The sequence below is a fragment of the Geodermatophilus sp. URMC 63 genome (assembly GCF_053502565.1).
On the sequence record NZ_CP199956.1, the window covers coordinates 5,390,578 to 5,447,724 of the forward strand.

Below are 57,147 nucleotides of genomic sequence, written 5' to 3' on the forward strand. Positions count from 1 at the left end.
CGACGACGACGCCCGGCGGGCCCTGGCCGTGCTGACCCAGGACGGCACCCCGGTCTCGGCTGCCGTGCGTGCCGCGCTCATCGCGGCGGCGAGGACCGCCGCGCGTGACCGGCTGCGCGAGGAGGCCGCCGCGCTCGCCGCCGACGAGGCCGACCGGGCCGAGGCCGTCCAGGTGCTGCGGGACATGGAGACCCTGCGTGCGTGGTGAGGTGTACCGCCTCCGCTCGCCCCGGGGCACGCAGGGGCACGAGCAGGCCGGGGTCCGGTACGCCGTCGTCGTCCAGTCCGACCTGCTGCCCCTGTCGACCTGGCTGGTCGCGCCGACCTCCACCTCGGCCCGTGCGGCGACCTTCCGCCCCGAGGTGTCCGTCCAGGGTCGCCCCACCCTGGTGCTGGCCGAGCAGACCACCGCGGTCGACCCGGAGCGCCTGGGCGACTCCGCCGGTTCCCTGACGTTCGAGGAGCTGCGCCGCGTCGACGCGGCCCTGCGCCTGGTCCTCGGCCTCTGATCGGCCACACCGCACGCCGGCGGCCACCGCTGTGCAGCAGCCGGGCCACTCAGCCGAGGGGATCGGTGGCGCGACGCAGGGCGGCGGCTGCGCCCGTGATCGGTCGGCCGTGGCCGGGGCAGGCGACCTCGACGTCCAGCGAGGCGAGTCGCTGCAGGGACGCCCAGGCGCCGGCGCGGTCGGTGTTGAAGGGACCGAGGATCGCCCGGCCCTCGTGCTCGGCGACGGTGTCACCGGTGATCACCACCCCGTGCCGCGGCAGGTGCAGGGCGATGCTGCCCGGGGTGTGCCCGGGCACGGCCAGCACCACCGCGCCGCCGGCGACGTCCAGCACGTGCCCGTCGTCGACCGGCTCCGCGACCGGGACGGCGGGCGCGGGCCGGACGTCGGCGGTGGCGACGGCGTACAACGCCTGCTCGGCCGTGGTGATGACCGGGGGTGGGCCGGGGAAGCTCACCGCGCACGAACGGAGCGTCCCCGCGGCCGACGAGGACCGGGGCACCGGACCGGGACGCCAGCTCGGCGGCCGAGCCGGCGTGGTCGTCGTGGAAGTGGGTCAGCACGATCCGGCGCAGGTCGGAGCGGTGCAGCCCCAGCTGCTCCACCGCGGCCTCGATGGCCGGGCCGGTGCCGGACAGGCCCGTGTCGATCAGCGTGACGCCGTCGGGCCCGTGCCACACGTAGGCGTTGACGAAGCCCAGCGGCAGCAGGTGCAGGCCGGGGACGACCTCGGTTCCGTCCATGCCCGGACGCTGGGCGACCACGTCCGCGCCGGGGCGACGTTCCGCCGAGGGCGGACGACCCGTGTGGTCAGCGCCGGGTGTAGGGGCCGGTCGACTCGGCGTGGTAGCCCTTGGCGCCGACGGCCAGGGCCAGGTCGCTGCGCGGCGGCCGCCCCTCGGCGAGCAGGTCCAGGGCCGTGCGGAAGTCGTACGCCGGGGTCCAGCCGAGATCGGCGCGGGCGGCGTCGTTGACGTACACCCGGTCGATGGCGGGGAAGAAGTGCCAGCCCAGCCGGTCGTAGAGGTCCACCGCGTCGGGGAACAGCCGGGCGACGACGGCCGGGGCGTCGGTGCGCAGCTCGGCGAGGTGCTCGGGGCGGAACGGCGTGGTGGCGCTGACGACGTAGCGGCCGAAGCCGAGCCCGGGTGCGCGGGCGAGGGCCGCGCGGTGGGCGGAGACGACGTCGGCGAGGTCGACGCGCCGGTACAGCAGCTCGTTGACCTTGGCGTTGTCGTCGTCGTAGGCGGTGCGGACGTCGTCGGCGTCGTCGCCCTCGGGGAAGAAGCGGGAGGTGCGCAGGACCACCACCGGCAGGCCGGTGTCGCGGGCGACGAGCTCGCACAGGTCCTCGGCGGCGACCTTCGTGGCGCCGTAGACGTTGCGCACCCGCGGCGGGACGGCCTCGGTGACCCAGGCGGCCGGCTCGCCCGGTGCCGGGACCAACGCCCGGCCGAACGCGCTGGTCGTGCTGGTGACCACGACCCGGCCGACGCCGGCGGCCGCGGCCTCCTCGAGCACGGTCAGCGTGCCGGTGACGTTGGTGTCGACGAACGCCTGCCGGGGATGCGTGCCGACGTGCGGCTTGTGCAGCGTCGCGGTGTGCAGCACCGCGCCGGCCCCGGCGAGCGCCGCGCGGACGGCGGACCGGTCGGTGACCGACGCGACGACGTCCGTCCACGCCGAGGGCAGGGCGTCGAGGCCGACGACGTCGTCACCCGCGTCGCGCAGCACCCGCACGAGCGCCTCGCCGAGGTGTCCCGAGCTGCCGGTGACCAGGACCCTCACGGCGTCACCCGCCCGGTGGTCGGCACCGCGCCAGCCTGGCACGCTCCCCGGCGGGGCATGCTGCGGGGACCGGCTCCACCCCACGCGAGAGGACGGTCCGCGATGACCACCACGCCCGCTCCCGACCTCCCCGCGCGGGAGGCCGAGCGCGCCCGCATCCGCGCGGCGCACCTGCGGCCGGCCGGCGAGCGGCAGCCCTCCACCGCCCGGGGCCTGCATCACACCGCGCTGATCAGCGGCGACGTCGAGCGGACCGTCCGCTTCTACCAGGACGTGCTCGGCTTCCCCCTGACCGAGCTGATCGAGAACCGCGACTACCCGGGCTCCTCGCACTTCTTCTTCGACATCGGCAACGGCAACCTCGTCGCCTTCTTCGACTTCCCCGGCCTCGACGTCGGTCCCTACGCCGAGGTGCTCGGCGGCCTGCACCACATGGCGATCAGCGTCGAGCCCGACCGCTGGGCGGATCTGGTGCGGCGGCTCGACGACGCCGGTGTCCCGCACGAGGTGCACAGCGGCGTCTCGGTGTACTTCCGCGACCCCGACGGCGCCCGCATCGAGCTCATCGCCGACCCGCTCGGCGAGATGTACGGCCACCAGGTGCTCTGAGCGGAGGGCCGGGGACCGGCGGGGGCTCAGGTCCCGGCGAACAGGGCCCGGGTCAGCGCGGTGCGCCGGACCAGCAGGTCGTAGGCCAGCAGCGTGACGACCGCGGACAGGACGCAGATCAGCAGGTACTCCAGAGCGGGATGCAGCGCGCTGCCGACGACGAGGTAGGCCACCACCACGACGACCGGCTGGTGCAGCACGTACCAGGGCAGCACCGCCGGCATGACGTAGCCGACGACCCGCTGGTCCCGCGAGCCGTGCCGACCCGGTCCGGCCGAGGACGGGCGCAACCGGGCCAGCCCGCCGACGACCGCCACGACCGTGCACCAGACGGCCGCACCGAGCGCCGCCCTCCCGGCGAGGGTGTACGGATCCCGGTCGAGCAGGGGGTCGCCCTCCCCGGTGAGCAGGCGCGCTCCCGCGAGGGCCATCAGGCCGACCGCGACCGCGAGGGCGAGGCCGGCGTCGCGGCCCAGCACGTCGCGGAGGCGGCCCTCGGCGGCCAGGACCACCCCGGCGACGAAGAAGAGCAGGTAGCCGAGGGGGCTGCCCGCGGCGAGCCCCTCGTCGAGGCCGAGAACGGCGGCGACTCCCCCGAGGAGGACGGCGGGCAGCAGGACCGCACCGCGCCGTCGCGCCGAGCCCGACAGCGCCGCCAGTGCCCGCCGGCCGCGGTCGGAGTCCAGCCACGCGAGGAGCGGCAGCACGGTCAGGGAGTACAGGAGCAGGAGGTAGACGAACCACAGGTGCCCGGTCTCGAAGCCGCGGCCGTCGGCGGCGGGCCGGAGCACGAAGGGGAACTCCGACCAGTCCCAGCGGACCCGGAAGAAGCGGGGCCAGAAGGTCCAGTAGGACTCGGTGTAGCCGGGGTCCGCGCGCAGCCGGAGCCAGACCGGCAGCGGGACGAGCAGCACGGTGCCGGCCACCAGGGGGACGAGCAGCCGTCGCACCCGCCGGCGCAGGTACCCGCGGGCGCCGCGGGACCGCCAGGAGTGCCAGGCCCCGATGCCGGCGACCAGGAAGAGCAGGGGCATCGCCGCCACCACGACCGGCGCGACGAGCGGCACGAGCTCGGCGGTGCGGTCGCTCTTGACGTAGAAGTCGTCGTCGGTGTCGAACACCAGCAGGGCATGGAACGGGATCAGGCCACCGACGACGACCGCCCGGGCCAGGTCGAGCCCCGGCCAGCGGCCGACCCGCCAGGACGTCTCCGTCGTCAGCCCCGCCATCCGGAGCCCCCATCCCTCGGTGGGTAGCACGGTCGCAGGCACCGCCGGGCCTGTCGAGGGTCGCCGGCCTCGGGCGCCGTCCGGCCGACGCGCCAGGTCGTGGCCGGACCTGCACGTCAGCCGGTGCCCCGTGGTCGCACGCCCGACCCGGGACTCCTCCGCCGCCCGACCGCCGCATCGGGCACCATCCGGCCGTGGACCCCGGGCAGCTGCTGCGGACGGCGGCCGACCGGCTGGACGCGCTGGCCGCCCGGACGACCCCCGGCGACTGGCGGACCGGCGGACTGCTGGCCACCCGCCCCGAGGTGGTCGCGCACCTCCCCGACGGGAGCACCGAGCACGTGGCCGAGGCGCGGGCCGGGACCGGTGCGTGGATCGCGACCTGCTCCCCCGCGCTGGCCGCGCCCCTGGCGGCCTGGCTGCGCGCCGAGGCGGCGCACGAGCCGGTCGACCCGGCGGCCGAGGCGTTCGCCCGGGCGCTGCTCGGGCGGCTGCCCTGACCGGGGCCCGGCACCCGTGGGTTCAGCCCACCAGGCCCGACCGGTGGGCGAGCACCACCGCCTGCACCCGGTCGCGCAGGTCGAGCTTGGTCAGCAGGTGGGTGACGTGCGTCTTCACCGTCCCCTCGCTGATGAACAGCTCCCGGGCGATCTCCGCGTTCGACAGCCCGCGCGCGACCAGCCGCAGCACCTCCCGCTCGCGGGCGGTCAGCCCGGCCAGCGACGGCGCCGGGTCGGGCGCCGGCAGCCGGGCGAACCGCTCGATCACCCGCCGGGTGACGGTGGGCGACAGCAGCGCGTCCCCGGCCGCGACCACCCGGATCGCGGCCAGCAGGCTCTCCGGCGGGTCGTCCTTGAGCACGAACCCGCTCGCGCCCGCGCGCAGCGCCTCGTACACGTACTCGTCGAGGTCGAAGGTGGTCAGCACGAGCACCCGCGCACCGGGGTCGGCGGCCAGGATGCGCCGGGTGGCCTCCAGCCCGTCCAACTCGGGCATGCGGATGTCCATGAGGACGACGGTCGGCGCCAGCCGCGCCGCCTCGCGCACCGCCTGCAGGCCCGTGGCGGCCTCGCCGACCACCTCCACGTCCTCCTCGCGGGAGAGGAGCATCCGGAAGCCGGCGCGCACCATCGCCTGGTCGTCGGCGACGAGCACCCGGACGGTCACACCGGGATCCGCGCGCTGAGCAGGAAGCCGCCGTCCGGGGCGGGGCCGGCGGACACCGTCCCGCCGTAGACCTTCACCCGCTCCCGGACACCCAGCAGCCCGTGCCCGCCGCCGGTCACGGACCCGCCGGTGCCGTCGTCCCGGACGTCGATCCGCAGCGCGTCGGGCGCGTAGGCGACCACCACCTCCGCGCGGCTGGCGTGCGCGTGCCGGAGCGCGTTGGTCAGCCCCTCCTGCACGATGCGGTACGCCGACAGGTCGAGGGTGTCCGGCAGGGACGGCGGCTCGCCCTCCACCCGCAGCCGCACGGGCAGCCCGGCGCGGGCCACCTCCGCCACCAGCGCCTCCAGGTCGCGCAGCCCCGGCTGCGGCGCCAGCTCCGCGCCCCCCTCACGCAGGGCCCCGAGCAGCCGGCGCATCTCCGCCAGCGCCCGCCGACCGGTGGCCTCCACCCCCTCGAGCGCGCTGCGCTGCTCCTCGAGCCCGCCGGGGAGGGTGTGCCGGACGGCGCCCGTGTGCAGCACCATCACGCTGACCGCGTGCGCGACGACGTCGTGCATCTCCCGCGCGATCCGGCCGCGCTCCTCGGCCACCGCGAGCCGTGCCGCGGCCTCGGCCCGTGCGGTCCGCTCGCCGAGCACGCCCCCGGCCAGCCACGCCACGGCGAACGGCACGGGGACGAAGAGCAGGTCCGACGGCGGGTGGCCCGGGCCCCGGGCCACGATGAGCAGCGACCCGGCGAGGACGACGCCGAGCCCGGCCCACCGCGTCCGGCCGTCGGGTAGCTGCCCCAGCAGGAAGGCCGCGGCCAGCCCGGCCACGGTCAGGCCGGCCGCGGCGACGACCACCCGGCCGTCGGCGAGGGCGATCCCGGCGCCGACCAGCCACACCGTCGCCGGTGCCGCGAACGGCCGGCGGCCGCGGCCGAGCAGCGGCAGCCACGACCCGCCGGACACGACCGCGAGCCAGGGCGCCGACCGGGTGGCGACGTCGGCCGCCGTCACCACCGCGCTGAGCACCACCACGGCGTCGAAGAGGTGGCTGCGCGCGACGGCCCGGAGCCCGGTCACGCGGCGACGGTAGCGACTGCCCGGGCGCCGTCGCGTCTGTCGGAAGTCGGAGATCGGGTTCCACCCGCACGCAGACGCGGACACCGGTCGCCCGTCCCTAGCGTCCTCGGCACCCATCGACCACCGAGAGGGACGGACCCATGACCACCACCCGCGAACCCCTGGTCCTCTCCCCCCGCCGGGACCGGCTCCCGCAGTACTCCGCGCGCCGCGTGCTCGGCCTGTGGGCCGCCGCCACCGCGCCGATGAGCGTCCTCGGCTGGCTGGTCGCGCCGCAGCTGGCGCGTGTGCTCGGCAGCCGCGACCCGTTCATCGACGCGCTGCTGCTCTGCTTCAACCTCGGCGGGTTGTGGCAGGTCGCCCTGGTGCTGCTCGTCGTCCGCCGGGAGCGGGGGTCGCTCACCCGGGCGCACGTCGCCGACGCCCTGTGGCTGCGCCGTCCGCAGGACCCGCGGACCGGGCGGGTGGGCGGGCGGGTCTGGCTGTGGGTGCCGCCCTTCCTCGCAGGGGCGGCGGCGTTCAACTTCCTGCCGCTCGACCCGGTCGGGCCGCTGCCGCGGGACTTCCCGGCCGCCGCGCTCACCGACCGCGTCCACGACTACTTCCAGGGCAACTGGTGGGGCTTCGGGCAGCTGGTGCTGGTCGCCGTCCTGTCGCCGGTGGCCGAGGAGCTCTTCTTCCGCGGGCTGCTGCTGCCCCGGATGCGCGGGGTGTTCGGCCGGTTCGACGTCGTCGCCAACGGCGCGCTGTTCGCCCTCTACCACGTGCACCAGCCGTGGTGCATGCCCTCCAGCCTGCTCGACGGGACCCTCGACCAGGCCCTCCCCACGCGGCTGTTCCGCAGCACGTGGATGGGCATCGTCACGCACAGCGCGCCGAGCCTCGTGACCGTGAGCGCCGTCCTCCTGCTGGTGCTGGCATGACGCACCCCGCCGGCGGGTCGTCTTCGCCGGGTGATCTGGCACCCGCAGGTGGAGTGCGGCGTCGCCGAACGACACCGGCCCGGCTCCTGGGAGGAGCCGGGCCGGTGTCGACCTCAGTGGTCGGGGCCGTCCTGCCGGTCGCGCCGGCGGGGACGCGCCCCGGCCGTGCGGGTCAGCTGCAGCCGCTGGTGGAGCCGCAGCCCTCGCAGACGTAGCAGCTGCCGGCCGGGCGCATCTTCGTGCCGCAGGTCATGCACAGCGGCGCGTCGGTGGCGGTGCCGGTCACCAGCTCGAACAGCTCGGCCGAGGAGTGCGCCTCCGTGACCGGCTTGTCGGCCGCCGGCTCCGGCTTGGGGGGCGCCTCGGTGGGCACCGAGCCGCGCAGCGCCTCGACGTCGACCTCCTCCTCGACGACGTCCGCGGTGGAGGCCGAGCCATAGCTCCCCGCCACCTGGGCGGCGCGCTCCTCGGCGCTGAAGATGCCGAGGGTGGCGCGGGTGTCGACCGGCAGGTGGTCCAGCGCCAGACGACGGAAGATGTAGTCCATCACCGACTGGGCGATCCGGATGTCCGGGTCGTCGGTCATGCCGGCCGGCTCGAAGCGCATGTTGGTGAACTTCTGGATGTAGGTCTCCAGCGGCACACCGTGCTGCAGCGCGATCGAGATGCCGATCGAGAAGGCGTCCATGACACCGGCCAGGGTCGAGCCCTGCTTGCCGAGCTTGAGGAACACCTCACCGAGGCTGCCGTCCTCGTACATCCCGGCGGTCATGTAGCCCTCGGCGCCGGCGACGCTGAACGACGTCGTCATGCTCTGCCGCTTCTTGGGCAGCCGGCGGCGGACCGGGTGCGACGTCGTGGCGACCGGGGCGGCCTCGACCTGGACCTCGTCGGTCTTCTTCTTCGCCGTGGCGTCGGACAGCGGCTGGCCGACCTTGCAGTTGTCGCGGTAGATCGCCAGCGCCTTCAGGCCGAGCTTCCAGCCCTGGAAGTAGATGTTCTCGACGTCCTCGACGGTCGCCGTCTCCGGCATGTTGACCGTCTTGCTGATCGCGCCGGAGATGAACGGCTGCACCGCGGCCATCATGCGGACGTGGCCCATCGGGGAGATGGCCCGCTCGCCCATGGCGCAGTCGAAGACCTCGTAGTGCTCCGGGCGCAGGCTCGGCGCGTCGACGACGTGGCCGTGCTCGGAGATGTACTCGACGATCGCCTCGACCTGCTCGTCCTGGTAGCCCAGGCTCTTCAGCGCCCGCGGGACCGTCTGGTTGACGATCTGCATGGACCCGCCGCCGACCAGCTTCTTGTACTTGACCAGCGAGAAGTCCGGCTCGATGCCGGTCGTGTCGCAGTCCATCATGAAGCCGATGGTGCCGGTGGGGGCCAGCACCGAGGCCTGCGCGTTGCGCCAGCCGTTGTCGGCGCCGAGCTCCAGGCAGTCCTGCCACTGGGCGGTGGCGACCCGCAGCACGTCGGCGTCGTCGGCGCCCACCGGGCGGATGGCGTCGTTGGCCGCGGCGTGCTTGCGCATCACCCGGGCGTGGGCGTCGGCGTTGCGGGCGTAGCCGTCGTAGGCGCCGACGATGCCGGCGAGCTCGGCCGAGCGGCGGTAGGCGGTGCCGGTCATCAGCGAGGTGATCGCCGCGGCCAGCGTCTGGCCCCCGCGCGAGTCGTAGGCGTGCCCGGTGGCCATCAGCAGCGCGCCGAGGTTGGCGTAGCCGATGCCCAGCTGCCGGTAGGCGCGGGTGGTGTCCCCGATCGGCTCGGTCGGGAAGTCGGCGAAGCAGATCGAGATGTCCATCGCCGTGATGACCAGCTCGACGGCCTTGACGAAGGTCTTGGCGTCGAAGGTCCCGTCGTCGTTGAGGAACTTCATCAGGTTCAGCGACGCGAGGTTGCACGAGCTGTTGTCCAGGCTCATGTACTCCGAGCAGGGGTTGGACGCGTTGATCCGGCCCGTCTCGGGGTTGGTGTGCCAGTCGTTGATCGTGTCGTCGTACTGGATGCCGGGGTCGGCGCACTCCCAGGCGGCCTTCGTGACCTTGCGGAAGAGGTCCTTGGCGTCGACGGTCTCGATGACCGAGCCGTCGAGGCGCGAGCGCAGGCCGAAGCCGGTGCCGTCCTCCACCGCGCGCATGAACTCGTCGGAGACGCGCACGGAGTTGTTGGCGTTCTGGTACTGGACGCTGGTGATGTCCTTGCCACCGAGGTCCATGTCGTACCCGGCGTCGCGCAGCGCGCGGATCTTGTCCTCCTCGCGCGCCTTGGTATCGATGAACTCCTCGACGTCGGGGTGGTCGATGTCGAGGACGACCATCTTGGCCGCGCGGCGGGTGGCGCCACCGGACTTGATCGTCCCGGCGGAGGCGTCGGCGCCGCGCATGAAGCTGACCGGGCCCGAGGCGGTGCCGCCGGAGGACAGCAGCTCCTTCGACGAGCGGATGCGGGAGAGGTTCAGGCCGGCGCCGGAGCCGCCCTTGAAGATCAGCCCCTCCTCGCGGTACCAGTTGAGGATCGAGTCCATCGTGTCGTCGACGGCGAGGATGAAGCAGGCGCTGACCTGCTGCGGGGCGCTGGTGCCGACGTTGAACCAGACGGGACTGTTGAAGCTGAACACCTGGTGCAGCAGCATCCAGGTCAGCTCGTGCTCGAAGACCTCCGCGTCGCCCTCGCTGGCGAAGTAGCCGTGCTCGCGGCCGGCCGCGCCGTAGGTGAGCACCACCCGGTCGATGAGCTGGCGCAGGCTGCTCTCCCGCTGCGGGGTGCCGACGGCGCCGCGGAAGTACTTCGTGGTGACGATGTTGGTGGCGTTGATGCTCCACTCGGCGGGGAACTCCACGCCGCGCTGCTCGAAGTTGACCGAGCCGTCCCGCCAGTTGGTCATGACGACGTCGCGCCGCTCCCAGGTCACCTCGTCGTAGGGGTGCACCCCGGCGGTGGTGTAGACCCGCTTGACCTTTAGGCCTTTCCCCCTGGTCGGCGCCTTGGCGGGGGCGCGACGCGTGCGGCCTGACAAGCGGTCCTCGGTCTCGGTCACAGAGCTCTCCCTCGTGGAGTGGTCGGCGGCTGGGGAAGAGCCGCACTCGTTCTAGCGGGTGGTGCTGACGTTCCTGGCGTGCTCGGGTGTCCGGCAGTGCTGCCGGCGGTCGGGACGGGGTGCGGTCAGGTGGCGGTCCGGTCGGCCGCGGGCTGGCTGCGCCCGCCGCCGCGGCGGCGCGGCGGTGGGTCCAGCTGCATGCCGGGCAGCGGTGGGGTGCCGCCGGCGAGGTGGCGGGCCCGCAGCTCGGTGATCGCCTTCTCGAAGTCCTCCAGCGAGGTGAAGGCGCGGTAGACGCTGGCGAAGCGGAGGTAGGCCACCTCGTCGAGCTCCCGCAGCGGCCGCAGGATGGCCAGCCCCACCTCGTGGCTGGGGACCTCGGCCGCCCCGCTGGCGCGGATGGCGTCCTCCACCTGCTGGGCGAGCTGCTGCAACTGGTCCTCGTCGACCGGCCGGCCCTGGCAGGCCCGGCGGACGCCGGCGACGACCTTGGCCCGGTTGAACGGCTCGCTGACGCCGCTGCGCTTGACGACGGCGAGGACCGCCTCCTCCACCGTGGTGAAACGGCGACCGCAGGCCGGGCACGACCGGCGACGGCGGGTGGTGGCCCCCTCGTCGGCCTCGCGCGAGTCGATCACCCGGCTGTCGGGGTTGTGGCAGAACGGGCAGCGCACTGCGGTTCACCTCCCTCCGCGACCGGCCCGTCGCCCGGGACCGGTGACCGGTCCCGGGCGGCCGCGCCGGCGACCGCTGATCGCCCCTCGGGGTCGCGTCTGTGGACCCCCCTGGGGACATCCGGTGGATGCCACGGGGAAGTCCTGAGGACGACCTGTGGAGGACTCCCGTTGAAGCAACTACTAGATGTAGGGGGACCCTAGGCCGGGCTCCACTACATCTGCAAGCCGAACGCGGGCGTGTCTCTTCCACCGAGATGTGCTCGCAACCCACCGGTGACCAGGCGCGAGCATGATTCCCACCCGTCACACGACACGCCGAGGGCCCCCGCGTGTCGGCGTGCGGGAGAGGGTGGAAGGGGCGTATGGAACGCGCGCACGGGCACCGCCGGAGGGCGGGTCGGTCGGCGGTGGAGGCGCTCGCGGAGGCCCCGCCCGGTACCGGGACCCGGACCTGCCGCGACCGGCGAGGACGCCGGGACGGAGAGCTCAGACCGGGCGGCGGACGGCGGGACGCCCGCCGCGCGGGTGGGACGCCAGGTCGTTCAGGCGGATCGGGCGGGTCAGCAGGTCCGGCTCCCCGACCTCAGCGGAGGACGCTGCGGAGGACCCCGCGGAGGCGCCGGAGCCGTCCGGAACGGCGGGGGTGCCGACGGCGACCGCCGACATCTCGGCGGTGAGCGCCCGGTGCCGGCCTGCACCGGCGGACCCGTCGGCGGGCGCCCGGTGGCGGCCCGCTGCGGCGGACCCGACGGCGGGCTGCTCGGCGGTGCCGTCGGCGCCGTGCCGGCGGCCGGCACGGAACGTGCGGCGTGCCGGCTGCACCGCGGCCATCACGACGGTCGCGTCGGGACGGGGTGAGCCGTCCTGCCGGTCGCGATCGCCGGTGTCGGCGGTCGGTGACTCGGCCGGCGTCCCGGTGTGCGCGAGGGACAGGTGCCGCTCGGGCAGGCGCACACCGGCGAGGTCGACCCAGGTCGGCTCGCCTCCGTCGCGCCACCGCACCTGCGCCTGGCAGCCGCCGCGTTCGTCGTGCCGCCAGCCCAGCATGGCGCCGGGAGCCCAGCCGCCGTCCACGCACACCTCGACGTCCTGCGGCGAGCGGAAGACGACTGCGGCCCGGCTGCTCACGGCTGCTGACACGTCCTCGACCGTAGGTGCCGGCGAGGCTCCGGTCCGTGAGCGACCTCGCGCGGAGGGTTGACGAACTCGCCGCCGCCCTCTCGTCCATGTCTGCCGGAGCTCGGCGGCCGACCCGGCCGCCCCGCAGCCGGCGCTCACGGCAACTGCAGGACCTGCCCGGGCACGACGGACGAGCCGCGGAGGTCGTTGAGCTCCTCGATGGCGTCGACCACGACGCGCACGTCGTCCCCGTCCGCGGCGACCTCCCCCGCGATCGACCACACCGTGTCGCCCGGCTCGACGACGACGCTGCTCTCCCCCGCGAGCCGCAGGCCGCCGCCGGCACCGCCCACCAGCGGCGCGAGCCAGGCGCCCAGGCCGACCGCTCCGCCGAGGGCGAGCACGGCGACGAGGCGCCGCCCCCGCCGGGTCAGCCGCACGGCGGCCGGCGCGCAGCCGCCGCGGACGGGGCCACCGGTGGTACCGGAACGCAGCGGCCGCCCGCTCGGACGGGCCGGGTCGCGCCGGGCGCCGGGCCGCTCGGAGGCCGGCCCGGCGGTGCGCACGCCCGCGGCGGCCGGGTGGTCGGGGACGGGGCGCAGGTGCCCGCCGACACGCGGGCCGGAGCCCGGCAGGGCTCCGGGCGCTGCCGGCCGGGCCGGGCGGTCGACAGCCGCCACACCTCCGCCACCGGCACCGACACCGCCACCGGCCGCGGACCGGAGCGACGGCCGCCACGGGACCTGGACCGTCGCGTCGAACTCCAGCACGTCCTGCCGCACGGTGCCCATGACCACTCCTCCTCGTCGGTGTCATCCGGTCGAACGCCTGTTCGATCGAACGCCTGTGCGATTCCTAGCGCAACCCGCCGACGGGGTCGACCCCGACACCTCCCGGCGATTTCGAACACACGTTTGAAGTACCGGCTCCGAGGCGCTACCGTCCGACCAGCACCCGTCCGCCGTCGCCTCCGGGCGCCGAGGCGGTCCCGTCCGGCCGGCGGTCCCGAACGAGGAGCCGCGGCCGGGCAGGAGCAGGACACGAGGGCCGTGGCGACACGGCCGGCGAGGAGGAGACGTGGCGGGCACGAGCGGGACCGGCCAGCGCACACGCACCGGCGGGACGTCCCGCCGCGCGGGCAGCGGCGCGGGTGGGGAGGAGACCGGCGCGGTCCGCACCTTCCCCGACCGCACGGAGGCCGGCGACGGCCTGACGCAGCGGCAGCGCCGGGTGCTCGAGGTCATCCGCGACTCGATCGAGCGCCGCGGCTACCCGCCCTCGGTGCGCGAGATCGGCGAGGCCGTCGGCCTGTCCTCCGCGTCGTCGGTCGCCCACCAGCTCTCGGTGCTGCAGAAGAAGGGCTGGCTGCGGCGCGACCCCAACCGCCCCCGAGCGCTCGACGTCCGGCTGCCCGGTGAGACGCCGGGCGAGGCCGCCGCTCCCGCCGCTGCCCCCACCGGCGCCCCCGCCGGCGCCTCCGCGGCCGACACCGGTACGCCCACCTACGTGCCCCTGGTCGGCCGGATCGCCGCCGGTGGCCCGGTGCTCGCCGAGCAGGCGGTCGAGGACGTGTTCCCCCTCCCCCGCGAGCTGGTCGGCGAGGGCACGCTGTTCATGCTGCGCGTCGCCGGTGACTCGATGGTCGACGCGGCCATCTGCGACGGCGACTGGGTCGTCGTGCGCCAGCAGCCCACCGCGGAGAACGGTGAGATCGTGGCCGCGATGCTCGAGGGCGAGGCCACGGTGAAGACCTACAAGCGCCGCGACGGGCACGTGTGGCTGCTGCCGCACAACCCGGCGTACGAGCCGATCCCGGGCGACGAGGCGACCATCCTCGGCCGTGTCGTCACGGTGCTGCGCCGGGTCTGACCCCGCACCGCTCGCCGGCCGGCCACCCCGTGGGGGCGGGTCGGCCGGTCAGCGACCGACGGGCGGGCCGGCCAGGTCGCGCCGCCGGCACAGCCGCCCGCCGATCCAGACGAGGACGGCCGCGACGGCAGCGGCCACCAGCCCGGCGGTGACCGGCGAGGGGCCGCCACCGTCGCCGGAGAGCAGTCCCGCCAGCGACGGGTCGGCCGGGGCCGACGGCGCAGCCGGCGTCGAGGCGGCGGTGGCAGCCGGCACCGGGACCAGCGTGACGTCGCCGGGCACGCCCTCCCCGGCGACGAGCAGCGCGCCGCCGTCGGCGGTGAAGGCGACCGCCTCCCCCTGTGGCTCCGCGGGCAGCGCGACGCGCACGGGCTCGCCGGCCAGCGCGCCCGGGACGTCGGAGCCGGCCAGCGGCCAGACGTAGGCGTCGGTGTAGGTCCGCAGCGCGATCCGGCTGCCGTCGCGCGCGACCGCGCCACCGGTGACCAGCAACTGGCCGGCACGCCCGACCGGGCCGCCGGGCGTGCCGGTCAGCGTGAAGGACACCGTGCCGACGTCGGCCAGCCCGACGGTGCCGCCGTCGACCAGCGGCGCGGCCGGCCGGTAGACGTGGCTGGCGCCCAGGACCTCCTTGGTGACCACGTACGGGGTGCCGTCCGGGGCCAGCAGCAGCGCCTCGGCGTCGTGCGCGCCGTCGGGATAGGTCAGCCGGTACAGCGCGGTGGCGCCGTCGGGACGCAGGGCGATGAGCGCGACGGTGGCCCGGGTGCCGTTGTTGTCCCCGGTGTCGGCCAGCCAGACCGTGCCGTCCGGGCCGACCGCGAGGTCCTCGGGGTCGTAGGGGTCCAGCGGGGCGGTCACGACGTCGACGACCTGGCAGGTGTCGTCCAGCACGTACACCGCCACCTGGTCGCCGCCGTCGGCCGTCGCCACCAGCCGGTCACCGACGTCGACCAGACCGGACAGCTCGGCCAGCCGCGGATCGGTGACCTGGCAGCGGACGGACCCCGCGGCCGGCTCCTCGGCACCGGCGGACGGCGCACCGGCCAGCGTCACGGCCAGTGCCAGGGCCGGCGTCAGGGCCAGGTAGACGCGGGCGGCCACCCCGCGGCGGGCCCTGCGACGGCCGGGAACGGGCCCGCGACGCGCGTCACGACCGCGCGGACGGACGGCCGGCTCGCGCACGAGGCCAGCGTGACAGCACGGCTGCGTCCAGTGCGTGAACCACGCCCAGCAGCAGGAGGCCGACGGCCGCGCCGACCACCGCGTCGGTCACCCAGTGGAAGTCCAGCGACACCATGGCCACACCGGCGGCCACCGGCCCGAGCACGCTGAGCCACCACAGCGTGCGCTGCACCCGCGGACCCAGCCGGTACTCGACCGCCTGCCAGCGGGCCACCCCCCACATGAGCACGGCGTTGGCCACGTGCCCGGAGGGATAGGAGGCCCCGTCGCGGTGGAAGAACGACCCCGGGTAGGCCGGGGCGGTGCGCCCGGTGCCGAACTTGAACGCGTAGACGACGACGGTGAGCAGCGCCAGCGCGGTGAGGACCCGCACCAGCGGGAGCAGCGTCCGCCGCCGCACGCACAGCCAGCCGACCAGGACGGCCAGCACCGCGAGGATGGTGCCGCGCCCGCCGATCTGGGTGACCGCCCAGACCGGCCAGTAGGCCGGGGAGTCGCGCAGGTCCCAGCCGCTGACCACCTCGGAGACCCGCAGGTCGACCCACTCGAGGTAGCCGCGGCTGAGCAGGTCCACGGTGACGGCGGACGCGACGAGGAAGGCGCCGAGCAGCAGCCACCACGGCGGGCGGCCGGGGGTGACCACGCGGCCGGGCAGGGCGGCGGGCTCGCCGGGCCCGTCCCCGGCCGGTGCGCCGTCCCGGCGCCGCACCACGCCGCTGGTCATCGGGTCACGGTACCGGCCCGTGACCCGTCCGTGACCTCGGCCGCCCGGCGGCGAGGCGGACGGCGAGGGCGGACAGCGAGGGCGGACGGCGAGCCGCCCGGGGCCCGGCGCGGAGCCGGGCACCCGGGCGGCGGGAGCGGGGAGGACCGGTCAGCCGACGGGCACGGCGAACCGCTCGAGGGCGGCGGCCAGGCCGCCGTCCACCCGCGCGGAGAGCCGGGTCCCCGACGCCTCGTGCTGCTCGCTGAGCACCTCGCCGTCGCGGTGGACGCGGGCGACCAGGTCACCGCGGTCGTAGGGCACGAGCACCTCGACCTCGACGTCCGGGTGCGGCAGCCGGGTCGCGACGATCTCGCGCAGCCGCTCGATGCCCTCGCCGGTGCGGGCCGAGACCCAGACCGCGCCCGGCAGGGCGCGGCGCAGGGTCAGCACGTCGTCCTCGGTCATGGCGTCGACCTTGTTGACGACGATCAGCTCGGGCACCGCCGCGGCGTCGATCTCCTGCAGCACCACGTGCACCGCGTCGATCTGGCCGAGCGGGTCGGGGTCGGAGCCGTCGACGACGTGCAGCAGCAGGTCGGCACCGGCCACCTCCTCGAGCGTCGACCGGAAGGCGTCGACGAGCTGGTGCGGCAGGTGCCGCACGAAGCCGACGGTGTCGGTGAGCGTGTACTCGCGGCCCTCGGGCGACTGCGCACGCCGCACCGTCGGGTCGAGGGTGGCGAACAGCGCGTTCTCCACCAGCACGCCGGCGCCGGTCAGCCGGTTGAGCAGGCTGGACTTGCCCGCGTTGGTGTACCCGGCGATGGCCACGCTCGGCACGGCGTGGCGGTCGCGGCCCGAGCGCTGGGTCGCGCGCGCGGTCGCCATGCCGGCGATCTCGCGACGCAGCCTGCTCACCCGCGACCGGATCCGCCGGCGGTCGGTCTCGATCTTGGTCTCACCGGGACCGCGGGTGCCGATGCCGCCACCGCCGGCGACGCGGCCACCGGCCTGCCGGGACAGCGACTCACCCCAGCCGCGCAGGCGCGGCAGCATGTACTGCATCTGCGCCAGCTCGACCTGGGCCTTGCCCTCCCGGCTGGTGGCGTGCTGGGCGAAGATGTCGAGGATCAGCGCGGTCCGGTCGACCACCTTGACCTTGAGGATCTTCTCCAGCGCGTTGAGCTGGCCCGGGGTCAGCTCCCCGTCGCAGATCACCGTGTCGGCGCCGCTGGCGGCGACGATGTCGCGGATCTCGGCGGCCTTGCCCGAGCCGACGTAGGTACCGGCGTCGGGCTTGTCGCGCCGCTGGCTCACGGCCTCCAGGACCTCCGAGCCGGCGGTCTCGGCCAGCGCGGCGAGCTCGGCCAGCGACCGGTCGGCGTCGGCCTGGGTGCCCTCGGTCCAGACGCCGACGAGGACGACCCGCTCGAGGCGCAGCTGCCGGTACTCGACCTCGCTGATGTCGGCGAGCTCGGTGGACAGCCCCGCCACCCGGCGCAGCGCGCCACGGGCCTCGAGGTCGTAGGAGCCGGTCGTGTCGTCGTCGTCCCACTGGCCGGCCGGGGCGGGACGGGCGGCCTGCGCGCGCTCGGCCCGGTCCTGCGCGTCCGCGAGCACGGCGCGGTTCTGTGCGGTCGTCATCGGGTCCAGCGTGACACGCACGCCGTCCACGGTCACCTGGGTTGTCGTCTCTGCAGTCGTCATACGGCCGGAACAACACCGGAACGGGTCAGGTGCATCCCGCGGGGAGCCGGGTACGGGCGAGACGACGACCACGATCCAGGGAGGCACCCGTGAGCACCAGCAGCAGCGAGGGCACCGACGACCCCGGCCGCGACCCGGTCGGTCTGGAGGTGCCGCGCAACCTCTTCGGCGGCGCCGACCAGGACACCGGGGCCGGCAAGCCCCGCGGCACCGGGAACGTGGGCCCCGGCGACAAGCCCGAGGCGCCGACCGACGAGCCCGAGACCCGCGCCGACACCCCGGACACCCCCTAGGAGCCGAGCCACTCCCGGGTGAGCTGCCCCGTCGCGACGACGACGGCGGGGCCGTGCAGCACCGTCGTCTCCGGGGAGACGTCGACCGTCAGCCGCCCGCCGGGGACGTCGACGACGACCGTGCCGTGCTGCGGCCCGTCGGACCCGCCGGCCAGGGCGGCGTAGGCGGTGGCGCAGGCGCCGGTGCCGCAGGAGCGGGTCTCCCCCACGCCGCGCTCGTGCACCCGCAGCCGGACGTGGGCGTCGGCGCCCTCGGCCGGCCGGGCGAGCACCTGGACGAACTCGACGTTGACGCCCTCGGGGAACACGCCCGCGTCGAACACGGGTTGCGCGGTGAGGTCCAGGGCGTCGAGGTCGGCGTCGGTGGCGCAGACCAGGTGCGGGTTGCCCATCGAGACGGCCTGGCCGGGGAACACCCGCCCCGCCACGGTCGCCGCACTGCGACCGAAGGGCCGGGCCGGACCCATGTCCACCCAGTACGTGCCGTCGGCCCCGGCGCCCACCCGGCGCGGCCCGCCGCGGGTGCCCACCAGGACGCCGTCGGCGCAGGCCGCGCGGTCCAGCAGCCCCTCGGCGACCAGCACGTGCAGGAACAGCCGGACGCCGTTGCCGCACATCTCCGCGTACGAGCCGTCAGCGTTGCGGTGGTCCATGAACCACTCGCAGCGGTCGAGGTCGGCGCCGAGGACGGCGGCGGCGTCGGGCACGTGCCGGCTGCGCGCCACCCGCAGCACGCCGTCGCCGCCGAGGCCGGCGCGGCGCTCGCACAGCCGCTGCACCAGGGCGGCGTCGAGGCGGTCCTCCGGCCAGCGGTCCCCGTCGGGGTCGGGCAGGACGACGAAGTCGTTCTCGGTGCCGTGCCCGAGGAGGAACCGGTCGCTCACCGCCCGATCGTACGGCCGGTGAGCAGCTCCTCGACGGCGTCGGGGAGGTCGGGGCGGGCGGCGTCGAACCAGGTGGTGGTCGCGTCGCGGCGGAACCACGAGCGCTGCCGCCGGACGAAGCGCCGGGTGGTGGTGACCGTCCGCTCGCGGGCCTCGGCGGCGGTGAGCGTGCCGTCGAGCTGCGCGAGCACCTGGGCGTAGCCGAGCGCGCGGGACGCCGTCGGTCCCTCGCGCAGGCCGTCGGCGGCGAGCGCCGCGACCTCGGCGACGAAGCCCGCCGCCCACATCCGGTCCACCCGCTCGGCCACCCGGGCGTCGAGCTCGGCCGGCTCCCGGTCCAGGCCGACGACGACGGCCGGGTAGTGCGGCCTGGGTTCGGGCAGCGTGGCGCGGAAGGGCCGCCCGGTCAGTTCGACCACCTCCAGCGCGCGCACGATCCGCCGTCCGTTGCTCGGCAGCACCGCCGCCGCGGCTGCCGGGTCGACGGCGGCGAGGCGGGCGTGCATCTCGGCCGCGCCGGCGTCGGCCAGCTCGGCCTCCAGCCGGGCGCGGACCGCCGGGTCGGTGCCGGGGAACTCCAGGTCGTCGAGGACGGCGCGCACGTACAGGCCCGAGCCGCCGACCAGCAGCGGCACCACCCCGGCGGCGCGCAGCCGGTCGACCTCGGCGCGGGCCAGCCGGGCGTACTCGGCCACCGAGGCGGCCTCGCGGACGTGCCACACGTCGAGCAGGTGGTGGGGCACGTCCTGCCGTTCGGTGGCGTCGGGCTTGGCGGTGCCGACGTCCATGCCGCGGTAGAGCTGCATGGAGTCGGCGTTGACCACCTCGCCGCCGAGGCGCCGGGCCAGCGCGACCGACAGCGCCGTCTTCCCGGTGGCGGTGGGCCCGACGACGGCGACCACGGGCGGCAGGCCGGTCACCGCGCCTCCCACACGGCCACCAGGTAGCCGACCCCGTACGGGGCCTCCTCGGCCAGGAGCCGCGCGGTCACGGGCCGCCCCGCCAGCAGCGCCCCCACGCCGCGCCAGACGGGCACGCCGGCGGCCAGCAGCCGCCGTCCCTCCGCGGTATCGAGCGCGGCCAGCGCGGCGGCGTCTCCCGCGGCCAGTGCGGCGGCGACGGCGGCGTCGAAGGGCGCGGCCGCGGCGTCCAGGTGCCCGGGGGCCTTGACGCTGCGTCGGGCCGAGCCGTCACCCATGGCCACCACCCCGACCGGCCCGGGCACCCCCGCCACGACCGCGGCCAGCTCCTCCGGCCCGACACCGACGCACTCCCCCGTGTACCCGGCGGCGGACAGCAGCGCCGCCCCGACGGTGAGGGCCGGCGGCATGCGGCGGCCTCCCGGGCGCACCCCGCCGGACAGCGGCACCTCGACGTCGACGCCGAAACCGCGCAGGTCACCGGCGTCCCCGCGCCCGTACCGGCCCTCCGCGCCGGGCCCCACGACCACGACCAGCTCGGGCCGGGCGGCGAGCACCGCGTCGACCGCCTCGGCGCAGGCCGCCCGCAGGCCGGCGGTCTCCTCGGCCGCGCGCCCGGCGACGGCGGGGAGCAGCAGCGGCGGGCACGGGCAGAAGGCCACCGACTGGGACGCAGCCGGGCGGACGACGGGGGTGCTGCTCACCGCAGCAGTCTCGCCGATGCGGCGTGGGACACTGCGGTGCGTGTCGAGCACGGAGAACCCCGGAGACGGGTCGCAGCAGGTCCCCTCGCCCGAGACGGCCGGTCCCGACGTGACCACGCCCGACGTGACCAGCCCCGACGTGACCACCCCTGACGTGACCCCCGACGCGGTGACTCCCGATGCCGGGACACCGGCCGCGCCGACCCCCGCGGCGGCGGAACTGGCCGACCCGACGGACGACGCCGCCGGAGCGGCCGCGCGCGAGGCGGTCGTCCCGGAGGCGTCCGCCCCGGAGCCGTCCGCGCCGGCCCCGGCGCCGACGGCCCCCGTGGCCGAGGCGGTCGTCCCGGAGGCGGTCGTCCCGGAGGCCTCCGCGCCGGCCCCGGCGCCGACGGCCCCCGTGGCCGAGGCGGTCTCGAACTCCGCGCAGTGGGGCCGGGTCGACGAGGACGGCACCGTCTACGTCCGGACCGCCGACGGGGAGCGGGCGGTCGGCTCGTGGCAGGCCGGCGACCCCGCCGCCGGCCTGGCCCACTTCGCCCGCCGCTACGACGACCTGGCCACCGAGGTGTCGCTGCTCGAGGCGCGGCTCAAGGCGCACACCGGCAACCCGTCCGAGCTCAAGGCCAAGGCGCAGACGCTGGCCGAGACCATCCCCACCGCCACCGCCGTCGGCGACCTCGACGGGCTGGCCGCCCGCGCCCGGGCGATGGTCGGGACGGCCGACTCCGCCGCCGCCGAGTCCCGCGCCGAGAAGGCCGCCGCCCGCGCCGCGCAGGTCGCGCGCAAGGAGGCGCTGGCCGCCGAGGCCGAGCAGATCGCCGCGGAGTCGACGTCCTGGAAGGCCGCCGGCGACCGGCTCAAGGCGATCGTCGAGGAGTGGAAGACCATCCGCGGCATCGACCGCAAGACCGACGAGGCGCTGTGGACCCGCTTCGCCACCGCCCGCGACGCCTTCGGCCGCCGGCGCGGTGCGCACTTCGCCGCCCTCGACGCGCAGCGCGGTGAGGCCCGCGCGGCCAAGCAGGAGCTCATCGCCGAGGCGCAGCGGCTGTCGACGTCCACCGACTGGGGTGCCACCAGCGCGGCCATGCGCTCGCTGATGGACCGCTGGAAGGCCGTGCCGCGCACCAGCCGCGACGGCGACGACGACCTGTGGAAGCAGTTCCGCGCCGCGCAGGACGTCTTCTTCAGCGCCCGCTCGGAGTCGGACAAGGCCCGCAACAGCGAGCAGCTGGCCAACCAGCAGGCCAAGGAGGAGATCCTCGCCGAGGCCGAGAAGCTCGACCCGTCCGGCGACCTGCGGCAGGCCCAGAACGCACTGCGGAAGCTGCAGGAGCGCTACGACGCCATCGGCCACGTGCCGCGCGGGGCGATGCGCTCGCTGGAGGACCGCATGCAGGCCGTGGAGCAGCGCATCCGCGGCGCCTCCGACGCCGGCCGGGTGCGCACCGCTCCGGAGAACCCGATGGTCACCTCGATGCGCGCCGCGGTCACCAAGGCCGAGGAGCAGCTGGCCAAGGCCGAGGCCGCCGGCGACGGCCGCCGGATCGAGGAGGCCCGCGCCAACCTCAGCACGCGACGGGAGTGGCTGGCCGAGGCCGAGAAGACCGCTTCGCGACGTTAGCGACCCGGACGAGGACGGCTCCCCTGCAGGGGCCCGCCGCGAGCTCGCGAGCGGTGGGGGGCAGGGGGGTCCTCTCTCAGGCGGGGGCGCCGACGCGGGGCATGCCGAGCAGCACGCCGGGCGTCGTCGGCCGGGTGCCGGCCTCGTGCGCGTCTCCGGCGCGGGTGCGCCGGTGCGACAGCAGCGGCCCGTCGGCGACCAGGTGGTGCGGCGCGGCCGCGGTGACGACGGTCTCGACGACGTCGCCGGGCCGCACGCTCTCGCCACCCGCGAAGTGCACCAGCCGGCCGTCGCGGGACCGACCGCTCATCCGGCCGGTGCGGGCGTCCTTGCTGCCCTCGCCCGCGGCGGCCAGCAGCTCGACGGTCCGCCCGACCTGGGCGCGGTTCTCCGCGAGTGAGATCTCGTCCTGCAGCGCGGTCAGCCGCAGGTAGCGCTCCTGGACGACCTCCTTGGGGAGCTGGCCGTCCATCTCGGCGGCCGGCGTCCCGGGGCGCTTGGAGTACTGGAAGGTGAAGGCGCCGGCGAAGCGGGCCCGGCGCACCACCTCGAGGGTCTGCTCGAAGTCGGCCTCGGTCTCGCCGGGGAAGCCCACGATGATGTCGGTGGTGATCGCGGCGTCGGGCATGGCGGCCCGGACGCGGTCGATGATCCCCAGGTAGCGGTCCTGCCGGTAGCCGCGGCGCATCCGGCGCAGGACGTCGTCCGACCCGCTCTGCAGCGGCATGTGCAACTGGTGGCACACCGTCGGCGTCTGCGCCATGGCCTCGATGACGTCGTCGGTGAACTCGCGCGGGTGCGGGCTGGTGAACCGGACCCGCTCCAGGCCCTCGATGCGTCCGGTGGCGCGCAGCAGGTCGGCGAAGGCACCGCGGTCGCGGAACTCCACGCCGTAGGCGTTGACGTTCTGACCCAGCAGGGTCACCTCGAGCACGCCCTGGTCGACCAGCGCCTGCACCTCGGCCAGGATCTCGCCGGGACGGCGGTCCTTCTCCCTGCCGCGCAGCGCCGGGACGATGCAGAACGTGCAGGTGTTGTTGCAGCCGACGCTGATCGACACCCACCCGGCGTAGGCGGAGTCCCGCTTGGCCGGCAGCGTCGAGGGGAAGACCTCGAGGGCCTCGGCGATCTCGACCTGCGCCTCGGCGTTGTGCCGCGCCCGCTCGAGCAGCGCCGGCAGCGACCCGACGTTGTGCGTGCCGAAGACGACGTCGACCCACGGGGCCCGCCGCACGATCTCACCGCGGTCCTTCTGCGCCAGGCAGCCGCCGACGGCGATCTGCATGCCGGGGTGGGCGTCCTTGACCGGGCGCAGGTGGCCGAGGTTGCCGTAGAGCCGGTTGTCGGCGTTCTCCCGCACCGCGCAGGTGTTGAGGACGACGACGTCGGCGTCGACCCCCTCGGGCGCGGCGGCATAGCCCGCCTCCTCGAGCAGCCCCGACAGGCGCTCGGAGTCGTGCACGTTCATCTGGCACCCGTACGTGCGCACGCGGTAGGTGCGCGGCGGGCTGGCGACCTCGGTTCCCATGGCGCCTGCGAGGGTACGGGGCCCGGCCTTCGTTACTGCTTCGTGATGACCTCGGGACCTCGCCGTCCCCGCCCGGCCCTAGGGTCCAACGGGTGACCAGCCAGCTCGCCGGAGGACCTCTCGTCCAGCTGACCGGCGTCAACAAGTGGTTCGGCGACCTGCACGTCCTGCAGGACATCGACCTGTCGATCGACCGCGGCGAGGTCGTGGTGGTCATCGGTCCGTCGGGCTCGGGCAAGTCCACGCTCTGCCGCACCATCAACCGCCTCGAGTCGATTGAGCAGGGCGAGATCAGCATCGACGGGCAGCGGCTGCCCGAGGAGGGCAAGGCCCTCGCGAAGCTGCGCAGCGACGTCGGCATGGTCTTCCAGAGCTTCAACCTCTTCGCCCACAAGACGATCCTCGAGAACGTCACGCTCGCGCCGACCCGGGTGCGCCGGCAGTCGAAGGCCGACGCCGAGAAGCGCGCCCGCGAGCTGCTCGACCGGGTCGGCGTCGGGCACCAGGCCGACAAGTACCCGGCCCAGCTCTCCGGCGGCCAGCAGCAGCGGGTCGCCATCGCCCGCGCGCTGGCCATGGACCCCAAGGTCATGCTCTTCGACGAGCCGACGTCGGCCCTCGACCCCGAGATGATCAACGAGGTCCTCGACGTCATGATCTCCCTGGCCCGGGAGGGCATGACGATGGTCGTGGTCACCCACGAGATGGGCTTCGCCCGCCGCGCGGCCAACCGCGTCGTGTTCATGGACGGCGGCCGGATCGTCGAGTCGGCCGATCCCGAGACCTTCTTCACCGCCCCGCGCTCGGACCGGGCGCGCGACTTCCTGTCCAAGATCCTCAACCACTGACCCCTCCGGGAGGACACCCATGCGCAGCACCCGACGGATCGCGGCGTTCGCCGCACTCGGCCTGACCTTGGCCGCCTGTTCGAGCGAGGCCGGCAACCAGGCCGCGGAGGAGTCCTCGGCCTCCCCGACCGTCGCCGAGGACGTCGAGCTCCCGGAGGGCACGACGATGGCCGAGCTCAACGAGGCCGGCGCCATCACCATCGGCACGAAGTTCGACCAGCCCGGGTTCGGCCTGCTCAACCCGCAGAGCGGGGACCCCGAGGGCTTCGACGTCGAGATCGCCAAGATCGTCGCCGCGGAGCTCGGCATCCCCGAGGACGGCATCACGTGGACCGAGACGGTCTCGGCCAACCGCGAGCCGTTCATCCAGAACGGCCAGGTCGACATGGTGGTGGCGACCTACACCATCAACGACGCCCGCAAGCAGGTCGTCGACTTCGCCGGCCCCTACTACATCGCCGGCCAGGACATCATGGTGGCGTCCGGCAACCCCGAGGGCATCGAGGGCCCCGACGACCTCGCCGGCAAGACCGTCTGCTCGGTCGAGGGCTCCACGCCGGCGCAGAACATCCGGGACAACTACCCCGAGGCCCAGCTGGTCACCTACGACGTCTACTCCAAGTGCGCCGACGACCTGGCCAACGGCAACGTCCAGGCGGTGACGACGGACAACGTCATCCTCACCGGTCTGGTGGCCGGCAACCCCGACGGCTTCGAGCTGGTCGGCAACCCGTTCACCGAGGAGCCCTACGGCATCGGCCTGCAGCTGGGCGACACCGAGTTCCGCACCTTCATCAACGACGTCCTCGAGCAGTCCTTCGAGGACGGCCGCTGGGCCGACGCCTGGGACCGCACCGCCGGCCAGATCACCGGCGAGGAGGCCCCCGAGCCGCCGACGGTCGACCGCTACTGAGTCCTCGCGACCCACGAGTCCCCGACGCCGCCGGGCGGGCCCCCGCCCGGCGGCGTCCCCCGTCACCTGACCTACCGAGGGCGCGGTGCAGTTCATCAGCGACAACTCAGACCTGCTGTGGAGCGCGTTCCTGACGACGCTCTCCCTCGCGGTCGCCAGCGGCGTCTGCGCCCTGGTGCTCGGCACCGTGCTCGCCGCGATGCGGGTCAGCCCCGTGCCTCCGCTGCGGGGGCTGGCCACCTTCTACGTCGAGGTGTTCCGCAACACCCCGCTGACCGTGGTCTTCTTCTTCCTGGCCTTCGGCATCGTGCAGATCGACCTGCAGTTCCCGAGCCGCTTCCTCACGGCCGTCGCCGCGCTGTCGCTGTACACCGCCGCCTTCGTTTGCGAGGCGCTGCGCTCCGGGATCAACGCCGTCCCACCGGGCCAGGCCGAGGCCGCCCGTGCCCTCGGGCTGACGTTCGGGCAGTCACTGCGCCAGATCGTGTTGCCACAGGCGTTCCGGACCGTGGTCCCGCCGCTGGGCAACGTCTGGATCGCGCTGGCGAAGAACACCTCCATCGCGGCCGGCTTCGCCGTCACCGACCTCACCGCGGCCCTGCAGCGACTGGCCAACGCCAACGCCGACCAGCTGCTGGCCGTCTTCGGCGCCGTCGTGCTCGGCTACCTGGTCATCACGCTCCCCTCGGCCTGGCTGATCCGGGCCATCGAGAACCGGGTGGCGATCGTCCGATGAGCACGAGCGTCCTGTTCGACCTCCCCGGGCCCAGCGCCCGCCGACGTCAGCGCATCGGCACCCTCGTCGGCGGGCTGGTCGTCCTGGTCCTGGTCGGCCTGGCGGTGTGGCGCCTGGCCGCCAACGGCCAGCTGCAGCCCGACCGGTGGGCGGTCCTGTTCGACCCGGCCTCCGGCGTGCCCCAGGCGCTCGGCGAGGGGCTGGTCAACACCCTGGCCGTGGCCGCCGTCGGCATGGTCGCGGCCACCGTGCTGGGCGCGCTCCTGGCCGTCGGCCGGCTCTCCGACCACAGCTGGGTGCGGATCCCCGTCGGCGTGCTCATCGAGTTCTTCCGCGCCGTGCCGCTGCTGATCCTGATCCTGTTCTGCCTGCTGTTCCTACCCACCGTCGGCATCCCGATGACGGCCTTCCGGGCCCTGGCGCTGGGCCTGACGCTCTACAACATGGCCGTCCTCGCCGAGATCTTCCGGGCGGGGATCCTGTCGGTCGACCGGGGTCAGCGGGAGGCGGCCTTCGCCCTGGGCATGCGCAAGACCCAGGTGATGACCCTCGTGCTGCTGCCGCAGGCGGTGCGCCGGATGCTGCCGGTGCTGGTCGCCCAGCTCGTCGTGCTGCTCAAGGACTCGTCGCTGGGGTTCATCGTCGGCTACGTCGAGCTGCTCCGGACCGCGCGCAGCCTGGTCGAGTTCTTCAACTTCTCCTTCGGCAGCCAGTACACCTTCCAGCTCTACGTGGCCGCCGGGCTGATCTACATCGTGGTCAACGTGCTGCTCTCGCAGCTGGCGCGCTACATCGAGCGGCGCACCCGCGCCAACCGCAAGACCACCGCGGCGAAGGAGGTCGAGCTCCCCGCCGACGTCCAGATGGGCGGGGGCGGCGGCGCCGTCTGACGGCCGGGGCGGGACACGGAACGGTCACGCGGTGTCCCGCCCGTCCCGCGGCGCACCGCGGGTCCGCCCACGGTCAGCCCGAGGCACCGCCCTGCCGAGAGGGGGGACGTGGACACCGCTCTCCGCCCCGTCGTGCCGCCGCTGCCCGCCGTGGTGCGCCTGCCTCCGGGGCAGGTCGACGTCGCCCAGGAGTTCGTCGACCGGCTGCGCGCCGCCGCCGGTTCGTTCGCTGCCGCCGCCGGCGCGGAGTCCGCGGTCGTGCGCGAGGTCGTCCCCCCGGCGCGGCACCGCCGCGCGCGCTGCCGGGTCGTCCTGCGGACCGGCGACCGCGACGAGCTCGACCTGACCTTCCTGGGCCCGGTGAGCCGCCCGGCGACGCGCCCCGAGCGCTCCTTCGAGGCGCTCGTCCAGCAGTGGCTGCGCGCCGAGCACCGCACGGCACGCACCGGCCAGGGAGCCTGGCTGGTGGCCGACGACGAGGCTCCCGATGGCCGGGCCGTCGACCTCGTCACGTGGAGCACGGCCACCGGATCCATCGCGGGCTGACTCCCGGCACGACGAACGGGCCCCGTTCCGCAGGCCGCTCCTGCGGCGCGCGTGACGAGGCCCGTTCGTCGTCTGGTGCCGCCCCTCAGGGCAGGTCGTCCTCCCAGCCGTCCCCGCCGGTGTCCCCGCCGCCGGACCCGTGACCGAATCCGGTCTCGTCGAGGACCTCGCGGACGACGGCGCCGGCCAGACCGCCGCCGTAGCCCTTGCGGGCGAGCATGCCGACCAGCCGGCGGGTGGCGGTGACCCGGTCGACGCGGCGCAGGCTCGGCAGCCGGCGCTCGACCAGGCGCCGGGCGGACGTGCGCTCGTCCTCGTCATCGACCAGGGCGAGGGCCTGCTCGGCGTCCTCGCCGTCGACGCCCTTGGCCCGCAGCTCGGCCTTGAGCGCCCGGCGGGCCAGGCCGCGGCCGGCCTGGCGGGAGCTGACCCAGGCGCGGGCGAAGGCGGCGTCGTCGATGAGGCCGACCTCGCCGAAGCGGTCGAGGACGGCCTCGGCTGCCTCCTCGGGGACGCCGCGGCGGCGGAGCAGGTCGGCCAGCTGCGACCGTGTCTTCGGCGCGCCGGTCAGCGCCCGCAGGCAGAGGGCGCGGGCCACGGACTCCGGGTCGCCGGCATCGTCAGCGGAGTCGTCGACGGGGTCCCCGGGAGGCGGGCCCTCCGCGGGGAGCACGGCGGCCGGGCCGTCCGGGTCAGGGGACGGCCCGGACCGCCGCCGGCGGGCGGCGCGGTCGCGTGGGGTGCGACTCCGCCGGCCGCCGGGCCGGTCGGACTGCTCGGGGTCGGCCGACCCGCGAGCCGAGCCGGACCAGCCGCTCACCGGGTGTGTCAGAAGTCGACCGGGGCAAGGGCCGGGTCGGCGGCCGGGGCGTCGACCTGCGGGCCGATGCCCAGCTTCTCCTTGACCTTCTTCTCGATCTCGTCGGCGAGGTCGGGGTTGTCGCGCAGGAAGGTGCGGACGTTCTCCTTGCCCTGGCCGAGCTGGTCGCCCTCGTACGTGTACCAGGCGCCGGACTTGCGGATGAAGCCCTGCTCGACCCCGGCGTCGATGAGGCCGCCCTCGCGGCTGAAGCCCTGGCCCCACAGCAGGTCGAGCTCGGCCTGCTTGAACGGCGCGGCGACCTTGTTCTTGACGACCTTGACCCGCACCCGGCTGCCGACGGCGTCGGTGCCCTGCTTGAGGGTCTCGATCCGGCGGACGTCGAGGCGGACCGACGAGTAGAACTTCAGCGCCCGGCCACCGGTGGTGACCTCGGGCGAGCCGTAGACGATGCCGACCTTCTCACGCAGCTGGTTGATGAAGATCGCGGTGGTGCCCGAGTTGTTCAGGGCACCGGTGATCTTGCGCAGCGCCTGGCTCATGAGGCGGGCCTGCAGACCGACGTGGCTGTCACCCATCTCACCCTCGATCTCGGCGCGCGGCACGAGGGCCGCCACCGAGTCGATGACGATGACGTCGAGGGCACCGGAGCGGATCAGCATGTCGGCGATCTCGAGCGCCTGCTCACCGGTGTCGGGCTGGCTGACCAGCAGCGCGTCGGTGTCGACGCCGATGGCCCGGGCGTACTCGGGGTCGAGCGCGTGCTCGGCGTCGATGAAGGCCGCGATGCCGCCGGCGGCCTGGGCGTTGGCCACCGCGTGCAGGGCCACCGTGGTCTTGCCGGAGGCCTCCGGGCCGTAGACCTCGACGACGCGGCCGCGGGGCAGGCCGCCGATGCCGAGTGCGATGTCGAGCGCGATCGAGCCGGTCGGGATGACCTTCATGGCCTGGGCGGGGGTGTCGCCCAGCCGCATGACCGAGCCCTTGCCGAACTGCTTGTCGATCTGGGCGAGGGCCATGTCGAGGGCCTTGTCGCGGTCGAGCGTTGCCATGGTGCTCACCTTCGGGAGATCGCGTGTCGTGGAGTCGATGCGGTGTCGGAGGCGACGGTAGGTCGGGGGTCTGACACTTTCCGGTGACCGACTCGACCTGTGGAGGGACGACCTCCCTGTGGACGCCACTGTAGGGCGAACACACGTTCGAGTCGAGCGACACGCGGCCCGTCCGCGCGGGTTGGGCGGGGAGCGCCCCTCAGCGGTCCTTCGCGGGCACGTCGTACTCCTCGCAGATGGCCAGCCACACCCGGCGCACCGGCAGCCCCGCCTCGATGGCGTCGACCGCAGTACGGCCACCCAGCGCGGCGAAGACGTGGTCCCGCGCCACGCTGTGCGCCCGCATCGACCCGAACTGGGCCTCGAGCCGGGACCAGAACTCCTGCAGGCGCACATCCCCGACGCTAGCGCGCGTCCGGCGACGAGCGGCGCACTCCTCGCGACGGCCGGGACGGCGGCCGGGTCGAGGAACGGGCCCGGCCGCGGACGGGGCGGTGGAGGTCCTCGGCGGGCCTAGGCTGGAGGCGTGTTCCCCACGACCGGCTCGGCGACCTGGGACACCGTCCTGGAGATCGGCATCGCGCTGTGCATGCTGATCACGCTCGTGCTCCTGTGGCGGGGCATGCGGGGCCGCTGAGCGTCAGGCCGCCGCACCCGCGCGCAGCCACACCGCGGCCAGCGGCAGCACCAGCACCGCCGAGACCAGGGCCACCAGGCCGAAGCCGCCGACCGCCAGCAGCGGTCCGCCCGCCGCGCCGGCCACCGCCGCGCCCAGGCCCATGAGCAGGTCGGTGCCGCCCTGCGCCGTGGGCCGGACCTCCCCCGACACCGACTCGGTCACCAGCGTCGAGCCGGCCACCAGACCGCACGACCAGCCCAGCCCGAGCAGGAACAGGCCGACGCCGAGCCGGCCGGCCGCGTCGGGCGGCGCCGTCCCCGCCAGCGCAGCGGCGGCCAGCAGCAGTCCCCCGCCCAGGGCGACCGTCGCCCGCCGTCCGGCGCGGTCGGCCAGCAGGCCCACCAGGGGGGAGAACAGGTACATCCCGGCCACGTGCACGCTGATCACCAGGCCGACCAGCCGCAGCGTCGTCCCCTCGGGACCGCCGGCGTGCCCCATGTGCACCGGCGTCATCACCATGACGCCGACCATCACCGCGTGGGAGACGACGACGGCGACCAGGCCGAGCCGCCCGCCCGGGTGCGCCCACACCTCGGCCAGCGCGGCCCGGGTCGCCCGGCGCGGACGGGCCGCGGTCGCCGCTCCCCCGCGCAGCCGGCGCGCCAGGAGCAGCGGGTCCGGGCGCAGCGCCAGCGACAGACCGGCCGCGACGACGGTGAACACCACGGCGGAGACGACGAAGCCGCCGCCGAGCGCCGGCAGCCCCAGCGCCCGGCCGAGCCCCGCCCCCGGAGCGGCGAGGTTCGGGCCGAGGACCGACCCGACGGTCGTGGCCCAGACGACGAGGGACAGCGCCCGGCCGCGCCGCTCGGGGGCGGCGAGGTCGGCGGCGGCGTAGCGGGCCTGCAGGCCGCAGGCGGTGGAGGCGCCGAACGCGAACAGCCCGGTCAGCAGCAGCGGCAGGGACGACAGCGCCGCGGCGAGGACGGTCAGCGCGGCGCCGGTGACGGCGACGGCGTACCCGGCGGCCAGGCCCGCCCGCCGGCCGGCCCGGTCCGACAGCCGCGCCAGCGGGACGGCGAGGACCGCCGCACCCAGCACACCGGCCGTCTGCCCCAGGCCGGCGGCGGAGTCGCTGCCGGCGACCTCGCGGGCGAGCAGCCCGCCGACGGTGATGCCGACGGTCACGCCCAGCCCCCCGAGTGCCACCGCGCCGGAGAGGACGCCGACCGTGCGCCGCTGGACCCGGTCGACGTCGACGGCGGTGGGGGCCGTCACCGGGTGCTCACAGGCCCAGCGAGCGGCCGATGATCTCGCGCATGATCTCGTTGGTGCCGCCGTAGATGGACTGCACGCGGGCGTCGCGCCAGGCCTTGGACACCGGGTACTCGTCCATGTAGCCGTAGCCGCCGTGCAGCTGCAGGCAGCGGTCGGCGACCTTGTTCTGCAGCTCGCTGGTCCAGTACTTGGCCATCGCCGCGTCGACGGCGGTCAACTCCCCGCTGTCGAGCTGGCGCACGCACTCGTCGACGAACGTGCGCGCGATCGTCGTCTCCGTGTGCAGCTCGGCCAGGACGAACCGGCTGTGCTGGAAGCTGCCGACCGGGCGGCCGAACGCCGTCCGGCCGGTCACGTACTCGCGGGTCTGCGCCAGCACCGTCTCGCAGGCGGCGACCGCGCCGACGGCGATCGAGAGCCGCTCCTGCGGCAGGTTGGCCATCAGGTGCGCGAAGCCGCGGTTCTCCGTGCCGAGCAGGTTCTCCGCGGGCACCCGGACGTCGTCGAAGAACAGCTCGGCGGTGTCCTGCGCCTTGAGGCCCACCTTGTCGAGGTTGCGGCCGCGGGTGAAGCCGGGCATCCCGCGCTCGACGACGAGCAGGCTGGTGCCCTTCGCGCCCGGGGCGTCGGGGTCGGTGCGCGCGACCACGATCACCAGGTCGGCGTTGATCCCGTTCGTGATGAAGGTCTTCGCGCCGCCCAGGACCCAGGTGTCGCCGTCGCGGCGGGCGGTGGTGCGGATCGACTGCAGGTCGCTGCCGGTGCCCGGCTCGGTCATCGCGATGGCGGTGATCAGCTCGCCGCGGCAGAAGCCGGGCAGCCAGCGCGCCGCCTGCTCCTCGGTGCACAGGTCGCGCAGGTAGGGGGCGACGACGTCGTTGTGCAGGCCGAAGCCCAGGCCGCTGGCGCCGACCCGGGTGACCTCCTCGTCGAGGACGGCGTTGTAGCGGAAGTCGCGGACGCCGCCCCCGCCGTACCGCTCGTCGACGTCGAAGCCGAGCAGGCCCTGCTCGCCGCCGGCGAGCCACACGTCGCGCGGCACGATCCCGTCTCGCTCCCACTGGTCGTGGAACGGCGCGACGTTCTTCTCCAGGAAGACCCGGACCGTCTGCCGGAGGTCCTCGTGCTCGGCCTCGTAGAGCGAGTGGCGCATGCCCGGCAGTGTGCCGCACGCCACCACCCGCACGGGCGACGGCGCCGCGGGGGCGCGTTCGCGCAGGCCAGCGAAGTGTCGTACCCGCGGGGACACTGGACACGTGCCTGCTCTCGACCGGTTCTCCGAGCCCACCCGGGCGTGGTTCACCGGCGCCTTCGCCGAGCCCACGGCCGCGCAGGAGGGCGCCTGGGAGGCCATCGGCAGCGGCGGGCACGCCCTCGTCGTCGCCCCGACCGGGTCGGGCAAGACGCTGGCCGCCTTCCTGTGGTCCCTCGACCGGCTCACCAGCACCGCGCCGGACGAGGAGAGCCGGCGCTGCCGGGTCCTCTACGTCTCCCCGCTCAAGGCGCTGGCCGTCGACGTCGAGCGCAACCTGCGCGCCCCGCTGACCGGCATCGGCCAGGCCGCCCTGCGCCTGGGCCTGCCCCGCCCGGAGATCTCCGTCGGCATCCGCTCCGGCGACACCCCGGCCGACGAGCGGCGCGCCTTCACCCGGCGGCCCACCGACATCCTCATCACCACCCCCGAGTCGCTGTTCCTGCTGCTGACCAGCGCCGCCCGCGAGGCGCTGCGCGGCGTCGAGACGGTGATCCTCGACGAGGTGCACGCCGTCGCTGACAGCAAGCGCGGCGCGCACCTCGCGGTCACGCTCGACCGCCTCGACGAGCTGCTCGACCGCCCGGCGCAGCGCATCGGCCTGTCGGCCACGGTGCGGCCGATCGAGGAGGTCGCCACCTTCCTCGCCGGCGGCCGGCCGGTGCAGGTCGTGCAGCCGACGTCGGTCAAGCAGTGGGACCTCTCGGTCGTCGTCCCGGTCGAGGACATGAGCACCCTGGGGCAGCCGACCGGGGAGCTGGAGGGGTCGGCGGCCGGCGACCAGCCGCGGACGTCGATCTGGCCGGCGGTCGAGGAGCGCGTGCTCGACCTGGTCGAGGCGCACCGCAGCACCATCGTGTTTGCCAACTCGCGGCGGCTGGCCGAGCGGCTGACCAGCCGGCTCAACGAGATGTCCTACGAGCGGACCACCGGCGAGACGGTCCCGCCGGGCACCAACGCCGCCGCGCTGATGGCGCAGGCCGGGTCCGGCGGCGGCACGCCCGAGGGCTGGCAGCCGGTCGCCGCGGCCCACCACGGCTCGGTCTCCCGGGAGCAGCGCGCCGTCGTCGAGGAGGCGCTGAAGTCCGGGCGGCTGCCGGCGGTGGTGGCGACGTCGTCGCTGGAGCTTGGCATCGACATGGGCTCGGTCGACCTCGTCGTCCAGGTCGAGGCGCCGCCCACCGTCGCCGCCGGACTGCAGCGGGTCGGCCGCGCCGGGCACCAGGTCGGCGCGGTCAGCCGGGGCGTGCTCTTCCCCAAGTACCGCGGCGACCTCGTGCAGTGCGCGCTGGTGGCCGAGCGGATGAAGGCCGGCGCCATCGAGTCGATCCGCTACCTGCGCAACCCGCTGGACGTGCTCGCCCAGCAGGTCGTGGCGATCGTCTCGGAGGGACCCCGCACGGTGGAGGAGGTCGGCGCGCTGCTGCGCCGGTCGGCGCCGTTCTCCGGCCTGCCCGACTCCGCGCTGCACGCCGTCCTCGACATGCTGGCCGGCCGCTACCCCTCCGACGCGTTCGCCGAGCTGCGCCCGCGGCTGACCTGGGACCGGGTCGCCGACACCCTCACCGCCCGCAGCGGCGCGCAGCGGCTGGCGGTCACCAGCGGCGGCACCATCCCCGACCGCGGCCTGTTCGGCGTCTTCCTCGTCGGCGGCGAGGGGTCCGGGGGGCGCCGCGTGGGCGAGCTCGACGAGGAGATGGTCTACGAGTCGCGGGTGGGCGACGTCTTCCTGCTCGGCTCGTCGTCGTGGCGGATCGAGGAGATCACCCACGACCGGGTGCTGGTCTCCCCCGCACCCGGCCAGCCGGGGAAGATGCCGTTCTGGCACGGCGACGCCCCCGGCCGGCCGCTGGAGCTGGGCCGGGCGCTCGGCGCCTTCCTGCGCGAGGTCGGCTCGGCGACGCCCGAGCGGGCCCGCGAGCGGGCCCAGGCGGCCGGCCTCGACGACTGGGGCGCGGCCAACCTGCTCGCCTACCTCGCCGAGCAGAAGGCGGCCACCGGCCACCTCCCCGACGACCGCACGCTGCTGGTCGAGCGGTTCCGCGACGAGCTCGGCGACTGGCGGCTGGTCGTCCACTCCCCCTTCGGCGCCCAGGTCAACGCGCCGTGGGCGCTGGTGCTGGCCGCCCGGCTGCGCGAGCGTTACGGCGTCGACGTCGCCTCGATGCACTCCGACGACGGCATCGTGCTGCGGCTGCCCGACACCACCGGCGAGCCGCCCGAGGCCGACCTCGCCGTCCTCGACCCCGACGACGTCGAGCGCGAGGTCACCGCCGAGGTCGGCAGCTCGGCGCTGTTCGCCAGCCGGTTCCGCGAGTGCGCCGCCCGCGCGCTGCTCCTGCCCCGCCGCGACCCGCGCCGCCGCACCCCGCTGTGGCAGCAGCGCCAGCGCGCCGCGCAGCTGCTCAGCGTGGCCAGCGAGTTCTCCTCCTTCCCCATCACGCTCGAGGCCGCCCGCGAGGTGCTGCAGGACGTCTACGACGTGCCGGGCCTGGTCGAGCTGATGCGCGACGTCCGCTCGCGGCGGGTGCGGGTGGTCGACGTGCAGACCCAGGCGGCGAGCCCCTTCGCGCAGTCGCTGCTGTTCGGCTACGTCGGGCAGTTCCTCTACGAGGGCGACGCCCCCCTGGCCGAGCGGCGGGCGCAGGCGCTGGCGCTGGACACCGGCCTGCTCGCCGAGCTGCTCGGCCGCTCGGAGCTGCGCGAGCTGCTCGACGCCGAGGCGCTGGCCGAGGTGGAGCGCGAGCTGCAGCGGCTGCCCGCCGAGCGGCACCCGCGCGACGTGGACGGCGCCTCCGACCTGCTGCGCGGCCTCGGCGACCTCACCCCGGCCGAGGCCGCGGCCCGCGGCGTCCCGGCGGAGTGGCTCGGGGAGCTGGTGGCCTCCCGCCGGGCGATCGTCGTCCGCATCGCCGGCGAGGAGCGGCACGTCGCCATCGAGGACGCCGGCCGGCTGCGCGACGCGCTCGGCACGGCGCTCCCGGTCGGCGTGCCCGAGGCGTTCACCGAGCCGGTCGCCGACCCGCTGGGCGACCTCGTCGGCCGCTACGCCCGCACCCACGGCCCCTTCCAGCCGGCCGAGGTCGCCGCGCGGCTCGGGCTCGGGGTCGCCGTCGTCACCGCCACGCTGCAACGGCTGGTGGGCACCGGCCGGCTGGTCACCGGCGAGTTCCGGCCCGGAGGCAGCGGCCAGGAGTGGTGCGACGCCGACGTGCTGCGCTCGGTGCGCCGCCGCAGCCTGGCCAAGCTGCGCCAGGAGGTCGAGCCGGTGCCGATCGGCACGCTGGCCCGGTTCACCCCGTCCTGGCAGTCGGTGGGCAGCCGGATGCGCGGGGTCGACGGCGTGCTGGCCGTGGTCGAGCAGCTCGCCGGTGCGCTGGTTCCGGCCAGCGCGCTGGAGACGCTGGTGCTCCCCACCCGGGTGCGCGACTATCGCCCCGCGATGCTCGACGAGCTGACCAGCGCCGGCGAGGTGCTGTGGGCCGGCGCCGGCGGGCTGCCCGGCGGCGACGGGTGGGTGAGCCTGGTCCCGGCCGACCTGGCGCCGCTGCTGCTGCCCGACCCGGTCGAGCTGCCGGAGGAGGGCGGCGTGGCGTTCGCCGTGCTCGAGCAGCTGTCGGTCGGGCAGGCGGTGTTCTTCCGCGGACTGTCCGACCTGATCGGCGCCACCGACGACACCGCGCTCGCCGACGTCGTGTGGGACCTGGTGTGGGCGGGGCTGCTCACCAACGACACGCTCGCCCCGCTGCGCACCCGGCTGGCCGGCGGCGGCACGCACAAGCGGGCGCCCGCTCCCCCGCGCGCCCGGGTCGACCGCACCCGCTACGGCCGCCCGCGGCTGGGCCGCCCGGCCATGCCCACGCGCACCGGCCCGCCGACGGTCGCCGGCCGGTGGTCGCGGCTGCCCGAGCGCGAGCCGAACCCGACACGGCGCACCACCGCCCGGGCCGAGGCGCTGCTCGAGCGGCACGGCGTGCTCACCCGTGGCGCGGTGATGGCCGAGCAGGTGCCCGGCGGCTTCTCCGCGGTCTACCCGGTGCTGCGGGCGTTCGAGGAGAACAACCGGGCGCGCCGCGGCTACTTCGTCGAGACCCTCGGCGCCGCACAGTTCGGCACCCCGGGATCGGTCGACCGGCTGCGGGCCTTCGCCACGCCCGACCGGGCACCCGAGGGTCCGGTGGTCCTGGCGGCCACCGACCCGGCCAACGTCTACGGCGCGGCCCTGCCCTGGCCCGACCGCACCGGCCCCTCCGACGGCGAGTCCGCCGAGCAGGTGGCCGTCGACGTCGGCGAGGGCACCGGCGGCGGCCGGCGCAGCACCGGGCACCGCGCGGGGCGCAAGGCCGGGGCGCTGGTCGTCCTGGTCGACGGGGAGCTCGTGCTCTACGTCGAGCGCGGCGGGAAGTCGCTGCTGTCCTGGACCGAGGACGAGCAGACGCTCAAGGAGGCCGCCACCGCGCTTTCGGGCGCCGTGGCCGCCGGGGCGCTGGGCCGGATGGTGGTGCAGAAGGCCGACGGCGCCTCCGTGCACCAGGACACCCCGCTGTCGGCCGCGCTGCAGGCCGCCGGCTTTGCCGCCACCCCCCGCGGGCTGCGGGTGCGCGGCTGACCGGCCTTCCGCTGGCGCCGCGTACCGTTGACCGACGCACCACGTGAGGGATGAGGGAACAGACATGGCTGCCGGCACCGTCCGCTGGTTCGACGCGGAGAAGGGCTTCGGGTTCATCGAGCCGCAGGAGGGCGGGGACGACGTCTTCGTCCACTTTTCGGCGATCGAGGACACCGGTGGCTTCCGCACCCTCGAGGAGGGCCAGCCGGTCGACTTCGACGCCACCGCTGGCCCCCGCGGCCCCCAGGCCGAGCGGGTGCGGGCGGTGGGTGGCGCCCCCCGCGGCCGCCGCGACGACCGGGGCGACCGGGGCCGCGACGACCGGGGCGGGCGGGACGACCGGGGTGGCCGCGACGACCGGGGGCGCGGGGGCTCGCGCGCCCCGCGCGGCATCGTCGTCCAGGGCACCGTCGCCCGCTTCGACCCCGACCGCGGTTTCGGGTTCATCGTCCCCGAGGACGTCTTCGTGCACGTCTCCGCGGTGGCCCGCGGCGGCGAGCTCGAGGAGGGCGACCGGGTCGAGTTCGAGCTCGTCGAGGGCAACCGCGGGCTGCAGGCCGAGGCCGTGCGGCTGCTGCCGCCGGCGCGGCGCGGTGGCGGCGGGTTCGACCGGCCGGCCCGCGACCGCGGTGGAGATCGCGGCGGGGACCGGGGTGGGGACCGGGGTGGCCGCGACCAGCGCCCGGCTCCCCGTGGCGGCCGCGGTGGCGACAGCGGTGGCGGTGGCGGTGGCGGTGGTGCCGCCGAGGGCACCGTCCAGTGGTTCAACGGCGAGAAGGGCTTCGGCTTCATCACCCCCGACGACGGCGGCGACGACGTCTTCGTGCACTTCTCCGAGATCGCCGACGACGGCGGCTACCGCGAGCTCGAGGAGGGTCAGCGGGTGGCCTTCACCCGGACCTCGGGTGCTCGCGGGACGAGCGCGACCGGCGTCCGCCCGCTGACCTGAGCGCCCGGCCCTCGGCCGCCGCGCGCAGCAGCACCGCCGCCCAGCTGCGGTACGGCCGCCAGCGCTCGGCGACCCGCGTCAGCTCCGCCGGCGAGGGGTCGGCCAGGCCGTAGCGGTGTGCCATCTCCCCGTGCAGCCGGGGCTCCGCGGCGGGGAAGACGTCGGGTGCGCCGGCGCCCCGCACCACGACGAGCTCGGCGGAGAACGGTCCGATCCCGGGCAGCTCCCGCACCGACGCGAGCGCCTGCTCGACCGGGAGCGCCCGCAGGCGGCCGCCGTCGAGCCGTCCGTCCAGGGCGGCCTCGGCGAGCCCGCGCAGCCGCTCCTGCTCGACAGGCGGCACCGGCAGCTCGGCGGCGACGACCGCCAGCCGCGACGGCGTGGGGAACGCGGCCGTGGCGACCCCCTCGACGTCGTGCGCGGTGCCGAATCGCTCCGCGATGCGGGCCTTGACCCCCGCCGCGGCCGCGGTGCTCGTGCGCTGCGACAGCACCGCCCAGCACGCGGCCTCGTAGGGGGACCAGGAGACCGGCCAGAAGCCGGGGCGGGCGGCGGCCAGCGGCGCGAGCACCGGGTCGCCCGCGGTGACGTCGGCGAACCCCGCCCCGTCGACGTCGACGTCGACGTCGACGTCGACGTCGAGGATGCGCGCCACCTGCTCGGCCGGCCGCGGCGGCTCGGCGTCGGCGCGCACCGTCACCGCGCCACCCTCGCCCTGGGTCACGGCGATGCCGGCCGCGGCGTCCGACCCCTCGACCCAGCAGGCCAGCCGCAGCACGCCGTCGGGCGCGCCGGGGTGGCGGGCGGGCGCGAAGCCCTCGAGAAGCGCGTGCTCTGCGCGAGGTCGAACGGGCCGCGGACCAGGATCTCCTGCACGCCGCCGGTCTGCGCCGGGGTGCGACGGTCCTCAGCGGCGGCCGCGGAGCCAGGGCGCGAGCCAGCGGGTCAACGGCGGCATGACCACCTGACCGAGGAGGACCACGACGATCGTCGCCGACAGCAGCAGCCGCGCGGGCAGCGGCCAGGACGCCACGTGCGGGGCGACCAGCAGCGAGAAGGCCAGCGTGATGGCGAAGACCACGGCGATGGTCAGCACGGTCAGCCGCCACCGCGGGCCGGGGCGCAGCGGGGTCAGCGCGGTGAAGAAGCTGTCCAGGCCCGCTACCCGCGCGTAGTCGGCGCCGTCGGAGAGGTGCTCGACCCGGTCGAGGGCCGCCTGTCGCACGGGCGAGCGCTCCCAGCGGGCCAGTGACTCGCCGTCGGCGAAACGGTAGACGAGGTGGTAGCGGGTCGACCCCGGGCCGGGGCGCAGCAGGCTGGTGCCCAGGTTGCCCGGGAACTCGGCGGCCAGGCCCAGGATCTCGGCGGCCCACCGCTCGAAGTCCTCCCGCTGGTCGGCGCGCACGTCGCGGGCGACGGTGACCGTCACCGGCTCCGCGGCCGCGACCACCTCCTCGGACGCGGTGGCCGGGGAGCTCGTCGAGGGGTCGCGTCGCTGCACGGGAGGCTCAGCGCCGCCGGTCGCCGTCGTCATCCCGCCGCCCTGTCCCTGTCGGCGGTGTCACAGCAGCTCAGCGGCGCGGGCGCGGGGCGGGGACACTGGGAGGCGTGCCCGAGGGAGACACCGTCTGGCTGGCGGCCAAGCGGATGAACACCGCGCTGGCCGGCCAGACGCTGCGCCGCGGCGAGCTGCGCGTGCCGCAGCTGGCGGCCACCGACCTCACGGGCCGCACCGTCGCCGAGGTGGTGCCGCGCGGCAAGCACATGCTCACCCGGTTCACCGACGGCTGGACCCTGCGCACTCACTACCGCATGGACGGCAGCTGGCACATCTACCGGCACGGCGCGCGGTGGCGGGGCGGCCCGGCCTTCTCCATCCGCGCGATCCTCGCCACCGACCGGTGGGAGTGCGTGGGGTACCGGCTGCACGACGTCACGATGGTGCGCACCGAGCACGAGGACCAGGTGGTGGGCCACCTCGGCCCCGACGTGCTGGGGCCGGACTGGGACCTCGACGAGGCGCTGCGCCGGCTGCGCAGCCACCCCGACGAGCAGATCGGCGTGGCCGTCCTCGACCAGCGCAACCTCTGCGGCCCCGGCAACCTCTACAAGGTCGAGGGCCTGTTCGTCTGCGGTGTGCACCCGTGGATGCGGGTGGCCGACGTCGCCGACCTGCCGGGCCTGGTCGAGCGGACGCGCGGGCTGATGCTGGCCAACCGCGACCGCCCGGAGCAGAGCACCACCGGCGACCTGCGCCGCGGCCGCGACCACTGGGTGTACGGCCGCAAGGACAAGCCCTGTTACCGGTGCGGCACCCCGATCCTGCGCGGCGACCAGGGCCCGGACCTGCAGGAGCGGATCACCTACTGGTGCCCGACCTGCCAGGCCACCGACGCCCCCGTCGACCCGGCGGCCCGCACCGGCGAGCCCGACCACCCGCCACCGCTGCCCAGCGCCACCTGAGGCCCGCTCACCCCGGCGGCAGCAGGGACCCCGCAGCCGCGGCGTAGCCGTCGGGGTCGACGTCGCCGAGCAGCGCGTGCTGGAGCACCGCGCCGACGAGCACCGAGAAGAGCACCTGGCCCAGCGCGCCGGGGTCGGTGTCCGGCGGCAGGTGCCCGGCGTCGCGCCACTGGACGACCCGCTCGGTGAGCCGCCGCCGCACCAGGCCGTAGGTCCGCACGGCGATGCCGTGCACCGTCTCGTCGCGCAGCGCCTCGCCCCAGGCGGTGACCGCGATCCGCGTGTAGTCCGCGCCGCCGCCGGTGGCGATCGGCCACACCCCGAGCAGCACGCCCTGGACCACCTCGGCCGGTGAGCGCAGTCCGTCGGCCAGGACGCGGTCGAGTACGCCGGTCACCGTCTCCAGGACGGGCTCGATGACGGCGACGACGAGGTCGTCCTTGCTGGGGAAGTAGCTGTACACGGCGCCGGCCGACAACCCCGACTCCCGGACGACGTCCCGCACGGACGTCGCGTGGAAGCCGTCGCGCTCGAAGCAGCGGAGGGCGGCGTCGAGGACCTGGCGGCGGCGGGCGGCGAGATGGTCGTCGGAGACACGGGGCACGGCCGTCATCCTAGGAGAACGGTCGTCCGTCTTGTGCTCGTGCCAGGACGGGTCCACACTCGATAGTGTTAAGCAAACGAGCGTCCGATTTACATCGCTGGAGGTCGACGTGACCACCGCAGAGCTCCGTCCGTCCCCGTCCTGGCAAGTCCCCACCGACGTCCCCGCGCCGACACCGTGGGCCCGGGTGGCCGGCCTGGCCGCCGCCGTCGCGGTCCTGCTCACCGTGCTGCTCGCGGCCTTCGCCTGGCCGGCCACGCACACCGCGCCCCGGGACGTCCCGGTCGCCGTCGTCGGCCCACCCCCGGCGCTCGAGCAGGTCCGCGCCACCGTCGAGCGGGCCCAACCGGGAGCCCTCGACCTGCGGCCCGCCGCGGACGCCGCCGAGGCCCGGCGGCTGGTCGAGGACCGGGAGGTCTACGGCGCGCTCGTGCTTGACCCCGCGGCGCCCCGGGTGGTCGTCGCCACCCAGGCCGGGCCCGCCGTCGCGCAGCTCCTCAGCTCCGCGGCCGCCGCGGCCACCGGGGGCAGCCCGGTGACCGTGTACGACGTCGCCCCGCCCGCCGACGACGACCCGCGCGGCGCCGGGCTCGCGGCCGGCGCGCTGCCGCTGGCCCTGGCCGGCGGGGCGGGCGCCGTCGTGCTGGCGCTGCGGGTGCGCGGGAACGGACGGCGGGCGGCCGGCGCGCTCGTGCTGGCGGTGCTCGGCGGTGCGGCAGCGGCCGGCGTGCTGCACGGCTGGCTCGGTGCGCTGACCGGTGACCCGGTGGCCGAGGCCGGGGTGCTGTCCCTGGGGCTCGCCGCGACGAGCCTCGGTGTCCTGGGGCTGGCCGCCGTCCTCGGGCGGGCCGGCCTGGGCCTGGGGATGGCCGTCGTCATCGCCCTGGGCAACCCGCTGTCGGCGGCGTCCAGCGCGCCGGTGCTGCTGCCGGCCGGCTGGGCCGAGCTCGGCCAGGCGCTCCCACCGGGGGCCACCGTCGCGGCCCTGCGCGCGGTGTCCGGCTTCGGCGGCACCGGCGCCGCCGGCCCGCTCACGGTGCTCGCCCTGTGGGCGGCCGGCGGCCTGCTGCTCCTCGCCCTCGGCGCGGTGCGCGCGCGGCGGCGTCCCGCCTGACCCGGCGAACGCACCGGGGGCCGGCTCCGCACGCTGCGGAACCGGCCCCCGGTGCCCGTCCTCAGGCGCCCTGCTGCCCGGGCCGCTCCGCCGGCTGGACGGCGGGCTGCTCGAACGGCTGCTTCTCGAACGACGGGGCACCCGGCCCGATGGCACCCGCGGCGCCAGTGCCGCCCTCGACGGCGGTCTGCCCGCCCATCGCCGCGCGGATCTGCTCCAGCCGGGAGGCGCCGGCGACGTCGAGGGTCGCCTTCTGCACCTCGAGCATGCGGCCCTCGACGGAGCTCTGCGCCAGCTCGGCCTGGCCGAGCGCGTTGGCGTAGCGGGCCTCGATCTTGTCGCGGACCTCGGCCAGACTCGGGGTGTTGCCCGGCGCGGAGAGCTCGTTGACCTGCCGCATCGAGGCGGCCACGTGCTCCTGCATCTTGGCCTGCTCGAGCTGGCTCATTAGCTTGGTGCGCTCGGCGAGCGTCGTCTGCAGCCGCATGCGGCTCTGCTCGACCGCCCCGCGCGCCTGCTCGGCGGCCTGCAGCGCCTCGTCGTGGCTGCGCTTGAGGTCCTCCATCGCCTGCTCGGCGGCCACGAGCTGGGTGGCGAAGGCCTGCGCGGCGTTCTCGTACTCGGCGGCCTTGGCGCCGTCGCCCTTAGCGCGGGTCTGGTCGGCCAGCACCAGCGCCTGGCGCGCGGAGGCCTGCAGCTTCTCCACCTCGCCGAGCTGCCGGTTGAGCCGCATCTCCAGCTGCCGCTGGTTGCCGAGGACGGCGGCGGCCTGGTTGGCCAGCGACTGGTGCCGCTGCTGCTCGGCCTCGATCGCCTGCGCGATCTGGATCTTCGGGTCGGCGCGCTGGTCGATCTGGGCGTTGGCCGACGCCGTCAGGTACCGCCAGAGCTTGACGATCGGGTTGGGCACGGTTCCTCCTGCTCCGGCGCCGACGACGGCGCCGCCTCCTGGCTCGACGTACCGCCGTGGTCCACGGCGGTCCTCGCCGTCATCGTCCCAGCAGGACGGGCACCCCGGCCAACAGGGACGTCCCGGATCCGCCCGGCCTCCCCCGTCCGGGGAGACCCGGTGCCGGCGGCGTCGGGGGCCTAGGGTTCCCGACGTGGTCACCGCAGCCCCCCAGCTGACCGTCCTCGGCGAGTTCGTCGTCGACCTGCTGCCCGACCTGTCCGCCGGCGCCGGCCCCGAGGGGACGACGCCGCGCTACGTCGCCCGCCCCGGCGGCAACGCGCTCAACGTCGCCGTCGCGGCCGGCCGGCTCGACGCCCCGGTCGGGCTGCTGGCCCGGCTGGGCACCGGCCCGCTGGCCGCGCCGCTGCGCCGGCACGCCGAGCTGTCCGGGGTCGACCTCACCGGGGTCGTCGACGCCGTCGAGCCGGTCAGCCTCGCCGTCGTCGGCCTGGACGACGACGGCTCGCCGGACTACGGCTTCCACGTGCAGGGCGCGGCCGACTGGCAGTGGACCGACGACGAGCTCGCCGCGGTCCTGCCCGCGGCGACCGCGATCCTGCACGTCGGCTCCATCTCCTCCTGGACGCCGCCGGGCTGCGACGCGATCGCCCGCCTGGCCGAGCGGGTCGCCGGGCGGGCGCTGGTCAGCGTCGACCCCAACCTCCGGCCGATGCTGGCCGGCGGCCCGGTGGGCGCCTCGCTGGGCAACGACCCCGACGCCGTCCGCGCCCGCCTCGACCGGCTGCTCGCCATCGCCGACGTCGTCAAGGTCAGCGCCGAGGACCTCGCCTGGCTCGAGCCCGACGCCGGAGGTGACCTCGACGGCGCCGCGCAGCGCTGGGCCGGGCGCGGGCCGGCACTGGTCCTGCTCACCGACGGCGGGGCCCCGCTGCGGGTGGCCCGGCCGGGGCGTCCGCTGCTGCACCGCGAGCCGCCGCGGGTGACCGTGGCCGACACCGTCGGCGCCGGCGACTCCCTGGCCGCCGGGCTGTTCGCCGGGCTGCTGGCCGCCGGGGTCACGTCCCGCGCGGCGCTGGAGGCGGTCCCCGACGACGACCTCGTCCGACTCGTCGACGACGCCGCGCTGGTCGCCGCGCTCAACTGCACCCGCGTCGGCGCCGACCCGCCGACCGCCGCCGAGCTGGCCGCCGCCCGCGCCGAGCGGGCACCGGCACCGGGCCGCTAGCCCGTCACCAGCCAGGCGGCGGTGTCCGGCGGCAGCTCCGCGCCGACCTGCTCGCTGGTCAGCACCGGCCGCCCCAGCCCGGTCAGCGGGAGCGGGCGGCGGGACAGGTTGACGACGCACCGCCAGGGCCCGCGGTCGAAGGCGAGCACGTCCGCGCCGAGGTCGAGCCACCGCAGCGCGTCGTCGTCGGGGAGGTCGCGGCGCAGCCGCAGCGCGGCCCGGTACAGCGACAGGGTGGACGACGGGTCCTCGCGCTGGACGGCGACGGTGAGGTCGCGCCACCCCGGCGGCTGCGGCAGCCAGGGCACGACGCCGTCCGGACTGAACCCGAACGGCGGACGCTCCCCGGACCACGGCAGCGGCACCCGGCACCCGTCCCGGCCGCGGGCGGTGTGCCCGGACCGCTCCCAGGTGGGGTCCTGCAGCACCTCCTCCGGCAGGTCCTCGACCTCGGGCAGCCCGAGCTCCTCGCCCTGGTACAGGTAGGCCCCGCCGGGCAGGGCCAGCGTCAGCAGCGCCGCGGCCCGGGCCCGGCGCAGGCCCAGCGCCAGGTCGGTCGGCGCGGCGGCGTCGAACCCCATGACGGCGGCACCGCTGTGCGCCCGGCCGAACCGGGTGACGTGCCGAGTCTCGTCGTGGCTGGACAGCACCCACGTCGCCGGCGCACCGACCGGGGCCAGGGCCGCGAGGGTGCCGTCGACCACCGCGCGCAGCGCGCGGGCGTCCCAGGGGGCCTTGAGCCAGTCGAAGTTGAACGTGGTGTGCAGCTCGTCGGGGCGCACGTAGCGGCTGAGCCGCTCGGGCCCGTTGACGACCGCCTCGGAGACGAACAGCCGGTCGCCCGCGTACTCGTCGCCGATGCGACGCCACCGCCGGAGGACCTGGTGCACCTCGTCGACGTCCCAGTGCGGGTTGCCCACCCAGCTGCCGGCGTCGAAGGACGCCCCCGGCGCGTGCCCGGCGTCGGGCAGGTCGGGCGCCTTGGCCATGGCGGGGGCGGCGTCGACGCGGATGCCGTCGACGCCCCGGTCGAGCCAGAAGCGCACGATCCCGTCGAACTCCTCCTGGACGTCGGGGTGGCCCCAGTCGAGGTCGGGCTGCTCGGGGGCGAACAGGTGGAGGTACCACTGCCCGGGGGCGCCGTCGGGCTCGCGGACCCTGGTCCAGGCGGAGCCGCCGAAGGCCGAGATCCAGTCGTTGGGCGGCTCGGCTCCCCCGCCGCGCCCGTCCCGGAAGAAGTAGCGCGCCCGCTCGGGGGACCCCGGGCCGGCGGCGAGGGCGGCCCGGAACCAGGGGTGCTCGGCGGAGGTGTGGTTGGCGACCAGGTCGACGACGACGCGCAGCCCGAGGTCGTGGGCGTCGGCGAGGAGGGCGTCGACGTCGGCCAGCGTGCCGAAGCGCGGGTCGACGTCGCGGTACTCGGCGACGTCGTACCCGCCGTCGGCCATCGGCGAGGGGTACCAGGGGGTGACCCAGAGCGCGTCGACGCCGAGGTCGGCGAGGTGGGTCAGCCGGCCGCGGAGACCTTCGACGTCCCCGAGTCCGTCACCGTCCGCGTCGGCGAAGCTGCGCAGGTAGACCTCGTAGACGACGGCCGTCCGCCACCACGGGCGGGCACTCCCCCGGGTCGGCACGGGCATCGGGCTCCAGGTCGGTGCGCGTGAGAGTCACGGCGGTGCCCACGGCCGAGGTGGCCGCGGGCACCGCCGTCAGCGGCTCGGGCGGCGGCTCAGGCGGCCCCGGCCCGGTGCGCCCCGGAACCGGGACCCGAGACGGTCTGCCCCGAGGACTGCGCGTCCTGCACCTGCTCCACCCGGTCCTCGGTGGCCATCTGCGTGAGCCGGGCCCCGGCCTCGGCGTCACGCGTCAGGTTCTCCCCGGTCTGCGGGTCGAAGACGTGCACCTTGCGGCTGTCGAGCCAGAAGTCCGCCTCTCGGCCCTCCCGGATCCGGCTGGTGGAGTCGATCGACACGATCGCCTGGGTGCGCAGCTCCTCGGAGTCCAGCTCCCGGGAGAGGTCGCGCAGCTGGGCGGTGACGGCCTCGGGCGCCTCGTAGGGGATGTAGGCGTACTGCGAGTCACCCAGCCACTCGGTCACGTCGACCCGGGCCCGGAACACCGACCCCAGCGGCCGCTTGGCCTCGTCGACCAGCGACGCGTCCTCGAAGTACTCCGGCCGGATGCCGACCAGGAGCAGGTCTCCCCGGCCGCGCACCGCGGCGGCGCGGCGCTCGTCGAGGACGACCGGCCCGAACGGCGTCTGCAGCCGGTCGCCGTCGAGGGTGGCGGGCAGGAAGTTCATCGGCGGGGAGCCGATGAACCCGGCGACGAAGAGGTTGACCGGCTGCTCGTAGAGCTCCCGCGGGGAGGCCACCTGCTGGATCTTGCCCTTGCGCAGGACGCAGACGCGGTCGCCGAGGGTCATCGCCTCGGTCTGGTCGTGGGTGACGTAGACCGTGGTGATGCCCAGCCGGCGTTGCAGCCGGCTGATCTCGGTGCGCATCTGCCCGCGCAGCTTGGCGTCGAGGTTGGACAGCGGCTCGTCGAAGAGGAATGCCTCGGCCTGGCGCACGATCGCCCGGCCCATCGCCACCCGCTGGCGCTGGCCACCGGAGAGGTTGGCCGGCTTGCGCTCCAGGTGCTCCTTGAGCTCGAGGACGTCCGACGCCTCGTTCACCCGGCGGCGGACCTCGTCGTCGGGCGTCTTGGACAGCCGCAGCGGGAAGGCGATGTTCTCGTACACCGTCATGTGCGGGTAGAGCGCGTAGTTCTGGAAGACCATCGACAGGTTGCGCTCACGCGGGGCGAGGTCGTTGACCCGCTTGCCACCGATGATCATGTCGCCACTGGTGATGTCCTCGAGCCCGACGATCATCCGCAGCAGCGTGGACTTCCCGCAGCCGGACGGGCCGACCAGGATCATGAACTCACCGTCGGCGATGTCGAGGCTGACGTCGTTCACGGCCGGGTAGCCGTCGCCGTACTGCTTGACGATGTTGCGCATCTCGATGGAGGCCATCAGATCTCGTCCCCTTCGGACGTCAGTGGGGTGGGGAGCACGGCCGGGTCAGCCCTTGACCGCGCCGTTGGTGAGACCGGCGACGATGCGCCGCTGGAACAGCAGGACCAGGACGACGACGGGGATGGTGACGATCACCGCGGCCGCGGCGATGGCGCCCGTGGGGTCCTGGAACTGGGAGGCGCCGGAGAAGAGGCCGAGCGCCGCCGGAACGGGGCGGGCGGCACTGGTGGAGGTCAGCGAGATGCCGTAGGCGAAGTCGTTCCAGGCGATGAAGAACGCGATGATCGCCGTGGTGAACACGCCGGGAGCGGCCAGCGGCACGATCACCTTGCGGAACGCCTGCCAGGTGGTCGCGCCGTCGACCTGGGCCGCCTGCTCCATCTCCCAGGGGATCTCCCGGAAGAACGCCGACATCGTCCAGATGGAGATCGGCAGGGTCAGCGACAGGTACGGGATGATCAGCCCGGGCCAGGTGTCGTAGAGGCCGATCTGCCGCCACAGGTTGAACAGCGGCGTCACGATCGAGATGACCGGGAAGATCGCCACCCCGAGAGCCGCCGACAGGATCAGCTTCTTCCCGGGGAAGTCCAGCCGGGCGATCGCGTAGGCCGCGAACATCGACAGGACGCACGAGATCGCGGTGGCGATCAGGCAGATCCCGAAGCTGTTGCGCAGCGCCGGCAGGAACAGGTCACTCGCCGTGCCGGTGAGGATCGTCGAGTAGTTCTCCCACGTCGGGCTCGACGGCAGGAACTGCTTGTTGGCGAGGTCCGCTGTGGACTTGAAGGACAGCGAGACGATCCAGGCGATGGGGAACAGGCAGTAGAGGATGATCAGGACGCCACCGATCCACCACCAGGTCTTCTCCCGCGTGGACATCAGCCTTCCCCTCTCGCCTGCGCCAGGTCGATCTTGAACCCCTTGATGAAACCGAAGGCGATGATCACCACCGCGAGGAAGAGCAGCACGGAGACGGCCGAGCCCAGCCCGATCTCCACGCGGGAGATGGTCTGCCGATAGGCCAGGAACGAGACCGACTCGGTGTTGTTCGCCCCCGCGGTCATGATGAAGATGCTGTCGAAGACCCGGAACGCGTCCAGGGTCCGGAACAGCAGCGCCACCATGATGGCGGCCTTCATGTTCGGGATGGTGACCCGCCACATCCGCTGCCACCAGGTGGCGCCGTCCACCTTGGCCGCCTCCTGCAGCACCTCCGGCACCTGGGCCAGGCCGGCCAGGAGCAGCAGGGAGATGAACGGGGTCGTCTTCCAGATCTCGGCCAGGCAGATCACGAAGAGCGAGGAGACCTGGCCACCGAACCAGTCGGTGGTGTCGCTGACGCCCGGCAGCCAGGCGAACCAGCTGTTGACGAAACCGGTGTCGATCCGGAAGGCGAACTGCCAGGCGAAGGCCGACACGACCGTGATCACCGCGTAGGGGATCAGGATGGCGGCCCGGACCACCGGGCGGATCGACGAGAGCGCCTTGGCCATGACCAGCGCCAGGGCGAACCCGAGGACGAGCTCGACCGAGACCGTGACCACCGTGATGATCAGCGTGACGAGGATGGACTGCCACCACACGCCGTCGGTGAGGATCACCCAGTAGTTGCCCAGGCCGTCGAAGGACCGGTTTCCGGGGTCGGTCAGCCGGTAGTTGAACAGCGAGTAGTAGACCGCCTGGATGATCGGGTAGGCGGTCACCAGCAGCATGACCACGAAGGCCGGGCCTGCCAGCAACCAGCCGAGCTTGCGCTCGGCCCGGGACCGGTCACTGATCGTGCCGCGGGGTGCGGCGACGGGGCTGGTCTTCTCGACCGGCGGCAGCGTCGTCTGGCTCATAGCAGCTGCTCTCCTGACAGGACGGCCTTGGTCAGTTCCTCGGTGCGCTCACCCGTCTGGTCGTTCACCGCGCCCGGCGGGTGGAACTCGCGCAGGAAACACCCGAGGACCTCGCTGTAGTAGGCGGTGAGTGGGCGGGACGCCGCCGACTGCAGGGACTCGCGGATGGTGTCGGCCATGGGGTAGGCCGCCTGCACGTCAGGGTCGTCGTACACCGCGATCGACGACGCCGGGTTGCCGTTGGTCACCATGTACTCGGCCTGGTTGGCGTCCTGGACGATGCAGGAGACCGCCTGGTAGGCGAGGTCGGGGTGCCGGCTGAACGCCGACACGGCGATGTCGATCCCGCCGAGCGGCGGCGCGCTCGGCGTGCCCTCGTCGACGGCGGGGTACAGCGCCCAGCCGTAGTCGTCGGGCACCGACTGGTCCAGGGTGCCGGCCTCGACCTTGGAGAGGGCCTGGGCGTAGACGAACGGCCAGTTGACCATGAAGCCGGCGTCGTCGCTCTCGAACTCCGTCGCACTGGTGTCCTCGCTGGCCGTGGTGAAGCCGGCGCCGACCGCGGAGGAGTTGGCGACGGCGGCCATCACCTCGGCCGCACGGTCCGCCTCGGGGGTGGAGAGACCGAACTTGATGTCGTCCGGGCTCTCTCCGCTCTCCTCGATGTACTGGCCACCGGCGGACTCCAGGAGCGCGTTGTACCAGACCATCAACGACTCCGACCGTCTGCCCTGGGCACTCAGCAGCTTGCCCTGGCTCTCCGCGGCCTCGATCAGCTGGTCCCAGGTGACCGGCTGGCTCATGTCGAGCCCGGCCGCCTCCGCCACCGACTTCCGGTACCAGAGCAGCTGGGTGTTGGACCAGAACGGGACCGCGACGAGCTCGCCGTCCCACGTCGCGGAGTCCAGTGCACCTTGGAACACGCCCTCGGTGACCTCCTGGGCGACGTCCTCCGGCACGGGGGCGAGGAAGCCCGCCTGGGCGAACTCCGGCGGGAACACCACGTCGATGCTCATGAGGTCGATCGACTCGTCGTTCGCCGCCAGCCGGCGGATCAGCTGCTCACGCTGAGCGGGCGAGTCGCGGGGGAGCTGGGACACGTTGATCGTGTAGGCCCCGTCCGACTCCTGGGAGCACCGCTCGGCGATGGTCGCCTGACCACCGGAGTCGGGGTTGATGTACCAGTTGAGGACCGGGGTCGCGCCCGCACTGGAGTCCCCGCCACAGGCAGCGAGGGTGGACGCCACGACGAACGCGGTCGCCGCGCCCCCCACGACGCGCCGGCGTCGTCTGCGTGACGTCCGGTTCGACCGACGCCCACCGGCGTCGGGGCGGGGTCCTTCTGCGATGGACAACTCTTCGCCTCCCGTTTCGGCGAGCTCCGACGATCACCGCGCTCCCGTACCGTGGCGCAGCCCACAGCCCGCCGCAACCCGGTCGTGTCCCCCGCGTGACCAGCCGTTCGACGCCGGACGGGGCAGGGCTGGACGGGGCAAGGGCCGGGAGGGTCGGGGCGGGACGGGGCAGTGCCCGGAGGGGCAGGGCCGGACGGGTCAGGGCCGGGTGGCGATGACCGAGGGGGTCGTGAGCTCCGCCGGCGTCGCGGGGAGGACGGTGGCGAGGTAGGACTGCGCCGCCGCCGTCGTGCCGACGTCGCGCCCGGCCTGCTCCGAGAGGAACCACCGGTGCTCGAGCACCTCGTGGAAGACCTCGGCCGGCGCGAGCCGGCCGGCGAGCTCGGGTGGGATCGCGTCGACCACCGGCCGGTACACCTCGGCCAGCCAGCGCGTGCCGGCCACCGTCTCCGACACCGGCTGGCCGCTCTTCTGCTCCAGCCAGGCGCGGAAGGTGCGCAGGTCGTTGAGCAACCGCCGCGCCTGGTTCTCCTGCACCTCCAGGCCGGTCAGCCGGAACAGCTCGCGGCGGTGCTGCCCCGGCGCGGACACCCGGGTCTCCACCCGCAGGCGGGCGCCCTCCTCGGAGGTCACCAGCTCGACCTCGCCGACGTCGAACCCGAGGTCGTTGAGCCGGCGCAGCCGCTCGGCCACGCGGTAGCGCTGCTCGTCGGCGCGGAACAGCTCCTCGCGGTTGACCTCCTCCCACAGCGACTCGTAGCGCACCGGCAGGCTGTCGGCGACGTCGATCGGGTCGACGCCCTCGGGCAGCAGCTCCCCTGCCTGCAGGTCGAGCAGCTCGGCGCCCACCCGCTCGCGGGCCAGGTCGAGGTCGTACTGGCGCTGGCCGCGGCTGAGCGTCGGGTGCCGCTCGGCGGTCTCGGCGTCGACCAGGTGGGCGGACAGCGCGCCGGCGTCGAGCCGGAAGAGCGTGTTCGACAGCGAACAGTCGCCCCAGAAGACCCCGGCCAGGTGCAGGCGCACCAGCAGCACGACCAGCGTGTCCATGAGCTGGTCCACCGACTGCCGCGCGCTGGGCCGGGAGAACAGGTAGCGGTAGGACATCGAGTACTCGAGGTAGCGGGTGACGAGGACGGCGTCCTGCCCGTCGGGCCGGTCGACGCAGATGCCCAGGACGGAGACGGCCGGCAGGCCCTCCTCCTCGAACTCGGCGAGCAGCGCGTACTCGTGCCGGGCCAGCGTCTCGGCGATCTCCTTGAGCGCGAAGACCTGGCCCTGCGTCGCGACGAAGCGCACGACGTGCCGGGAGATGCCGCGCTGGGGCACCTCCAGCAGCAGGTCGCGGTCCCACTCCTCCAGCGGCAGGTGCCAGGGCAGCGTCAGCAGCTCGGCGCCATCGGTGCCCGGCGGGCGGAACAGGTACCGCACGGCGACCTCCGGTGGTGGCGCGCCACAGCCGGCCACCCTCGCGGGGTGGCGTCCGCGTTCCCTTGCGGGACCACGATGCCACGAGGCGCACGCGGGTGCGCGGAGCGTGCGACGGCGCGCCGCCGGCCGGGTGGGGTCAGGCGGCCAACGACACGGCCTTCCCGGCGCGGTGCGCGGCGCGGGTGGTGGCGCCGACCAGCGCGAGCGCGGGCTCGGCGGCGGGGACGCCGGTGTCGGCCGGGACGGCCGTCCCCTCGGCCGGGGCGTCGTCGGCGGGGACCGCGGCAGGGGCGGCGCCGGCGGCGGGGACCAGCGGGCGGACGCGGCCGTCGGGGCCGCGCAGCTCGGTGCTGACCTCGGCGAGCAGGTCGGCCAGCTCGACGTCGAGGGCGTCGCAGATGGAGGCGAGCAGCTCGGAGGAGGCCTCCTTCTGGCCCCGCTCGACCTCCGAGAGGTAGCCCAGGCTCACCCGGGCGGCACCGGAGACGTCGCGGAGCGTGCGCCGCTGCCGCAGCCGGTGACCGCGCAGGGTCCGCCCGAGCTGTGTGCGCAGCAGCGTCATGGCCGTCTCCTGTCTGGCGGGGGAAGAAGCGGCGGCACCCCGGGGTGCCGTGCGCCCACGGTACGCGGCACCCCTCCCCGGCACCGGGCCGGCGCGGCCGCGTCCGCTCATGGCGTAACAACCTGGCGGGCCCGGACGTTCCACGGGCGGCGGGCCGCCGGCGGCCCCGGCCGGGCGCTCCTAGGCGGCGGTGTCGGAGCGCGAGCCCGCCGGCCCGGCGGCGCGCCGCGCGGCGGCCGCGCGCATCGCCCGGGCACTGGTGCGGCGCAGCGTCAGCGCCCGGTAGACGTAGTCGAGGCCGGTGGCCAGGGTCAGCAGCAGCGCGGCGGCCATGACCCACCAGCGGACGCTGGCCAGCAGGCCGGTCAGCGGCAGGATGTACAGGCCGATCGCCAGCGCCTGGACGACGGTCTTGGCCTTGCCGCCGCGGCTGGCGGCGATGACGCCGTGCCGGATCACCCAGAAGCGCAGCAGGGTGACGCCGAGCTCGCGGACGATGATCGCCAGCGTCACCCACCAGGGCAGCAGCCCGAGCACCGACAGCCCGACCAGCGCGGTGCCGGTGAGCGCCTTGTCGGCGATGGGGTCGGCCAGCTTGCCGAACTCGGTGACCTGGCCGGTGCGCCGCGCGATGAGGCCGTCGTAGCGGTCGGTGATGATCGCCAGGCCGAAGAACACCGTCGCCCAGATCCGCCGGTCGTCGTCCATCCCGCCGTCGGAGAGCAGCAGGACGGCGAACAGCGGCACGACGGCCAGCCGCAGCACGGTGAGCGCGTTGGGCACGTTGACCAACCGCGCCGACTGCCGCGGGGTGGCCGCGGGGTCGGGGGCGACGGCGCTCACCGGACGCTCACCTCCCGGCCGTCCCGTGCAGGGCGGGTCCGGTCGCCACGGGCTCCAGCGCGGCGGCGACGAGGTCGACGCCCTCGGCCGCGACGACCTCGGCGACCAGCAGCTGCCCGGGCCGCGCGTCCGCGGGCACCCCGGTGACCGTCGTCGTGCCGTCGGCCTCGGGGTCCTGGTGGGCGGCGGAACCGGCCCACGTCCCGGGCCCCTCCTCGCTGTCCGGGATGGCGGTGAGGTCCTCGATGAGCAGCGCCTCCACCCGGGAGCCGACCCGCTCCTCGGCGCGCTGGGCGGTCAGCTCCTCGACCAGGTCGGTGACCCGGCGGACCCGGGCGTCGATCTCGTGCCGGTCGAGCTTGCCGGGCAGTCCGAGTGCCTCGGTGCCCTCCTCGTCGGAGTAGCCGAACACCCCGACGGCGTCGAGGCGGCCCTCGGTGAGGAAGCGCTCGAGCTCGGCGACGTCGTCCTCGGTCTCCCCGGGGAAGCCGAGGATGACGTTGGTGCGGAAACCGGCGTCGGGCGCCAGTGACCGGACCCGCTCGATCAGCGCGAGGAAGTCCTCGGTGCCGCCGAAGCGGCGCATGCGGCGCAGCAGGCCCGGCGAGGAGTGCTGGAAGGACAGGTCGAAGTAGGGCGCCACGCCGTCGGTCGCGGCGATGACCTCCAGCAGACCCGGGCGCAGCTCGGCCGGCTGCAGGTAGGCCACCCGCACGCGGGCGATCCCCTCGACCGCGGCCAGCTGCGGCAGCAGCCGCTCCAGCGAGCGCAGGTCACCGAGGTCCTTGCCGTAGGACGTCGAGTTCTCGCTGACCAGCACCAGCTCGGTGACGCCCTGACCGGCCAGCCAGCGCGCCTCGCCGAGCACCTCGGCCGGGGGCCGGGAGACGAACGAGCCGCGGAAGGTGGGGATGGCGCAGAAGGCGCAGCGGCGGTCGCAGCCCGACGCGAGCTTGAGCGCCGCCGAGGGACCGGCGGCCAGCCGGCGGCGCTGCACCCAGCCGTGGCCGGGGATGGCCGGCGCCTCCGGGGCGGCGGTCGCGGCCGTGCGGGCGACGGGGCTGATCGGCAGCAGCGTGCGCCGGTCGCGGGGCGCGTGCGGCACCAGCGGCCGGCCGGTCAGGACGTCGTCGAGCCGGTCGCCGATGACGGCGTAGTCGTCGAAGCCGAGGACGGTCGCCTCGGGCAGCGCGCCGGCCAGCTCGGAGCCGTAGCGCTCGGCCATGCAGCCGACGGCGACGACCTCGGCACCGGAGTCGGTGGCGGCGAGGATCGCGTCGACGGAGTCCTTCTTCGCCGACTCGATGAACCCGCAGGTGTTCACCAGGACGGCGTCGGCGCCCTCGGCGTCCTCGACCAGTTCGTAGCCGTCGGCGGCCAGGCGGCCGGCCAACTCCTCGGAGTCGACCTCGTTGCGGGCGCAACCGAGGGTCACCACCGCCACTCTGCGTGCAGGGGAGGGCGGAGCTGTCACCCGCCCATCGTAGGCGCCCTGAGCGGCGGCGTCAGTCGTCCCCGCCGGGCAGCGTGCCGCCACGGAGCGTGAACAGCACCGACTCGAGCTCGTCGGGCTTGACCAGCACGTCGCGGGCCTTGGAGCCCTCCGAGGGGCCCACCACCCCGCGCGTCTCCATGAGGTCCATGAGCCGGCCGGCCTTCGCGAAGCCCACCCGCAGCTTGCGCTGCAGCATCGACGTCGACCCGAACTGGCTGGTGACGACGAGCTCGACGGCCTGGACCAGCAGCTCCAGGTCCCCGCCGATGTCCTCGTCGATCTCCTTCTTCTCGCCCGCGGCGGCGCTGAAGACCTCCTCGCGGTACTCCGGCTCGGCCTGCCGCTTGGTGAACTCGACGACCGCCTCGATCTCGCCGTCGGAGACGTAGGCCCCCTGCAGCCGCTGCGGCTTGCCGGCGCCGATCGGCATGAACAGGGCGTCGCCCATGCCGATCAGCTTCTCCGCGCCGGGCTGGTCGAGGATGACCCGGCTGTCGGTGAGGCTGGAGGTGGAGAACGCCAGCCGCGAGGGCACGTTGGCCTTGATCAGGCCGGTGACGACGTCGACCGAGGGCCGCTGGGTGGCCAGCACCAGGTGGATGCCGGCGGCGCGCGCCTTCTGGGTGATGCGGACGATCGACTCCTCGACGTCGCGCGGGGCCACCATCATCAGGTCGGCGAGCTCGTCGACGATCGCGAGGATGTAGGGGTAGGGCCGGTAGGCCCGCTCGCTGCCGGGCGGGGCGGTGATCTCGCCGCGCTCGACCTTGCGGTTGAAGTCGTCGATGTGCCGGACGCCGGTGGCCCGCATGTCCTGGTAGCGCTGCTCCATCTCCTCGACCAGCCAGGCCAGCGCGGTCGCGGCCTTCTTGGGGTCGGTGATGATCGGCGTGATCAGGTGCGGGATGCCGTCGTAGGGCGTGAGCTCGACCATCTTCGGGTCGACCAGGATCATCCGCAGCTGCTCCGGCGCGGCCCGCAGCAGCAGCGAGGTCAGCAGCGAGTTGATGCAGCTGGACTTGCCCGCGCCGGTGGCACCGGCGACGAGCAGGTGCGGCATCTTGGCCAGGTTGGCCGTGACGAACCCGCCCTCGATGTCCTTGCCGAGGCCGACCACCATCGGGTGCGGGTCCTGCTTGGCCACCTGCGAGCGCATGACGTCGCCGAGGCTGACCGTCTCCCGGTCGGCGTTGGGCACCTCGATGCCCACCGCCGACTTGCCGGGGATCGGCGCGAGGATCCGGATGTTGTCGTTGGCGACGGCGTAGGCGAGGTTGCGGGTCAGCGCGGTGATCTTCTCGACCTTGACCGCGGGGCCGAGCTCGACCTCGTAGCGGGTGACCGTGGGGCCGCGGGTGTAGCCGGTGACGTCGGCGTCGATGTTGAACTGCTCGAGCACCCCGCGGATGGCCTCGACGACCACGTTGTTCGCCTGCGACTCCTTGCGCGGCGGCGTCCCTGGACGCAGCAGCGACACCGACGGCAGCGTGTACTCGCCCTCGACCGGCTCGATGCGCAGCTGCTCGGGCTCGGTGACCGGCTCGAGGTCCTCCGGCGGCGCGGTGCGGTCGACGACCGGCGGCCGCGGGGCCGGGACCGGGGCGGGTGCCGGCTCCTGGTGCACGGCCTCGCGGACGTCGGCGGGCGGGACGGAGTCGGGCGGGACGGAGTCGATCGGGCCGGTGGTGGTGAGGTCGGGCGAGGGGTCCTCGGCCAGCACCTCGGCGAGCGCGGGGCGCTTCGAGCGGCGCGGGCGGGGCGCCTCCTCGGGCTCCTCCTCGTACGCGTCGTCGTACTCCTCGCCGTCCCACTCCCCGTCGTCGCCGGCGCCCCCGCCGACGAGCTCGCGCAGCCGCTCGGGCACCTGGTGCAACGGCGTCGCGGTGAGCACCAGGACGGCGAAGACGGCGAGCAGGGCGAGCAGGACGACGGCGACGACGGCGCCCAGGCCCGCGGTGAGCGGCGTGCCGACCGCCCAGCCGACCAGGCCGCCCGAGCCCGGCCGACCGGCCAGGGGGTCGCCGTGCGTGCCCACGACCGAGGCGATCCCGAGCACCGCGACGACGGCGCACAGCCAGCCGATGGCCAGCCGCCCGCGCGCCTCGGGGTGCGGCGCGCGGCGCAGCAGTCGCAGCGCGACGAGGAAGAGGAAGGCCGGCAGCACGACCAGCAAGGACCCGACCACCCAGCGGACGGCGGTGGCCAGCCCGGCACCGACC

General features: G+C 75.0%; 53 protein-coding genes and 1 pseudogene (2 of these 54 cut by a window edge). 18 read left to right on the forward strand and 36 right to left on the reverse strand.

The window, feature by feature from the left end; genetic code table 11:
• Positions 1–208: the 3' portion of a hypothetical protein gene (locus tag ACWIZO_RS26095; protein WP_448640482.1), read on the forward strand. It extends 26 nt beyond the left edge of the window; only the last 208 of its 234 coding nucleotides appear in the window; its start codon lies beyond the left edge, outside the window; its stop codon occupies positions 206–208.
• On the forward strand, positions 198–509 hold the full coding sequence (locus tag ACWIZO_RS26100) for a type II toxin-antitoxin system PemK/MazF family toxin (protein ID WP_448640483.1): 312 nt from the start codon (positions 198–200) through the stop codon (positions 507–509). Before ACWIZO_RS26095 ends, ACWIZO_RS26100 begins: the two co-directional genes overlap by 11 nt.
• A gap of 49 nt (positions 510–558) precedes the next feature.
• Here the strand turns inward: ACWIZO_RS26100 and ACWIZO_RS26105 are convergent, their stop codons facing one another.
• The 3 genes and pseudogenes from ACWIZO_RS26105 to ACWIZO_RS26115 all read right to left on the reverse strand — a co-directional run bounded on the left by ACWIZO_RS26105 (position 559) and on the right by ACWIZO_RS26115 (position 2,297).
• Entirely contained in the window at positions 559–1,011 is a 453-nt protein-coding gene (locus ACWIZO_RS26105) for an MBL fold metallo-hydrolase (protein ID WP_448640484.1), read from the reverse strand.
• Positions 956–1,252 (reverse strand): annotated as a pseudogene (locus ACWIZO_RS26110) (MBL fold metallo-hydrolase); the annotation flags it as partial. The pseudogene ACWIZO_RS26110 and the gene ACWIZO_RS26105, both read right to left, overlap by 56 nt.
• 67 nt (positions 1,253–1,319) lie before the next feature.
• The gene (locus ACWIZO_RS26115; protein ID WP_448640485.1) at positions 1,320–2,297 is read right to left on the reverse strand and encodes an NAD-dependent epimerase/dehydratase family protein; all 978 of its coding nucleotides are present in this window, start codon (positions 2,295–2,297) and stop codon (positions 1,320–1,322) included.
• 102 nt (positions 2,298–2,399) lie between these two features.
• Between ACWIZO_RS26115 and ACWIZO_RS26120 the strand changes: the two genes are divergently transcribed.
• Complete coding sequence (locus ACWIZO_RS26120) at positions 2,400–2,906, forward strand: VOC family protein (protein WP_448640486.1); 507 nt, start codon at positions 2,400–2,402, stop codon at positions 2,904–2,906.
• Between the two features lie 26 nt (positions 2,907–2,932).
• Here the strand turns inward: ACWIZO_RS26120 and ACWIZO_RS26125 are convergent, their stop codons facing one another.
• The gene (locus ACWIZO_RS26125; RefSeq protein ID WP_448640487.1) at positions 2,933–4,135 is read right to left on the reverse strand and encodes an acyltransferase family protein; all 1,203 of its coding nucleotides are present in this window, start codon (positions 4,133–4,135) and stop codon (positions 2,933–2,935) included.
• Between the two features lie 194 nt (positions 4,136–4,329).
• On the opposite strand from ACWIZO_RS26125, the gene ACWIZO_RS26130 reads away from it, so the two are divergent.
• On the forward strand, positions 4,330–4,635 hold the full coding sequence (locus tag ACWIZO_RS26130) for a hypothetical protein (RefSeq protein WP_448640488.1): 306 nt from the start codon (positions 4,330–4,332) through the stop codon (positions 4,633–4,635).
• Positions 4,636–4,657: 22 nt separating this feature from the next.
• Here ACWIZO_RS26130 and ACWIZO_RS26135 read toward each other — a convergent pair whose 3' ends face one another.
• Together ACWIZO_RS26135 and ACWIZO_RS26140 are read right to left on the reverse strand one after the other, a co-directional pair.
• A complete protein-coding gene (locus ACWIZO_RS26135) occupies positions 4,658–5,302 on the reverse strand; it encodes a response regulator (RefSeq protein WP_448640489.1) in 645 nt (214 codons plus the stop codon).
• Positions 5,299–6,372, reverse strand: coding sequence for a sensor histidine kinase (locus ACWIZO_RS26140; RefSeq protein ID WP_448640490.1), 1,074 nt, complete (start codon positions 6,370–6,372; stop codon positions 5,299–5,301). Before ACWIZO_RS26140 ends, ACWIZO_RS26135 begins: the two co-directional genes overlap by 4 nt.
• Positions 6,373–6,512: 140 nt before the next feature.
• Between ACWIZO_RS26140 and ACWIZO_RS26145 the strand changes: the two genes are divergently transcribed.
• Positions 6,513–7,295 carry a CPBP family intramembrane glutamic endopeptidase gene (locus tag ACWIZO_RS26145; RefSeq protein WP_448640491.1) on the forward strand — a complete coding sequence of 261 codons (783 nt, stop codon included), beginning with the start codon at positions 6,513–6,515 and terminating at the stop codon, positions 7,293–7,295.
• A 172-nt stretch (positions 7,296–7,467) separates the two neighbouring features.
• Here ACWIZO_RS26145 and ACWIZO_RS26150 read toward each other — a convergent pair whose 3' ends face one another.
• The 4 genes from ACWIZO_RS26150 to ACWIZO_RS26165 all read right to left on the reverse strand — a co-directional run bounded on the left by ACWIZO_RS26150 (position 7,468) and on the right by ACWIZO_RS26165 (position 12,919).
• Complete coding sequence (locus ACWIZO_RS26150) at positions 7,468–10,332, reverse strand: vitamin B12-dependent ribonucleotide reductase (RefSeq protein ID WP_448640492.1); 2,865 nt, start codon at positions 10,330–10,332, stop codon at positions 7,468–7,470.
• Between the two features lie 125 nt (positions 10,333–10,457).
• Positions 10,458–11,006 carry a transcriptional regulator NrdR gene (gene nrdR, locus ACWIZO_RS26155; protein WP_446756738.1) on the reverse strand — a complete coding sequence of 183 codons (549 nt, stop codon included), beginning with the start codon at positions 11,004–11,006 and terminating at the stop codon, positions 10,458–10,460.
• 489 nt (positions 11,007–11,495) lie between these two features.
• Positions 11,496–12,149 carry a hypothetical protein gene (locus tag ACWIZO_RS26160; protein ID WP_448640493.1) on the reverse strand — a complete coding sequence of 218 codons (654 nt, stop codon included), beginning with the start codon at positions 12,147–12,149 and terminating at the stop codon, positions 11,496–11,498.
• Between the two features lie 134 nt (positions 12,150–12,283).
• Positions 12,284–12,919: a LysM peptidoglycan-binding domain-containing protein gene (locus ACWIZO_RS26165; protein WP_448640494.1), complete on the reverse strand. Its 636-nt coding sequence runs from the start codon at positions 12,917–12,919 to the stop codon at positions 12,284–12,286.
• Between the two features lie 286 nt (positions 12,920–13,205).
• Between ACWIZO_RS26165 and lexA the strand changes: the two genes are divergently transcribed.
• Positions 13,206–13,997 (forward strand): transcriptional repressor LexA, encoded by a 792-nt coding sequence (lexA, locus tag ACWIZO_RS26170; RefSeq protein WP_448640495.1) that lies wholly within the window; start codon positions 13,206–13,208, stop codon positions 13,995–13,997.
• Positions 13,998–14,045: 48 nt separating this feature from the next.
• On the opposite strand, the gene ACWIZO_RS26175 is transcribed toward lexA, so the two are convergent.
• The 3 genes from ACWIZO_RS26175 to hflX form a co-directional block, all read right to left on the reverse strand.
• The gene (locus ACWIZO_RS26175; protein ID WP_448640496.1) at positions 14,046–15,101 is read right to left on the reverse strand and encodes a hypothetical protein; all 1,056 of its coding nucleotides are present in this window, start codon (positions 15,099–15,101) and stop codon (positions 14,046–14,048) included.
• Positions 15,102–15,147: 46 nt separating this feature from the next.
• Positions 15,148–15,906 carry a phosphatase PAP2 family protein gene (locus ACWIZO_RS26180; RefSeq protein WP_448640497.1) on the reverse strand — a complete coding sequence of 253 codons (759 nt, stop codon included), beginning with the start codon at positions 15,904–15,906 and terminating at the stop codon, positions 15,148–15,150.
• Between the two features lie 150 nt (positions 15,907–16,056).
• Positions 16,057–17,532 (reverse strand): GTPase HflX, encoded by a 1,476-nt coding sequence (gene hflX, locus ACWIZO_RS26185; protein WP_448640498.1) that lies wholly within the window; start codon positions 17,530–17,532, stop codon positions 16,057–16,059.
• Between the two features lie 152 nt (positions 17,533–17,684).
• Here hflX and ACWIZO_RS26190 point away from each other — a divergent pair, with 152 nt between their 5' ends.
• The gene (locus ACWIZO_RS26190; RefSeq protein WP_448640499.1) at positions 17,685–17,888 is read left to right on the forward strand and encodes a hypothetical protein; all 204 of its coding nucleotides are present in this window, start codon (positions 17,685–17,687) and stop codon (positions 17,886–17,888) included.
• Here ACWIZO_RS26190 and dapF read toward each other — a convergent pair.
• Genes dapF through ACWIZO_RS26205 form a run of 3 tightly spaced genes read right to left on the reverse strand, consistent with a single transcriptional unit; the run spans position 17,885 to position 20,396 of the window.
• Positions 17,885–18,772 (reverse strand): diaminopimelate epimerase, encoded by an 888-nt coding sequence (gene dapF / locus ACWIZO_RS26195; RefSeq protein ID WP_448640500.1) that lies wholly within the window; start codon positions 18,770–18,772, stop codon positions 17,885–17,887. The two genes, ACWIZO_RS26190 and dapF, sit on opposite strands and share 4 nt — an antisense overlap.
• Positions 18,769–19,692 (reverse strand): tRNA (adenosine(37)-N6)-dimethylallyltransferase MiaA, encoded by a 924-nt coding sequence (gene miaA / locus ACWIZO_RS26200; RefSeq protein ID WP_448640501.1) that lies wholly within the window; start codon positions 19,690–19,692, stop codon positions 18,769–18,771. Before miaA ends, dapF begins: the two co-directional genes overlap by 4 nt.
• Positions 19,689–20,396 (reverse strand): hypothetical protein, encoded by a 708-nt coding sequence (locus tag ACWIZO_RS26205; protein WP_448640502.1) that lies wholly within the window; start codon positions 20,394–20,396, stop codon positions 19,689–19,691. The genes miaA and ACWIZO_RS26205 overlap by 4 nt, the downstream gene beginning before the upstream one ends.
• 40 nt (positions 20,397–20,436) lie before the next feature.
• On the opposite strand from ACWIZO_RS26205, the gene ACWIZO_RS26210 reads away from it, so the two are divergent.
• On the forward strand, positions 20,437–22,023 hold the full coding sequence (locus ACWIZO_RS26210) for a DUF349 domain-containing protein (RefSeq protein ID WP_448640503.1): 1,587 nt from the start codon (positions 20,437–20,439) through the stop codon (positions 22,021–22,023).
• Positions 22,024–22,099: 76 nt separating this feature from the next.
• Here the strand turns inward: ACWIZO_RS26210 and miaB are convergent, their stop codons facing one another.
• A complete protein-coding gene (miaB, locus tag ACWIZO_RS26215; protein WP_448640504.1) occupies positions 22,100–23,551 on the reverse strand; it encodes a tRNA (N6-isopentenyl adenosine(37)-C2)-methylthiotransferase MiaB in 1,452 nt (483 codons plus the stop codon).
• 92 nt (positions 23,552–23,643) lie between these two features.
• Between miaB and ACWIZO_RS26220 the strand changes: the two genes are divergently transcribed.
• The 5 genes from ACWIZO_RS26220 (at position 23,644) to ACWIZO_RS26240 (ending at position 27,484) form a co-directional block, all read left to right on the forward strand.
• Positions 23,644–24,399, forward strand: a complete 756-nt coding sequence (locus ACWIZO_RS26220; protein WP_446756751.1) for an amino acid ABC transporter ATP-binding protein — start codon at positions 23,644–23,646, stop codon at positions 24,397–24,399.
• A 19-nt stretch (positions 24,400–24,418) separates the two neighbouring features.
• A complete protein-coding gene (locus ACWIZO_RS26225; protein WP_448640505.1) occupies positions 24,419–25,312 on the forward strand; it encodes a glutamate ABC transporter substrate-binding protein in 894 nt (297 codons plus the stop codon).
• Positions 25,313–25,397: 85 nt separating this feature from the next.
• Positions 25,398–26,048, forward strand: coding sequence for an amino acid ABC transporter permease (locus ACWIZO_RS26230; RefSeq protein WP_448640506.1), 651 nt, complete (start codon positions 25,398–25,400; stop codon positions 26,046–26,048).
• A complete protein-coding gene (locus ACWIZO_RS26235; RefSeq protein WP_448640507.1) occupies positions 26,045–26,938 on the forward strand; it encodes an amino acid ABC transporter permease in 894 nt (297 codons plus the stop codon). The genes ACWIZO_RS26230 and ACWIZO_RS26235 overlap by 4 nt, the downstream gene beginning before the upstream one ends.
• Positions 26,939–27,046: 108 nt before the next feature.
• Complete coding sequence (locus ACWIZO_RS26240; protein ID WP_448640508.1) at positions 27,047–27,484, forward strand: hypothetical protein; 438 nt, start codon at positions 27,047–27,049, stop codon at positions 27,482–27,484.
• Between the two features lie 85 nt (positions 27,485–27,569).
• Here ACWIZO_RS26240 and ACWIZO_RS26245 read toward each other — a convergent pair whose 3' ends face one another.
• From ACWIZO_RS26245 to ACWIZO_RS26265, 5 genes are all read right to left on the reverse strand, one after another.
• A complete protein-coding gene (locus ACWIZO_RS26245) occupies positions 27,570–28,082 on the reverse strand; it encodes a regulatory protein RecX (RefSeq protein ID WP_448640509.1) in 513 nt (170 codons plus the stop codon).
• 230 nt (positions 28,083–28,312) lie between these two features.
• Complete coding sequence (gene recA, locus ACWIZO_RS26250) at positions 28,313–29,356, reverse strand: recombinase RecA (protein WP_448640510.1); 1,044 nt, start codon at positions 29,354–29,356, stop codon at positions 28,313–28,315.
• Between the two features lie 199 nt (positions 29,357–29,555).
• Positions 29,556–29,750, reverse strand: a complete 195-nt coding sequence (locus ACWIZO_RS26255) for a DUF3046 domain-containing protein (RefSeq protein ID WP_448640511.1) — start codon at positions 29,748–29,750, stop codon at positions 29,556–29,558.
• A gap of 246 nt (positions 29,751–29,996) precedes the next feature.
• Positions 29,997–31,253 carry an MFS transporter gene (locus ACWIZO_RS26260; protein ID WP_448640512.1) on the reverse strand — a complete coding sequence of 419 codons (1,257 nt, stop codon included), beginning with the start codon at positions 31,251–31,253 and terminating at the stop codon, positions 29,997–29,999.
• 7 nt (positions 31,254–31,260) lie between these two features.
• On the reverse strand, positions 31,261–32,406 hold the full coding sequence (locus tag ACWIZO_RS26265; protein WP_448640513.1) for an acyl-CoA dehydrogenase family protein: 1,146 nt from the start codon (positions 32,404–32,406) through the stop codon (positions 31,261–31,263).
• 103 nt (positions 32,407–32,509) lie between these two features.
• Here ACWIZO_RS26265 and ACWIZO_RS26270 point away from each other — a divergent pair, with 103 nt between their 5' ends.
• Together ACWIZO_RS26270 and ACWIZO_RS26275 are read left to right on the forward strand one after the other, a co-directional pair.
• On the forward strand, positions 32,510–37,114 hold the full coding sequence (locus tag ACWIZO_RS26270) for an ATP-dependent helicase (RefSeq protein ID WP_448640514.1): 4,605 nt from the start codon (positions 32,510–32,512) through the stop codon (positions 37,112–37,114).
• A gap of 64 nt (positions 37,115–37,178) precedes the next feature.
• Positions 37,179–38,063, forward strand: coding sequence for a cold shock domain-containing protein (locus ACWIZO_RS26275; protein ID WP_448640515.1), 885 nt, complete (start codon positions 37,179–37,181; stop codon positions 38,061–38,063).
• Here the strand turns inward: ACWIZO_RS26275 and ACWIZO_RS26280 are convergent.
• Together ACWIZO_RS26280 and ACWIZO_RS26285 are read right to left on the reverse strand one after the other, a co-directional pair.
• Positions 38,005–38,841, reverse strand: a complete 837-nt coding sequence (locus ACWIZO_RS26280; RefSeq protein ID WP_448640516.1) for a DNA-3-methyladenine glycosylase family protein — start codon at positions 38,839–38,841, stop codon at positions 38,005–38,007. The two genes, ACWIZO_RS26275 and ACWIZO_RS26280, sit on opposite strands and share 59 nt — an antisense overlap.
• A 129-nt stretch (positions 38,842–38,970) precedes the next feature.
• The gene (locus ACWIZO_RS26285) at positions 38,971–39,564 is read right to left on the reverse strand and encodes an antibiotic biosynthesis monooxygenase (RefSeq protein WP_448640517.1); all 594 of its coding nucleotides are present in this window, start codon (positions 39,562–39,564) and stop codon (positions 38,971–38,973) included.
• A gap of 107 nt (positions 39,565–39,671) precedes the next feature.
• Here ACWIZO_RS26285 and ACWIZO_RS26290 point away from each other — a divergent pair, with 107 nt between their 5' ends.
• Positions 39,672–40,526: a DNA-formamidopyrimidine glycosylase family protein gene (locus ACWIZO_RS26290; RefSeq protein ID WP_448640518.1), complete on the forward strand. Its 855-nt coding sequence runs from the start codon at positions 39,672–39,674 to the stop codon at positions 40,524–40,526.
• Between the two features lie 7 nt (positions 40,527–40,533).
• Here the strand turns inward: ACWIZO_RS26290 and ACWIZO_RS26295 are convergent, their stop codons facing one another.
• Positions 40,534–41,130, reverse strand: a complete 597-nt coding sequence (locus ACWIZO_RS26295) for a TetR/AcrR family transcriptional regulator (RefSeq protein WP_448640519.1) — start codon at positions 41,128–41,130, stop codon at positions 40,534–40,536.
• Between the two features lie 109 nt (positions 41,131–41,239).
• Between ACWIZO_RS26295 and ACWIZO_RS26300 the strand changes: the two genes are divergently transcribed.
• Entirely contained in the window at positions 41,240–42,244 is a 1,005-nt protein-coding gene (locus tag ACWIZO_RS26300; RefSeq protein ID WP_448640520.1) for a hypothetical protein, read from the forward strand.
• Positions 42,245–42,305: 61 nt separating this feature from the next.
• Here ACWIZO_RS26300 and ACWIZO_RS26305 read toward each other — a convergent pair whose 3' ends face one another.
• Positions 42,306–43,154 (reverse strand): PspA/IM30 family protein, encoded by an 849-nt coding sequence (locus ACWIZO_RS26305; RefSeq protein ID WP_448640521.1) that lies wholly within the window; start codon positions 43,152–43,154, stop codon positions 42,306–42,308.
• Positions 43,155–43,347: 193 nt separating this feature from the next.
• Here ACWIZO_RS26305 and ACWIZO_RS26310 point away from each other — a divergent pair, with 193 nt between their 5' ends.
• Positions 43,348–44,382, forward strand: coding sequence for a carbohydrate kinase family protein (locus ACWIZO_RS26310; RefSeq protein WP_448640522.1), 1,035 nt, complete (start codon positions 43,348–43,350; stop codon positions 44,380–44,382).
• Here the strand turns inward: ACWIZO_RS26310 and ACWIZO_RS26315 are convergent.
• The 10 genes from ACWIZO_RS26315 to ACWIZO_RS26360 all read right to left on the reverse strand — a co-directional run.
• A complete protein-coding gene (locus ACWIZO_RS26315; RefSeq protein WP_448640523.1) occupies positions 44,379–46,022 on the reverse strand; it encodes a glycoside hydrolase family 13 protein in 1,644 nt (547 codons plus the stop codon). The genes ACWIZO_RS26310 and ACWIZO_RS26315 overlap by 4 nt on opposite strands.
• Positions 46,023–46,111: 89 nt before the next feature.
• Positions 46,112–47,401: an ABC transporter ATP-binding protein gene (locus tag ACWIZO_RS26320; RefSeq protein WP_448640524.1), complete on the reverse strand. Its 1,290-nt coding sequence runs from the start codon at positions 47,399–47,401 to the stop codon at positions 46,112–46,114.
• Positions 47,402–47,449: 48 nt separating this feature from the next.
• Positions 47,450–48,283, reverse strand: coding sequence for a carbohydrate ABC transporter permease (locus tag ACWIZO_RS26325; protein WP_448640525.1), 834 nt, complete (start codon positions 48,281–48,283; stop codon positions 47,450–47,452).
• On the reverse strand, positions 48,283–49,245 hold the full coding sequence (locus ACWIZO_RS26330; protein WP_448640526.1) for a carbohydrate ABC transporter permease: 963 nt from the start codon (positions 49,243–49,245) through the stop codon (positions 48,283–48,285). The genes ACWIZO_RS26325 and ACWIZO_RS26330 overlap by 1 nt, the downstream gene beginning before the upstream one ends.
• Positions 49,242–50,492 (reverse strand): extracellular solute-binding protein, encoded by a 1,251-nt coding sequence (locus tag ACWIZO_RS26335; RefSeq protein WP_448640527.1) that lies wholly within the window; start codon positions 50,490–50,492, stop codon positions 49,242–49,244. Before ACWIZO_RS26335 ends, ACWIZO_RS26330 begins: the two co-directional genes overlap by 4 nt.
• A gap of 306 nt (positions 50,493–50,798) precedes the next feature.
• Entirely contained in the window at positions 50,799–52,028 is a 1,230-nt protein-coding gene (locus ACWIZO_RS26340) for a DUF4032 domain-containing protein (protein WP_448640528.1), read from the reverse strand.
• Positions 52,029–52,164: 136 nt separating this feature from the next.
• Positions 52,165–52,590: a helix-turn-helix domain-containing protein gene (locus tag ACWIZO_RS26345; protein WP_446756776.1), complete on the reverse strand. Its 426-nt coding sequence runs from the start codon at positions 52,588–52,590 to the stop codon at positions 52,165–52,167.
• A 180-nt stretch (positions 52,591–52,770) separates the two neighbouring features.
• Positions 52,771–53,433 carry a CDP-diacylglycerol--glycerol-3-phosphate 3-phosphatidyltransferase gene (gene pgsA / locus ACWIZO_RS26350; protein ID WP_448640529.1) on the reverse strand — a complete coding sequence of 221 codons (663 nt, stop codon included), beginning with the start codon at positions 53,431–53,433 and terminating at the stop codon, positions 52,771–52,773.
• Positions 53,434–53,440: 7 nt separating this feature from the next.
• Positions 53,441–54,868 (reverse strand): MiaB/RimO family radical SAM methylthiotransferase, encoded by a 1,428-nt coding sequence (locus ACWIZO_RS26355; RefSeq protein ID WP_448640530.1) that lies wholly within the window; start codon positions 54,866–54,868, stop codon positions 53,441–53,443.
• A 70-nt stretch (positions 54,869–54,938) separates the two neighbouring features.
• Positions 54,939–57,147: the 3' portion of a DNA translocase FtsK 4TM domain-containing protein gene (locus tag ACWIZO_RS26360; protein WP_448640531.1), read on the reverse strand. Its footprint extends 362 nt past the window's final position; 2,209 of the gene's 2,571 nt are visible here — the last part of the coding sequence; its start codon lies beyond the right edge, outside the window; its stop codon occupies positions 54,939–54,941.

Coding starts and splice junctions, on each gene's coding strand:
- ACWIZO_RS26320 (WP_448640524.1), bottom strand. CDS start 47,401: ATGGCCTCCATCGAGATGCGCAACATCGTCAAGCAGTACGGCGACGGC.
- ACWIZO_RS26275 (WP_448640515.1), top strand. CDS start 37,179: ATGGCTGCCGGCACCGTCCGCTGGTTCGACGCGGAGAAGGGCTTCGGG.
- ACWIZO_RS26125 (WP_448640487.1), bottom strand. CDS start 4,135: ATGGCGGGGCTGACGACGGAGACGTCCTGGCGGGTCGGCCGCTGGCCG.
- ACWIZO_RS26120 (WP_448640486.1), top strand. CDS start 2,400: ATGACCACCACGCCCGCTCCCGACCTCCCCGCGCGGGAGGCCGAGCGC.
- miaB (WP_448640504.1), bottom strand. CDS start 23,551: ATGGGAACCGAGGTCGCCAGCCCGCCGCGCACCTACCGCGTGCGCACG.
- recA (WP_448640510.1), bottom strand. CDS start 29,356: ATGGCAACGCTCGACCGCGACAAGGCCCTCGACATGGCCCTCGCCCAG.
- ACWIZO_RS26225 (WP_448640505.1), top strand. CDS start 24,419: ATGCGCAGCACCCGACGGATCGCGGCGTTCGCCGCACTCGGCCTGACC.
- ACWIZO_RS26235 (WP_448640507.1), top strand. CDS start 26,045: ATGAGCACGAGCGTCCTGTTCGACCTCCCCGGGCCCAGCGCCCGCCGA.
- ACWIZO_RS26315 (WP_448640523.1), bottom strand. CDS start 46,022: ATGCCCGTGCCGACCCGGGGGAGTGCCCGCCCGTGGTGGCGGACGGCC.
- ACWIZO_RS26180 (WP_448640497.1), bottom strand. CDS start 15,906: ATGACCAGCGGCGTGGTGCGGCGCCGGGACGGCGCACCGGCCGGGGAC.
- ACWIZO_RS26345 (WP_446756776.1), bottom strand. CDS start 52,590: ATGACGCTGCTGCGCACACAGCTCGGGCGGACCCTGCGCGGTCACCGG.
- ACWIZO_RS26265 (WP_448640513.1), bottom strand. CDS start 32,406: ATGCGCCACTCGCTCTACGAGGCCGAGCACGAGGACCTCCGGCAGACG.
- ACWIZO_RS26165 (WP_448640494.1), bottom strand. CDS start 12,919: ATGGGCACCGTGCGGCAGGACGTGCTGGAGTTCGACGCGACGGTCCAG.
- hflX (WP_448640498.1), bottom strand. CDS start 17,532: ATGACGACCGCACAGAACCGCGCCGTGCTCGCGGACGCGCAGGACCGG.
- ACWIZO_RS26330 (WP_448640526.1), bottom strand. CDS start 49,245: ATGAGCCAGACGACGCTGCCGCCGGTCGAGAAGACCAGCCCCGTCGCC.
- ACWIZO_RS26145 (WP_448640491.1), top strand. CDS start 6,513: ATGACCACCACCCGCGAACCCCTGGTCCTCTCCCCCCGCCGGGACCGG.
- ACWIZO_RS26325 (WP_448640525.1), bottom strand. CDS start 48,283: ATGTCCACGCGGGAGAAGACCTGGTGGTGGATCGGTGGCGTCCTGATC.